Annotated in this window: 63 protein-coding genes and 3 pseudogenes (2 of these 66 cut by a window edge); 56 read left to right on the top strand and 10 right to left on the bottom strand. The window is 50.0% G+C overall.

Features of this window, described 5'->3' with window-relative positions; translation table 11 throughout:
* On the top strand, positions 1-288 hold the 3' end of the coding sequence (locus tag GZ78_RS03825; RefSeq protein WP_081869654.1) for a DUF481 domain-containing protein. 765 nt of this gene lie to the left of the window's left edge; 288 of the gene's 1,053 nt are visible here — the last part of the coding sequence; its start codon lies off the left edge, out of view; the stop codon is at positions 286-288.
* Positions 289-328: 40 nt separating this feature from the next.
* Here GZ78_RS03825 and GZ78_RS03820 read toward each other — a convergent pair whose 3' ends face one another.
* Both GZ78_RS03820 and GZ78_RS03815 read right to left on the bottom strand, forming a co-directional pair.
* On the bottom strand, positions 329-1,090 hold the full coding sequence (locus tag GZ78_RS03820) for an SDR family oxidoreductase (RefSeq protein ID WP_034832886.1): 762 nt from the start codon (positions 1,088-1,090) through the stop codon (positions 329-331).
* Between the two features lie 1,153 nt (positions 1,091-2,243).
* The gene (locus GZ78_RS03815) at positions 2,244-2,807 is read right to left on the bottom strand and encodes a helix-turn-helix domain-containing protein (RefSeq protein WP_034832885.1); all 564 of its coding nucleotides are present in this window, start codon (positions 2,805-2,807) and stop codon (positions 2,244-2,246) included.
* A 67-nt stretch (positions 2,808-2,874) separates the two neighbouring features.
* Here GZ78_RS03815 and GZ78_RS03810 point away from each other — a divergent pair, with 67 nt between their 5' ends.
* The 9 genes from GZ78_RS03810 to GZ78_RS03770 all read left to right on the top strand — a co-directional run bounded on the left by GZ78_RS03810 (position 2,875) and on the right by GZ78_RS03770 (position 8,868).
* Entirely contained in the window at positions 2,875-3,099 is a 225-nt protein-coding gene (locus GZ78_RS03810; RefSeq protein ID WP_034834119.1) for a hypothetical protein, read from the top strand.
* Between the two features lie 11 nt (positions 3,100-3,110).
* Complete coding sequence (locus tag GZ78_RS03805; protein WP_034832884.1) at positions 3,111-5,354, top strand: Mu transposase C-terminal domain-containing protein; 2,244 nt, start codon at positions 3,111-3,113, stop codon at positions 5,352-5,354.
* An 82-nt stretch (positions 5,355-5,436) separates the two neighbouring features.
* Positions 5,437-6,153 carry an AAA family ATPase gene (locus GZ78_RS03800; protein ID WP_034832883.1) on the top strand — a complete coding sequence of 239 codons (717 nt, stop codon included), beginning with the start codon at positions 5,437-5,439 and terminating at the stop codon, positions 6,151-6,153.
* A 37-nt stretch (positions 6,154-6,190) separates the two neighbouring features.
* Complete coding sequence (locus tag GZ78_RS03795) at positions 6,191-6,853, top strand: hypothetical protein (protein WP_034832881.1); 663 nt, start codon at positions 6,191-6,193, stop codon at positions 6,851-6,853.
* Positions 6,853-7,212 (top strand): helix-turn-helix domain-containing protein, encoded by a 360-nt coding sequence (locus GZ78_RS03790; protein WP_034832880.1) that lies wholly within the window; start codon positions 6,853-6,855, stop codon positions 7,210-7,212. The genes GZ78_RS03795 and GZ78_RS03790 overlap by 1 nt, the downstream gene beginning before the upstream one ends.
* Positions 7,209-7,466 carry a hypothetical protein gene (locus tag GZ78_RS03785; protein ID WP_034832878.1) on the top strand — a complete coding sequence of 86 codons (258 nt, stop codon included), beginning with the start codon at positions 7,209-7,211 and terminating at the stop codon, positions 7,464-7,466. Before GZ78_RS03790 ends, GZ78_RS03785 begins: the two co-directional genes overlap by 4 nt.
* Positions 7,466-7,717 (top strand): hypothetical protein, encoded by a 252-nt coding sequence (locus GZ78_RS03780; RefSeq protein WP_034832877.1) that lies wholly within the window; start codon positions 7,466-7,468, stop codon positions 7,715-7,717. Before GZ78_RS03785 ends, GZ78_RS03780 begins: the two co-directional genes overlap by 1 nt.
* A 122-nt stretch (positions 7,718-7,839) precedes the next feature.
* Positions 7,840-8,103 (top strand): hypothetical protein, encoded by a 264-nt coding sequence (locus tag GZ78_RS03775; protein ID WP_236631469.1) that lies wholly within the window; start codon positions 7,840-7,842, stop codon positions 8,101-8,103.
* 27 nt (positions 8,104-8,130) lie between these two features.
* The gene (locus GZ78_RS03770) at positions 8,131-8,868 is read left to right on the top strand and encodes a DUF3164 family protein (RefSeq protein ID WP_201772644.1); all 738 of its coding nucleotides are present in this window, start codon (positions 8,131-8,133) and stop codon (positions 8,866-8,868) included.
* Positions 8,869-8,993: 125 nt separating this feature from the next.
* On the opposite strand, the gene GZ78_RS03765 is transcribed toward GZ78_RS03770, so the two are convergent.
* Entirely contained in the window at positions 8,994-9,233 is a 240-nt protein-coding gene (locus GZ78_RS03765; RefSeq protein WP_034832873.1) for a hypothetical protein, read from the bottom strand.
* Between the two features lie 107 nt (positions 9,234-9,340).
* On the opposite strand from GZ78_RS03765, the gene GZ78_RS03760 reads away from it, so the two are divergent.
* The 41 genes and pseudogenes from GZ78_RS03760 to GZ78_RS03565 all read left to right on the top strand — a co-directional run bounded on the left by GZ78_RS03760 (position 9,341) and on the right by GZ78_RS03565 (position 45,101).
* Complete coding sequence (locus tag GZ78_RS03760) at positions 9,341-9,637, top strand: hypothetical protein (RefSeq protein WP_034832871.1); 297 nt, start codon at positions 9,341-9,343, stop codon at positions 9,635-9,637.
* Positions 9,634-10,065: a hypothetical protein gene (locus GZ78_RS03755; RefSeq protein WP_034832870.1), complete on the top strand. Its 432-nt coding sequence runs from the start codon at positions 9,634-9,636 to the stop codon at positions 10,063-10,065. The genes GZ78_RS03760 and GZ78_RS03755 overlap by 4 nt, the downstream gene beginning before the upstream one ends.
* Positions 10,062-10,283, top strand: coding sequence for a hypothetical protein (locus GZ78_RS03750; protein WP_034832868.1), 222 nt, complete (start codon positions 10,062-10,064; stop codon positions 10,281-10,283). The genes GZ78_RS03755 and GZ78_RS03750 overlap by 4 nt, the downstream gene beginning before the upstream one ends.
* Positions 10,273-10,776, top strand: coding sequence for a gp16 family protein (locus tag GZ78_RS03745; RefSeq protein WP_051785789.1), 504 nt, complete (start codon positions 10,273-10,275; stop codon positions 10,774-10,776). Before GZ78_RS03750 ends, GZ78_RS03745 begins: the two co-directional genes overlap by 11 nt.
* On the top strand, positions 10,767-11,195 hold the full coding sequence (locus GZ78_RS03740) for a Mor transcription activator family protein (RefSeq protein ID WP_034832866.1): 429 nt from the start codon (positions 10,767-10,769) through the stop codon (positions 11,193-11,195). The genes GZ78_RS03745 and GZ78_RS03740 overlap by 10 nt, the downstream gene beginning before the upstream one ends.
* Positions 11,196-11,291: 96 nt before the next feature.
* A complete protein-coding gene (locus GZ78_RS03735) occupies positions 11,292-11,819 on the top strand; it encodes a glycoside hydrolase family 108 protein (RefSeq protein WP_034832865.1) in 528 nt (175 codons plus the stop codon).
* The gene (locus tag GZ78_RS03730; protein ID WP_034832863.1) at positions 11,816-12,151 is read left to right on the top strand and encodes a hypothetical protein; all 336 of its coding nucleotides are present in this window, start codon (positions 11,816-11,818) and stop codon (positions 12,149-12,151) included. Before GZ78_RS03735 ends, GZ78_RS03730 begins: the two co-directional genes overlap by 4 nt.
* 2 nt (positions 12,152-12,153) lie before the next feature.
* Complete coding sequence (locus GZ78_RS03725; protein ID WP_034832862.1) at positions 12,154-12,378, top strand: TraR/DksA C4-type zinc finger protein; 225 nt, start codon at positions 12,154-12,156, stop codon at positions 12,376-12,378.
* Complete coding sequence (locus tag GZ78_RS28710) at positions 12,371-12,559, top strand: hypothetical protein (protein WP_152558534.1); 189 nt, start codon at positions 12,371-12,373, stop codon at positions 12,557-12,559. The genes GZ78_RS03725 and GZ78_RS28710 overlap by 8 nt, the downstream gene beginning before the upstream one ends.
* A 10-nt stretch (positions 12,560-12,569) precedes the next feature.
* Entirely contained in the window at positions 12,570-12,929 is a 360-nt protein-coding gene (locus tag GZ78_RS03720) for a DUF2730 family protein (protein WP_034832860.1), read from the top strand.
* A gap of 2 nt (positions 12,930-12,931) precedes the next feature.
* Positions 12,932-13,228: a VpaChn25_0724 family phage protein gene (locus GZ78_RS03715; RefSeq protein WP_152558533.1), complete on the top strand. Its 297-nt coding sequence runs from the start codon at positions 12,932-12,934 to the stop codon at positions 13,226-13,228.
* Between the two features lie 3 nt (positions 13,229-13,231).
* On the top strand, positions 13,232-13,804 hold the full coding sequence (locus tag GZ78_RS03710) for a DUF3486 family protein (protein ID WP_034832859.1): 573 nt from the start codon (positions 13,232-13,234) through the stop codon (positions 13,802-13,804).
* Complete coding sequence (locus GZ78_RS03705; RefSeq protein WP_034832857.1) at positions 13,804-15,435, top strand: terminase large subunit domain-containing protein; 1,632 nt, start codon at positions 13,804-13,806, stop codon at positions 15,433-15,435. The genes GZ78_RS03710 and GZ78_RS03705 overlap by 1 nt, the downstream gene beginning before the upstream one ends.
* A complete protein-coding gene (locus GZ78_RS03700; RefSeq protein WP_034834112.1) occupies positions 15,435-17,033 on the top strand; it encodes a DUF935 domain-containing protein in 1,599 nt (532 codons plus the stop codon). The genes GZ78_RS03705 and GZ78_RS03700 overlap by 1 nt, the downstream gene beginning before the upstream one ends.
* Entirely contained in the window at positions 17,020-18,654 is a 1,635-nt protein-coding gene (locus GZ78_RS27130; protein WP_051785787.1) for a phage minor head protein, read from the top strand. Before GZ78_RS03700 ends, GZ78_RS27130 begins: the two co-directional genes overlap by 14 nt.
* Position 18,655: 1 nt before the next feature.
* A complete protein-coding gene (locus GZ78_RS03690; RefSeq protein WP_034832855.1) occupies positions 18,656-18,862 on the top strand; it encodes a hypothetical protein in 207 nt (68 codons plus the stop codon).
* A 208-nt stretch (positions 18,863-19,070) separates the two neighbouring features.
* Positions 19,071-19,991, top strand: coding sequence for a hypothetical protein (locus GZ78_RS03685; RefSeq protein ID WP_152558532.1), 921 nt, complete (start codon positions 19,071-19,073; stop codon positions 19,989-19,991).
* Positions 19,992-20,030: 39 nt separating this feature from the next.
* Complete coding sequence (locus GZ78_RS03680; RefSeq protein WP_034832852.1) at positions 20,031-20,498, top strand: phage virion morphogenesis protein; 468 nt, start codon at positions 20,031-20,033, stop codon at positions 20,496-20,498.
* Positions 20,499-20,581: 83 nt separating this feature from the next.
* Positions 20,582-21,712: a phage protease gene (locus tag GZ78_RS03675; protein ID WP_051785786.1), complete on the top strand. Its 1,131-nt coding sequence runs from the start codon at positions 20,582-20,584 to the stop codon at positions 21,710-21,712.
* A gap of 56 nt (positions 21,713-21,768) precedes the next feature.
* On the top strand, positions 21,769-22,662 hold the full coding sequence (locus tag GZ78_RS03670; protein ID WP_034832850.1) for a Mu-like prophage major head subunit gpT family protein: 894 nt from the start codon (positions 21,769-21,771) through the stop codon (positions 22,660-22,662).
* 91 nt (positions 22,663-22,753) lie between these two features.
* Positions 22,754-23,206, top strand: coding sequence for an HI1506-related protein (locus GZ78_RS03665; protein ID WP_034832849.1), 453 nt, complete (start codon positions 22,754-22,756; stop codon positions 23,204-23,206).
* Positions 23,206-23,634 (top strand): gp436 family protein, encoded by a 429-nt coding sequence (locus GZ78_RS03660; protein ID WP_034832847.1) that lies wholly within the window; start codon positions 23,206-23,208, stop codon positions 23,632-23,634. Before GZ78_RS03665 ends, GZ78_RS03660 begins: the two co-directional genes overlap by 1 nt.
* Positions 23,634-24,050 carry a phage tail terminator protein gene (locus GZ78_RS03655; protein ID WP_034832845.1) on the top strand — a complete coding sequence of 139 codons (417 nt, stop codon included), beginning with the start codon at positions 23,634-23,636 and terminating at the stop codon, positions 24,048-24,050. The genes GZ78_RS03660 and GZ78_RS03655 overlap by 1 nt, the downstream gene beginning before the upstream one ends.
* Positions 24,040-24,954, top strand: coding sequence for a phage tail tube protein (locus tag GZ78_RS03650; protein WP_034832844.1), 915 nt, complete (start codon positions 24,040-24,042; stop codon positions 24,952-24,954). Before GZ78_RS03655 ends, GZ78_RS03650 begins: the two co-directional genes overlap by 11 nt.
* 65 nt (positions 24,955-25,019) lie before the next feature.
* Positions 25,020-25,349, top strand: coding sequence for a hypothetical protein (locus GZ78_RS03645; RefSeq protein ID WP_034832842.1), 330 nt, complete (start codon positions 25,020-25,022; stop codon positions 25,347-25,349).
* Positions 25,349-25,705 carry a hypothetical protein gene (locus GZ78_RS03640; RefSeq protein WP_034832841.1) on the top strand — a complete coding sequence of 119 codons (357 nt, stop codon included), beginning with the start codon at positions 25,349-25,351 and terminating at the stop codon, positions 25,703-25,705. Before GZ78_RS03645 ends, GZ78_RS03640 begins: the two co-directional genes overlap by 1 nt.
* A 5-nt stretch (positions 25,706-25,710) precedes the next feature.
* A complete protein-coding gene (locus GZ78_RS03635) occupies positions 25,711-28,665 on the top strand; it encodes a tape measure protein (protein WP_034832839.1) in 2,955 nt (984 codons plus the stop codon).
* Positions 28,662-29,252, top strand: coding sequence for a hypothetical protein (locus tag GZ78_RS03630; RefSeq protein WP_034832837.1), 591 nt, complete (start codon positions 28,662-28,664; stop codon positions 29,250-29,252). The genes GZ78_RS03635 and GZ78_RS03630 overlap by 4 nt, the downstream gene beginning before the upstream one ends.
* Positions 29,249-29,827, top strand: a complete 579-nt coding sequence (locus tag GZ78_RS03625; protein ID WP_034832835.1) for a hypothetical protein — start codon at positions 29,249-29,251, stop codon at positions 29,825-29,827. Before GZ78_RS03630 ends, GZ78_RS03625 begins: the two co-directional genes overlap by 4 nt.
* A 22-nt stretch (positions 29,828-29,849) precedes the next feature.
* Positions 29,850-30,272, top strand: a complete 423-nt coding sequence (locus tag GZ78_RS03620; RefSeq protein ID WP_051785785.1) for a DUF6950 family protein — start codon at positions 29,850-29,852, stop codon at positions 30,270-30,272.
* Positions 30,260-34,684, top strand: coding sequence for a phage tail protein (locus GZ78_RS03615; protein ID WP_152558531.1), 4,425 nt, complete (start codon positions 30,260-30,262; stop codon positions 34,682-34,684). The genes GZ78_RS03620 and GZ78_RS03615 overlap by 13 nt, the downstream gene beginning before the upstream one ends.
* Positions 34,681-35,871 (top strand): phage tail protein, encoded by a 1,191-nt coding sequence (locus GZ78_RS03610; protein ID WP_034832833.1) that lies wholly within the window; start codon positions 34,681-34,683, stop codon positions 35,869-35,871. The genes GZ78_RS03615 and GZ78_RS03610 overlap by 4 nt, the downstream gene beginning before the upstream one ends.
* 8 nt (positions 35,872-35,879) lie before the next feature.
* On the top strand, positions 35,880-36,527 hold the full coding sequence (locus GZ78_RS03605) for a hypothetical protein (protein ID WP_152558530.1): 648 nt from the start codon (positions 35,880-35,882) through the stop codon (positions 36,525-36,527).
* A gap of 479 nt (positions 36,528-37,006) precedes the next feature.
* On the top strand, positions 37,007-37,729 hold the full coding sequence (locus GZ78_RS03600) for a HugZ family pyridoxamine 5'-phosphate oxidase (RefSeq protein ID WP_034832831.1): 723 nt from the start codon (positions 37,007-37,009) through the stop codon (positions 37,727-37,729).
* Positions 37,730-37,952: 223 nt separating this feature from the next.
* Positions 37,953-38,156 carry a hypothetical protein gene (locus tag GZ78_RS03595; protein WP_034832829.1) on the top strand — a complete coding sequence of 68 codons (204 nt, stop codon included), beginning with the start codon at positions 37,953-37,955 and terminating at the stop codon, positions 38,154-38,156.
* Positions 38,157-38,328: 172 nt separating this feature from the next.
* Entirely contained in the window at positions 38,329-39,972 is a 1,644-nt protein-coding gene (locus tag GZ78_RS03590; RefSeq protein WP_034832827.1) for a hypothetical protein, read from the top strand.
* 103 nt (positions 39,973-40,075) lie between these two features.
* On the top strand, positions 40,076-40,552 hold the full coding sequence (locus tag GZ78_RS03585) for an FxsA family protein (RefSeq protein ID WP_034832826.1): 477 nt from the start codon (positions 40,076-40,078) through the stop codon (positions 40,550-40,552).
* 126 nt (positions 40,553-40,678) lie between these two features.
* The gene (locus GZ78_RS03580; protein WP_034832824.1) at positions 40,679-40,972 is read left to right on the top strand and encodes a co-chaperone GroES; all 294 of its coding nucleotides are present in this window, start codon (positions 40,679-40,681) and stop codon (positions 40,970-40,972) included.
* 55 nt (positions 40,973-41,027) lie between these two features.
* Positions 41,028-42,674, top strand: a complete 1,647-nt coding sequence (gene groL, locus GZ78_RS03575) for a chaperonin GroEL (RefSeq protein WP_034832823.1) — start codon at positions 41,028-41,030, stop codon at positions 42,672-42,674.
* 265 nt (positions 42,675-42,939) lie between these two features.
* Positions 42,940-43,324, top strand: a pseudogene (locus GZ78_RS03570) (ATP-binding protein); the annotation flags it as partial.
* Between the two features lie 781 nt (positions 43,325-44,105).
* Complete coding sequence (locus GZ78_RS03565) at positions 44,106-45,101, top strand: hypothetical protein (RefSeq protein ID WP_034832821.1); 996 nt, start codon at positions 44,106-44,108, stop codon at positions 45,099-45,101.
* 60 nt (positions 45,102-45,161) lie between these two features.
* On the opposite strand, the gene GZ78_RS03560 is transcribed toward GZ78_RS03565, so the two are convergent.
* A complete protein-coding gene (locus GZ78_RS03560; protein WP_034832820.1) occupies positions 45,162-45,839 on the bottom strand; it encodes an iron-containing redox enzyme family protein in 678 nt (225 codons plus the stop codon).
* 384 nt (positions 45,840-46,223) lie between these two features.
* On the opposite strand from GZ78_RS03560, the gene GZ78_RS28085 reads away from it, so the two are divergent.
* Positions 46,224-46,454, top strand: coding sequence for an IS200/IS605 family accessory protein TnpB-related protein (locus tag GZ78_RS28085; protein WP_081869653.1), 231 nt, complete (start codon positions 46,224-46,226; stop codon positions 46,452-46,454).
* A gap of 215 nt (positions 46,455-46,669) precedes the next feature.
* Here GZ78_RS28085 and GZ78_RS03550 read toward each other — a convergent pair whose 3' ends face one another.
* On the bottom strand, positions 46,670-47,848 hold the full coding sequence (locus tag GZ78_RS03550) for a ribosomal protein uL16 3-hydroxylase (RefSeq protein WP_034832817.1): 1,179 nt from the start codon (positions 47,846-47,848) through the stop codon (positions 46,670-46,672).
* 177 nt (positions 47,849-48,025) lie between these two features.
* On the opposite strand from GZ78_RS03550, the pseudogene GZ78_RS28705 reads away from it, so the two are divergent.
* Positions 48,026-48,925, top strand: a pseudogene (locus tag GZ78_RS28705) (IS1595 family transposase).
* A 101-nt stretch (positions 48,926-49,026) separates the two neighbouring features.
* On the opposite strand, the gene GZ78_RS29940 reads toward GZ78_RS28705, so the two are convergent.
* The 3 genes from GZ78_RS29940 to GZ78_RS03525 form a co-directional block, all read right to left on the bottom strand.
* Positions 49,027-49,281 carry a PIN domain-containing protein gene (locus tag GZ78_RS29940; protein WP_201772643.1) on the bottom strand — a complete coding sequence of 85 codons (255 nt, stop codon included), beginning with the start codon at positions 49,279-49,281 and terminating at the stop codon, positions 49,027-49,029.
* 143 nt (positions 49,282-49,424) lie between these two features.
* Positions 49,425-49,667 (bottom strand): FitA-like ribbon-helix-helix domain-containing protein, encoded by a 243-nt coding sequence (locus GZ78_RS03530; RefSeq protein WP_034832813.1) that lies wholly within the window; start codon positions 49,665-49,667, stop codon positions 49,425-49,427.
* Positions 49,668-50,446: 779 nt separating this feature from the next.
* Positions 50,447-50,908 (bottom strand): hypothetical protein, encoded by a 462-nt coding sequence (locus GZ78_RS03525; protein ID WP_034832811.1) that lies wholly within the window; start codon positions 50,906-50,908, stop codon positions 50,447-50,449.
* A 202-nt stretch (positions 50,909-51,110) separates the two neighbouring features.
* Here GZ78_RS03525 and GZ78_RS03520 point away from each other — a divergent pair.
* The 3 genes and pseudogenes from GZ78_RS03520 to GZ78_RS03510 form a co-directional block, all read left to right on the top strand.
* Positions 51,111-51,758 (top strand): annotated as a pseudogene (locus GZ78_RS03520) (IS91 family transposase); the annotation flags it as partial.
* A gap of 67 nt (positions 51,759-51,825) precedes the next feature.
* On the top strand, positions 51,826-53,460 hold the full coding sequence (locus GZ78_RS03515; RefSeq protein ID WP_051785764.1) for an IS1182 family transposase: 1,635 nt from the start codon (positions 51,826-51,828) through the stop codon (positions 53,458-53,460).
* Positions 53,461-53,708: 248 nt separating this feature from the next.
* Positions 53,709-54,350, top strand: coding sequence for a glutathione S-transferase family protein (locus tag GZ78_RS03510; RefSeq protein ID WP_051785781.1), 642 nt, complete (start codon positions 53,709-53,711; stop codon positions 54,348-54,350).
* 9 nt (positions 54,351-54,359) lie between these two features.
* On the opposite strand, the gene GZ78_RS03505 is transcribed toward GZ78_RS03510, so the two are convergent.
* A complete protein-coding gene (locus GZ78_RS03505) occupies positions 54,360-54,917 on the bottom strand; it encodes a DUF4136 domain-containing protein (RefSeq protein ID WP_034832808.1) in 558 nt (185 codons plus the stop codon).
* A 235-nt stretch (positions 54,918-55,152) separates the two neighbouring features.
* A protein-coding gene (astB, locus tag GZ78_RS03500) for an N-succinylarginine dihydrolase (protein ID WP_034832807.1) crosses the window boundary here: on the bottom strand, positions 55,153-55,411 show its 3' portion. The gene runs 1,094 nt beyond the window's last position; 259 of the gene's 1,353 nt are visible here — the last part of the coding sequence; the start codon falls outside the window, past its right edge; its stop codon occupies positions 55,153-55,155.

The following is a 55,411-nucleotide window of genomic DNA, read 5'->3' as shown; positions in this document are numbered from 1 at the left end:
GAAGATTATCAGCAAGAGGATAATCAGGAAAATCTGGCAATCAGTACCGGGCTGGTTTATCGGAAAAAGCTCATTGATAACCTTGAGTATTTCTTTAACAGCAAGCTGTTTTATCGATTGAACTCAGGTCAGCAGTGGTTGTTTGATGGTGAACATGGTTTAAGGGTCGGGCTGTCAGATAATCTGTCTTTGAATCTGACTCAGTATCTGGACTATGACAGCGTACCGGTCGATGGAGCTGAGAAAACCACCAGTCAGATCAAGGTGGGTATTGGTTATTCCTGGTAGGGAAAGGTGATGCAGAGGTCTGATCCTCTGCATCAAGACATTAGAGACGCAGTCCGCCGTCCAGCTCCAGCACTCGACCATTGAAATAGTCGTTTTCAAAAATAAAAGCGACTGTTTCAGCAATCTCTTCAGGTTTACCCATGCGCCCGGATGGAATGCCCGCATTCATTTTGGCGCGAGCTTCGGGTTTCATGCTCAGAGTCATCTCAGTCTCAATCATTCCCGGAGCAATGGCAGCACTTCTTATGCCATATCGAGCCAGTTCTTTGGCCCAGGATACGGTCATAGCGACAACACCGGCTTTTGCTGCAGAGTAATTGGTTTGTCCAAAGTTGCCAGATCGAGAAATACTGGCAATGTTCAGAATCAAACCGTTTGTACCCGATTCAATCATACTGGCAGCGACTTCACGACCGCAGAGAAAGACGCCCGTGAGATTGACGTCGATGACTGACTGCCATTTTGCCAGGGATAGTTTGTCGGTAACCTGACCATCTTTCGCTTTGATCAGTAGCCCGTCACGGAGAATGCCCGCATTGTTAATGAGACCGTTCAGTGGTCCCAGCTTTTCTCTGGCAGTCTGAACTGACTTTTCTACTTCCTGTTCGTTGGCAACATTGGTAGGTAGAGCAATGGCGTTTGCTCCCAGTTCAGTGCATTCCTTTACTGCCTGATCCAGAGCTTCGCCTGCAAGGTCAATCAGCCCGACGCCTGCCCCTTTTTCTGCCAGATGGAGCGCCATGGCTTTACCCAGTCCACGGGCTGCGCCGGTAACCAGTATATTACTTTGTTTGAGATTCATTCTTTTGTTCTTCTACGACCGAAAATCACCCAATGATTGTAACGGAACCTGGAGAATTCTCCATGTATTGCTGGGTGAGTCAGGCTTCTGGAAGATACTAACCCGGAAAATTCATAAAGCCGCTCCAGTCAGACTATAGACTGCGGAATTACTGAGATATTCGTTTGCTGATGTGAACGAAAAGAAACGAACATCGCTCGTCAGCCTCCTAGGAGCCTGACCGAGAATAGACAGCCCGGCCTAAAATCCAGAAAGAACGGCCATCTTTTCCACTGAATTTGCTTAAATAGGTCAACTATTCGCACAAATTCAGTGAAAAAGCTGACTCGTTCTACTGAATTTTATGCTCGGACGCTATTCTCGGTCAGCCTCCTAGCTCTTTCTCCGCCGTGACAGCATTTTCTCGTCAGATCCATGCAATAAGCATGAATATGACGAGAAAATGTGTCAGCCGAAAAAATAGCAGAGCGAGAAGCTCAACACTTTATGAAATTTCCGGGCTAAGGATTTGCCCCAAAATAACTTCCCGATTTTCACCCGGACTCCGTTCGCCCTGAGTTTGTCGAAGTTCAATGCCAACACTCTTCGACAGGTTCAGGATGAACGGAGTTCAAGTTTCAATAGGGGATTTATTTCGGGACAAAGACTAAAGGTCTGTTTCCAGAAGGGCTTTACACTTCAGAAAGCCGAAAAGCAGAACTCTTTTTGCATCTACGTATAGATCGTGTAACGGGAAGGTAGGTTTGATATCGGTAGGGTTGTCCGGGTATATCCGGGTAGGCTTGGGTTTAAGTGAATTAAAACCTGTGCTTAGGTCCTTAGCTATGCGGGTTTCAGCCTTCCTTGGCTGTGTTTGATCTGGCCTGGTGATGGTGGCTCGTAAATCGGGTGAAGTTGAACCCTAACCGTCTAAACGTCCGTCTTGCCTGCTTGTTGGTCACCTCTCCATAAAACACCGTTAAACGGCTTTAACGCAGGCATTACAGGCCGGTTAATGGCTCTGGTTTGGGGTGGGAAGGGTTCGTAAAAGTCGGACTTGGAAGGTTGGTTTGATATGGCGCGTCCATCTTTATGTAAAGTGATGTTTTTATAGTATTTTTCTTTTCATTAAGATGGACGTACCGTCCATCTTAAGTCGGACGCAGAAAACTGATTAGTGAATCTTGTTTTCCAGCTTTTCTAAGCGCATGTCCATTTTTTTGATCAGTTCAATCAGTTGCTCTTTGAGTGGATCTGATAGGTCTTCTTTGTACTCAAGATAGTGTTGTTTAGTTTGGTGTAAATCCCTCTTTAATATTGTTTTATTCATCAGGTTGATATGTTCAGAGAGCTTTTTCTGTACCTCCTCTGTGCTCTTCAGACTGACAACGCTGTTATAGAGTGCTGAGACTTCGCCTAATAAAAAATCCAGCTTCGCTTCTCTCAACTCACTTTCATCAGATCGGATGCAATCGACAACTACTCCTAGAAGCTCTTCATCAATTGATGCTTTGTGGTTTGTGAAAAAGAGGTAATCCAAGGAAATTTCTTTACTTGCTGCCAAGTAACAAATTTTTTCAAAGGGAATTGAGCCTTTTTTACGTGCGTTAAAGAAGCCTTGAGGTGTCATTCCGAGTTCTCTGGCTATGGCTGCATCGCTTTTTGCATCAGTGATTTCCCTCAGCTTTTTAATGATTTCTTCAAAATCATCAATTTTTGCTTGATAAAGTTCACTCATGATGTATAAATTAAACCTGTAATGTATATCTTTAAACGTAATGCTTAAACAAGATGAGGAATTTATTGTGAGCCATGCAAAGAAAATCAGCAATGACTTTGCGCCCGGTCCTGAGCTGTATGTTCGTGTTCGTCAAGGCTTCGTAGGGCAAGACTCATCATTAAACCGTTGGTGTATTGAGAATGGTGTTAATCGACATAGCGCTATGTCCTGTCTAAAAGGTGTATGGAACGGCCCTAAAGGAAGAGCGCTAAGACAGAAAATTATTGAAGCTTCTGGCATTAGTAACTGAGGCTCTTTGATATGGAATGGTTTACCAGTAGCGAGCTTGAAAGTTTGGGCGATCTACCGTCATCTGCCAGGCGGGTGAGAGAAAGAGCTATTCGAGAGAATTGGCAATCACGTCCCCGTCAGGCGCAGGGCGGCGGCAGAGAATACCACATCTCCAGCCTTCCCAAAGAAACCCAGCGCGCCCTTAAAATCAGTCAAACCAAAAAGCAGCAGGCCGCTGATAAGCAAACCGAACAGATCAATGGCGCTGAGCTCAAGGGCACCCTGGCGGCTATGAAGCTGGAAGGGGACGAAAAAACTCAGGACATCAAGCGCACCCTTGCTTTCAATAATCTCTCGCCTAAAGAACAGGCCCGTGTGCGTGCCCGGTCTGAAGTGCTGGCCGCCTGGGAAGTGTTTGTAGCTGACTTTGAAGCGGTGGAAGCGGCTACCCGTGAGTTTGTTGATGCCTTCAACCGCGATCAGCTGGGTCTGTCCGAGAGCGTTAAAACCTTTGTGCCTAAAGTCAGTCGTGCCAGCCTGTTCCGTTGGAAAGCGTCTTATGCCGACAATGGCCCTGCCGGTCTTGCCTGTCAGTACAAGTCGGTCAAGCAGAGCATTATGGATGCCCAGCCTTTACTGGTGGCTTTTGCAGAAGGGATGCTGGCCAGAATGCCTCACACCTCTCCGGCCAATATGCTGCGCGCCATGGAAGGTGAGTTTGATCAGCAAGATGTGCGCCTGCCCAGTAAACGCGCCCTCACCACCTGGCTGTCGAACTGGAAAGTGAAAAACAAACGACTCTTCACCGCTGTAGCCAACCCCGACGCCTTTAAAAACCAGTACATGGTGGCCGGTGGTGACGCCGCCGAAAACATTGTGCGGCTTAATCAGCTCTGGGAAATGGACTCCTCTCCCGCCGATATTATGTGCACCGATGGCCGCTTTACCCTGATCTCCTGTCTTGATGTTTACTCCCGCCGGGCAGTGATGAAAGTGCGCAAGTCTTCCGACAGCTTTGGGGTGGTGCTCACGGCGCGTCAGGCCATGCTGGAGTGGGGACTGGACGGCCAGGGCGAACAAAAAATCCGGGTGGACAACGGCAAAGACTATGCGAGCCATTACTTTCAGATTGTGGCGGACTCCCTGGGTATTGATCTGGTGTCTACCGACCCGTACGCCGGGGAACAAAAGCCCTTTGTAGAAAGACTGTTTCGCACCTTTTCCCATGGGTTAGTGGAGTTACTGCCCGGCTTTATCGGCCATAACGTCGCCGAGCGTCAGGCGATTGAAGCCCAGTTCAGTTTTGCGGACCGGCTCAAGCGTAAAGCGGGCAGCAGCAAAAATATCATTGAAACCACTCTGAGCAGCGAAGACCTTCAGGCGTTTACCGATCGCTGGATCGATACCTTTTATATGCACGACGCTCACAACGGGCTGAACGGAAAAACTCCGGCTGAAATGGTGCAGAACTGGATGGAGCCTGTCCGCCGTATTGAGGATGAGCGCGCCCTTGATCTGTTGCTGGAGCCGATTCCCGGACAGAAGGGCGTGCGCACCGTTCAGAAAAAAGGCGTCAAGCTTGATGGTGGCTGGTACGTTGCTCCCGAAATGGGGTCACGGGTGGGAGACCAGTTCATGGTGCGTTATGACACAGCGGATATTGGTCGTATCTACCTGTTTGAGCTGTCGGGTGAGTTTGTGTGCGTGGCTCAGAATCCGAGCATTACCGGCATTAGCCGCGAAGAGCTGGCCAGAGCCATGAAGAAAGAGCAGAAAAAGGTGGCCGAAGAGAAGGCAGCACTGCGCAAGAAGGGCCGCAAGATCAACCAGGGCGAGCTGATCGAAAAGATATTTGCCCGCAAAGAGCGTTTGATCGCTGAGCGCAATGCCAACGTGACACCGTTCCCTAAACCCCAACTCCCCCACGAAACCGGCTATCTGGATGGAGCCGCTGAAGCTCTGGCAGCTGCCGATGCCGCTGACCAAAAAGGCTCGGGCCATGTGGACGAGCACGGCCAACCTACCCAGGAACTGGCTCAGGGCATGAACCAGGTGGTAACGGATCGGGTTAAACAACGTACAGACCCCGCTGAAACACCGACCGATCGCTTCCAACGCTGGATACGTCAGCACGAACGCAAGCTGGCGGGTGAGGCTCTGAACGAAATGGATCATAAGTGGCAGGAGCGGTTTGAGTTAACGCCTGAATGGCAAGGCTTAAAGCTGGTGTACGACGAGTTCGGCAAGATGGCATTTGGTTTGAAAGAAGAGTGAGTAGAGAGCAGTGGCAGCTGCTCTTACTCGATCCCTATCGGGCAGAACGCCCAAAAACAATAACAAATAGAGAGACACAAGTATGAGAAATATTACGGTCCCTGTCAAAAACGTTGCTTTACTGGCTGCCCAAGGGCAGGCGCTACTGAGTGCTCCCCAGCGGCTGACCCACCGTCTCGGTTTGATTCATGGTGATACCGGGCTGGGCAAAACCACCGGTACTGCCTGGTTTGCGATCAAGCACAGTGCCTATTACGTGCGGGCCATGGCCGCTTGGCGTACGCCCTCCGCGTTATTGCGCAGTATTTGTCGGGAGTTGGAGATACCCCGCCGCCGTTATCTGGACGACATGCTCAACGACATTGTTAACAAGCTGAGTATGGAGGGGCGTCCACTGTTTATTGACGAGGCGGATTACCTGGTCCGGTTCGATGATATCCGGGACACGATCATGGATATGCAGGACATGTCTGTCATGCCCATCATCCTGGTGGGGATGAAGGGTATTAAAAATGAGATCAAAAAGTCGGACAAGTTCGACAACCGTTTTTTGATCGACGTGGAGTTCAATGCGCTGGATATGGACGACGCTCGTTTGATCACTGACCAGCTGTGTGAGGTGCAGGTCTCTGACGACCTGCTGGCGGATCTCTACAAGTTTGCCCGAGGCAACACCCGGCGGATTACCACCGGCCTGTACCGGATAGAACAGGTGGCGGCTTCTTTAGATGTAACCAGTATGGATCTGGCGAAGTTCCGGGAAGCGCGAGGCACTTACTTTCTGGGTGTGGCGGCCTAACAGGTTAACGGCAGAAGAATAATAAGAGGGAATAGCCATGACGGAGTTAAAGCCTGTAACAGAAATTAAAAAAAGAAGCTTGAAACGGGCTCGCTTAGTGGGATTGGAGGAAGATTTAGGCCGGGTCTGGCAACTGCTCAGGACTCTTAAAGGGGCAACCTCAAGAGCGTTGTCAATGAAAACCGGTTTGCGAGAGTGCAAGGTTCGGTATTACCTCAGCTTTCTGGAACGTGCTGGTTATCTGTGGCGAGAGCCAAAGGGCTCAAAAGCCCGGTTCTGGCTGATTCATAATACCGGCCCTGTTGCTCCCTATCGACTGCATGGCGGTCATGCAGTCTCTGACCTCAATACAAAGCAGGTCTATGAAGTGCCTGTAGATATCCGACGTTGGCCTGGCCCACCTGCAGAGGCCGGATCGGAGGCTTTCAAGATTTGGCAGGGCATGAGGATGTTGCGCAATTTCACAGTGAGCGAGTTAAAAGGCGTCACAGAAGTGGACAAGGCCGTCATTCAAATGCAGGTCAGCCAGCTGCACCAGTTTAACTATCTGCGCCGTAGCCAGGACAGTCTGGGTGAGCCCAGTTACCTGCTGCCCCAGTATCGCAACACGGGAGAAAAGCCGCCTGCCGTCAATATGCAGCTGGGCAGGCTGTACGACTACAAGACCAAAGAAATCATCGTACTTGAGGAGGTGTGCTGATGGCTCATGAAAAAGAAAGCTATGTCAATGAAGACTGGCACCAGGAGCTGCAAAAAGTAGCCGAGCGTTTGAGCCAGAGCCAGATCGCCAAACGGCTGGATGTGTCTGGAGCCATGGTGAGCCAGGTGCTCAACGGCAAGTATGCCGAGCACCGGGTAGGGGGCTTTAAAGAGAAGTTTAAAGGGGCGTTTATGGGGTATTGCGTCAACTGTCCGGTGGTGGGTGAGCTGGCCCGTGACCGTTGTCTGGAGTTCCAAGAGCGTAACTTTTGCGCCACCAACCCGACCCGTGTGCAGCTGTATCACGGGTGTCGTTCAGGGTGTGAGCATTCGCGGATTCCAGTGAGGGATATCTCATGAGCGCCCTGGAATATTTCGCCATCCCCATGGATGAGACGGTTTATGTCACGAAGAAGAAAAGCCGCAGCGCCAATGAGCATCAATACACCACCACTCACAATTGCCCTTGTGATGACTGCCCGTTTAAACAGCGTTGCCAGACTGAGGCACTGGCTTGTGCGGTGTTCAGTGGCTGGGTGTTTAACGGCAAGCAGAAGTTGATTGTCCGTGAGCCGAGTTCAGACATTTATCAGAAGCTCAGGAGGTGGGGTTAATGGATATTTATGACCAGATCAGTCTGCTGCACGACGCTGAACAGTTGTTTGCAATGGAGGCTCTGAGTTGCGAGTGCGATGCGGTCAACACAAAAAGCGAGAAGTATGCCGCCATTCGGCGCAAACGGGCAAAAGCTCTGCAGGCCAAGGCTCAGGAAACAGGGGCCTGGAAACGACGTCTTGAACAACAGGCTAAGGCGCAGTTAAAACGCAGTGTCTATCGCTGGTGTGACCAGCAGCTAAGGCAGTAACGCTTAACTCGTTCCCACGCAGGGGCATGGGTGCGAGGTAAAACAACGGATTAACGGCTTTTAGGGAAGAGAGCAGAATGAATGCCACAACAAGAAAATCAAAACAGACCCTGAGGTATGACATGGGCGAAAGGGATATGAGCCAGAGCTATATGATCCAGTCACTGCAGAAAGCGACACATGTTGTGAACCGATTGCAGCGGGAGGGGTACACCGTTGAGAAGGTTCTGCTGGGCGAGGGGCGACCCAAGATCAAAATCAGCTGGCATCCGCGCTGCCGGGAATTTGGGGAACCTGCCGTCGTCAGCAAGGGTAACAACGGCAGTCACTACGAAAAAGCCATGGTTGAGTTTGAAGGGTGTCAACTCAGCTGGACGGTTCGTTAAGCGCTTTACCCATCGAGAGGAATGGACATGCAACAGCAAGGACTGAGCCTTCAGCGCATGAAAAGCCTCTCGCAAACAGAATGGCGTCGTTTGCGACTGGCCATGAAATCAGAGACTAAAACCACAACCAGGAAGGGGAACCCCATGACAGAGAAACAAACCATTCCGGACGGCTACCGCCAGGATCACGAAGGGAGGCTGGTACCTGAGGACAAGATCAAGCCTATTGACCGGGCCCGTGATGAGTTGGTCATGGAGCTTATTAGTCAGGCATTACCACTGAGCAAAATGTTGGCTCAGTTCAAGGGGAAGGCTATAGGGGACTGCCGGGCGTTTGTTGAGCTTTCCCTTGAGCAGTATGGCGTAAAGTTGGGCGGTAAGAAGGGAAATACCGAACTGCTGTCTTTTGATGGCCGTTACAAAATTGAAATCAAGAACCGACCGGTGATTGGCCTCAGCGAACAAGCAGAAGCGGCTAAGGAATTAATTGATCGTTATCTGGATCGAGTGACCGAAGGTAGCAGCGGTGAGCTTAGAAAACTCGTGATGCACGCTTTTCGCAAAGACAGCAAAGGCAGCCTGAGCCAGAGCAGGATAATCGGCCTTAGAAGTATGGATATACAGGATGAAGATTGGCAAACAGCAATGCAGGCATTAACGGATGCCAGCTTTGTCAAGACAACCGTTACCTACATTCTGGTCAGGGAACGTGTTGGGGATACCGATGAGTGGCAGGTCGTACCTCTGTCACTACCAGCAGCATAAGGAGGTGGCTATGAGTGATTTAAAAGCGATGAACTTTGGAGATGCTCTCAGGGTAGGAAACTGCGCTGACCGTATCAGCGCAAGGGTTTTCAAGATTGTGCAACGGGGTTGTGGGAACCGCGTTGTTACGGCTGAGGATCGTGCTTTTCTAGAAGCTGAAGTACAAGCCCTTGTGCGCGCTTTAGACCAAAGCCAGAAGCAAGATGGGTGTCAGTGTCAGGACTGATACGCATCTGTTTGTCCAGGTCCCTGAGCATTTTGTAAAGCACGGTAGGGTTTTCGGAAACCAGACAGTTCAGTAAGGATTCCAATAAGGCTTTTTGTGCAAGTGCTTCGACTTCGAAGTCATGATCTTTATTGACCACTATTTTTCTACCTTTGGGTTGTGTTGGGGAACATTAACCATAAAGGAGAAAACGGGGTCGGGGCTATCCAAAATAGTCATCGGCCCCACCTAACAGGAATAATAACAATGAAAGAAACATGGACCCCTGAACAGGTCAAAAGCTTTAACGAGCTGGAGCCTTCTGAATACATGAACGTGGTGCCTTTGGCTGGAGTGAAGGTGCAAACGCCAGAGCCAGAAGGTTTGGTGGCCGCGCGGATCATTGCTCATAAAGACGAGCAGATCGCGGAACTGCAAGATCTTTGTTCCCGTCAGGCCCAGCAGTTGCAGGATGAGCTGGATCAGTCAGTAGATCACCGCCCGGATTTGGCTGCGTTGTTGGATGAATGTGACCAGGTGCTGCAGTTGGGGGAGGCGGTATGAGTTTGAGTAAAGAGCAGCAAAAACAGGTCACAGATCACTTACAGTCAGCTGTGTTTGGCACTGTTGAGTTTGAGTATCAAGAGGTCAAAGTTTCAATTACCAGACGCTTTGTAAGCGAGTCTGAATCTCGTTTGTTTGTATATTTTGATGGAGTATACAGACCGGCTTGGGGGATTGAATCTATGGATTCGTTTAATCCTCTGACAAAGAAGCTTTGGCATAAGAGAACCAAGGCGTTATACAGCCCGAAAAAAATAGCCAACCTTCGTAAAAAGATAGGGGTTCGTGCTATGAAAAAGCACTTGCCGGACTTCGATAAAAAACAGGTTTGGTATGAGCCGTGTTTCAAAAATTCGACGGTGTTGATGCGCCAGTACGCGAAATTGGAAGATCTTGAGCTGGTTGCTGTAGGGGGTGATCTGGTATGAGCAAACTCACCGCCCGCAAAGTCGCCGAGCTGCTGGCCATGCATATGGTTAGCCGCGACATTGCCTGCATCAAGCCCGATGTCTTTGATAAGCAAAGCGAGGTATTTGACCAGGCCGATGACCAGAGTAAAGCCCTGATCCAGTACTTTGAAGACCATCGTCGTCATCTGTTAGAGGCGATCGGAGAAGAACACCCGGAGGTGCTCGATGCCATCTAACCCTTCTAAAAACAGCAAGCCCGGTGAGCGTGGCCGAGCTATTGCCCGTATCCATATCGCCAAGCACGAGCTGGGTATGGATGATGCCGAATACCGCACCCTGCTCAAGGCTCAAACTCAAAAAGACAGCTGTGGAAAGATGTCCCTGGCTGAATTGTTTAAGGTTGAGCACTACCTGAAAACGGTTATGGGTTGGAAGCCGAAGCGAGCCAAATCGCTTAGTGGTAAACGTGCCAGCCCGGTCAGTAAAGGTCGGCCCACAGACAAGTTGAGGGCGCTCTGGATCGACATGTACAAGGAGGGCTTTATCAAGGACGGTTCAGAGAATGCCCTGGAAAACTGGGTTAAGAAGATGAGTGTTCGTCTCAATGACGGGCACGGTATCGAGAAAGTGGATTGGCTGGATACCGCGACTTGCAGTCGTCTGATTGAGCAGTTGAAGCGCTGGCAGTACCGGGAGATTAAAAAACGGAGGGCTAAAGCATGTCAATGAATGAAGACGACCTGTTCGGCCTTGATCACACTAATGACATTTTGGGGCACCTGGATGATGAAGCCCTGCATCAAAAGCACCTGTGGCCCGGTGACCTGGTCGAACTGGCTGAAGTAATTCGGGCACAACTGCTGCGGGAAGAGGTGAAAGACGATGCGCTTTACCTGCAAATGGAGCGGGTTTTGCTGGCTATGTCGTTTCTGTGCGGAGGCCGAAACTACTATCTACCCAAGGGAGAGCGCATTAAAAAAGCCTTGAGAGATAAACGTATATACGATGAGTTTGATGGTAAAAACATACGGGGACTCAGCAACCATTACAAACTCAGTGAACAGAAAGTGTATGAAGTAGTCCGTGAGCAAAGGCAGTTGCACAAGAACCGGATACAGCATAATCTCTTCCCCAATGAGCAGGCGTAAAGCCTGCGCCTCTCTTTTTTCTCTGCCCTCCTGCATCAATATAACACTAAAGGGCTTTAAAGCCCTTTAGGGTAAAGCTCCCTGCACACTGGGAGCATGAACAATAAATATTCAACTCCCGACTACTCAGCCGCTTTTGAAATTGCCATAACATTTGTTTTGGGTGAAGAAGGTGGTTATGTGGACGACCCGAAAGACCGGGGTGGTGCCACGAGTTTTGGTATCAGTCAGCGTGCCTATCCCGATCTGGATATCAAGAGTCTGACGGTTGAGCAGGCTAAAGCTATTTATTATCAGGACTATTGGCAGCCCTGCCAGTGTGACCTGTTGCCTGCGGCGGTGGCCTGTGTCGTTTTTGATACCGCAGTCAATATGGGTAAGGGTGCGGCCATTCGTTTTTTGCAACAGTCGCTTAACGTGACGGTCGACGGCATTCTCGGCCCGGTCACTCTCAGAACTGCTCACCTGGAAACCCCTCTTTCATATATCAGTAACTACCTCAGCCGCCGTGCGAAACGCTACCACCGGATTGCTCAGGACGAGTCCCAGAACCGTTTTATTCGTGGCTGGTTCAAGCGCTGCTTTGAGCTTCAACAATACCTCTATGAGGAACGTCTGCTATGAGCCTGCTCGACTGGATCAATCCCTTCAGTAAGGTCATTGACTTGGCATCGGAAGCCATTACCGATCAGGACAAACTCAACGCCTTTAAACACGAAGCAGATATGGCCAGCGCCGAGTTGCGCCAGATGCTGGAAGAAACGTATCGACAGGAACTGCAAACCACTACCGTGCCCTGGGTCGATGCCCTGCACAAAATGGGCCGTCAGGTTATGAGTTACCTCGGCTATGGGTTGGCTTTTTATATGGTGCATCAAGGGTATGACCCCATGGCGGCCATGGCTGCACTCGCCCCGGGTGGGATCTACAACTACGTGAAAGGTCGTGGGAAGTAAGTATGGACGATCTTGACCGCGCCAAAGAGCTGGAGATAGCTGACCGTGAACAGGCGATTAAACGGCAGTTAAACCGTGTTAAAGAGTCACCCATCTATATCAACGGCGAAGCCTGCTGCCGGGATTGTGAAGAGTCTATAGAGCATCGGCTGGCAGCTGGTATAGAAGCCAGTCGTTGTCTGGATTGCCAGCAGCGCAAGGAACATAAGGAGAAAGGCTATGCATAGTTTCTTTTTAATGCTGGTCCTGGCTTTCTTAGGCTTTGCCATCTGGACCAGTTACCGAACCTTTGGCCTTCGTGGGGAAGAGGCGGTGGCCTGGCTTGCATTAACAAAGCTCAACTGGGATGCACTGAAGGTTACCTTGGTCGTCTGGTTCTTTGTTTGGCTGATCACGTTAATCGTATAGGGATATCAACATGCTGGACGGTATTGATTGGAGTGCAATGAAATTCGGGCTGGATCTCATCTCCACTCTTGGAGTATTTCTTCTCTTTATATGGGCCTTAATTAAGCGCAAACAGAAAGACAACAGTGACGATATTAAAGCGCTGAAAGAGCAGAACAAAAAGATGGATCGAAGGGTGCAAAGGCTGGAAGACGCCCAAGCCAATCTTGACAGTAATCAAAAAAAGCTCGAAGCCATGCAAAGCCAGCTTCATAAAGACCTTGTTGCCATTAAGGTAGATGTTGGTGGATTAACCAAGCAGGTCGGAGGCGTGGAGCGAAAAGTTGATCTAATCCACGAGTTTCTGCTGAACAGCAAGAAGGGAGATTAACCGTGAGTTTGAAATCTGTTTTTCATGAAGATCAGCGACTGGTCATTCTTCGTACTCTGGCTGATGACATGGCGGGGCTTCAGGCCAATGAGTCTGTACTGCAGACAGTGCTGAAAGCGTACGGACATGACATCAGTCGTGTTCTGGTTGTTTCTCACATGAAGTATCTGGAAGAACTGGATCTCCTCTCATTGAATGATATCAGTGGGATTCTGATAGCGACTCTCAAAAGTCGTGGTGAAGATGTGGCAGCCGGTCGTGCCACGGTGCCAGGTGTTAAACGTCCGAGGGCCAGGTGACCCATGACCGACAAAAAAGCCCAAACCCGCAACCGCAAAAGCCGGATCAAGCTGCTACCCAAAAAAATTAAAGAAGAGCTGGACCGGTTGATTCGTGAGGGTCGTATGACCCAGACCCAGATACTGGACGAGGTTAATCAACTGTGTGAAGCCCATGGTGAAAACCCGATCAGTCAATCGGGCATGAGTCGTTATTCCAAAGAGATGGACGAGATGGGGCAGCAGATCCGAGAGCTTCGGGAAGTGTCGTCGGTCTGGGTGGCCAAGCTGGGTGAAGCTCCTACCAGTGACGTGGGCAAGATGCTGCTGGAGTCCGTCCGAACCCTGGCCGCCGACGTCATCATGGAAATGCGCAAGGATCGCGGCAAGATCGAGCCCAAAGCTCTGAACCAGTTAGCTCTGGTGATGCAGCGGGTTGAGCAGGCGGCTATGGCTTCCCATAAGCGGGAGACCGAGATTCGTAAGGTGTTTGCAGAAGAAGCTGCCAATACGGTTACCGATGAACTTCGTGGTTCTGATGGTATGTCAGAACAGTTAGAAAACAGGATTCGTGAAATCCTGCTGGGTAAAGCCTAATGAGTCAGGAAGCCCCAGTACTCAAAGCCATAGGTCAGCCGAGACTGATTAATCTTCAGGAAGAAAAAGAGCTTTATGGCGTTGATGTACCGGACTCTGCTGATAGTGTTGTGCCAGATAAAGAGCCCATCTTTCTGGGTTACCAGCAAAAGTGGTTTCTGGATGAGTCCCAGATCAAGATTTTTGAAAAGACTCGCCGCTGTGGAGCCACCTGGCCAGAGTCAGCCAGTAATGTAATGACTACAGGTAAGCCTAAACGTCGCGGTGGTCGAAATGTCTTTTACGTCGGTAGTCGTCAGGAGATGGCACTGGAATATATAGCGGCCTGCGCTCTGTTTGCCAAAGCATTCGATCAATTAGCCCAGGCTGATGTTTATGAGCAGAGTTTCTGGGATGAAGGCAAGAAAGAAGAAATCCTGACTTACATGATCCGCTTCCCCAATAGTGGCTTTAAGATCCAGGCACTGTCTTCTCGTCCTTCCAACCTTCGTGGTCTGCAGGGGGATGTAGTAATTGATGAAGCCGCTTTTCATGAAGATCTGGACGAGTTGCTCAAGGCAGCTATGGCTCTGACGATGTGGGGTGCCAGAGTCAGGATTATAAGCACACACAACAGCGAAGAGAATCTGTTCAATCAGTACATCAAAGACGCCAGGGCAGGGAAGAAAGATTACAGTGTCCATCGAGTGACCCTGGATGATGCTCTGGCCGACGGCCTCTATAAAAGAATCTGCTTTGTTACTGGTCAGGAGTGGAGTGAAGAGGCTCAGGAAAAGTGGCGCAATGGACTGATCAAGAACGCGCCTACAAAAGAAGATGCCATGGAAGAATACTTCTGTGTGCCTAAACGCGGCGGTGGTGCCTACATTCCCAGGCCAACCATTGAAGCCAGAACCAATAGAAAACTACCAGTCCTTCGCTTTACTGGCGATGCTGAGTTTAACTCACGTCCAGAGCATGAGAGGCACCAGATAACAGATGACTGGTGTAATGATTATTTAAAGCCTCTTTTAGACCAACTTGATCATCGTTTAAGGCATTACGTTGGGCAGGATTTTGGCCGTAGGGTCGATCTCTCTGTACTGATTCCTTTAGCTGTCGAAGCCAACTTGAAAAGAAAAGCGCCGTTCATTCTGGAAATGCGAACAGTGCCATTCACCAGTCAAGAGCGCATCTTCTATTATCTTTGTAATCGGCTACCTCGCTTCTCTGCTGGCAAACTAGATGCCAGAGGCAACGGTGAATTTCTAGCGGAACAGGCTCGATATAAATACGGTTCCATAATTGAAGACGTAATGGCCTCCCGCGCCTGGTATCTCACTCATATGCCCAAACTTAAAGCGGCATTTGAAGACGACATGATTGAGATACCAGCAGACGCAGATACTGTGGATGACATTCGCACCATTATCGTCGACAGAGGTGTACCGGTTATTCCTGAAGGCAGGGGCAAAGACTCTAAAGATGGAAAGCAGCGTCATGGTGATGCGGCTTCGGCGTTGGTGCTGGCCTATGCGGCCACTCTTGAAGAAGGCGGCCTGATTGAATTCACCGCACTGCCCGACAAGCGCAGCGAGCCCAACGAAGACCATGACGAACACTTCAACGAATTTGAACAGGGATGCTGGTAATGGCGAAATCAACGATACAGGATATCAATGGCAACCCTTTTGATCTGGATCTGGAAGGGCAGCAAACCGATAACGAATCCAAATTGGCCATGTTGCGCCAGCATTATTCCGATCATCCCTCCAGTGGTCTGACACCTCACAAACTGGCGGGCATCCTCAAGAATGCCGAAGACAATGATCTGATTGCCCAGAGCGAACTGGCGGCTGACTTTGAAGAGAAAGACGGTCACCTGTTTTCTGAGCTGTCCAAACGTCGTCGTGCGGTACTGGGGTATGACTGGCGAATTACACCGCCAGCCGATGCCAGCGATGCGGAGAAAGACGACGCAGCCATGATTGAGTCCATGCTGCGCCAGTGCACCTGGTTGGAAGATGCGCTGTTTGATATGACCGACTGCATTTTAAAGGGTTTTAGTGCACTGGAGCTGGAGTGGGAAAACTTCGGCGGGGAAATGCTGCCGGTCTCTGCCGAACAGCGAGACTCCGCCTGGTTCCAGACCAATCCTCATGACCGCAATGAGCTAAGGCTTCGAGACGGCAGTTACGAAGGGGTGGCCCTGCGAGCCTTTGGCTGGATCAATCACTGCGCCCGGGCCAAGTCTGGTTACCTGGGCCGACAGGGTCTGGTGCGTGTATTAGCCTGGCCCTTTATCTTTAAAAACTACTCTGTGCGGGATCTGGCCGAGTTTCTGGAGATCTATGGCTTGCCGATTCGTCTGGGTAAATACCCGGGGGGAGCCACCGAGAAAGAAAAAGCTACCCTGCTCAGGGCAGTCATGAGCATTGGCCATAACGCCGGGGGCATTATTCCCCAGGGCATGGAAATTGATTTTGAGCGGGCTTCCAGTACCGCCAACGCTGACAGTTTTATGAAAATGGTGGACTGGTGTGAGCGCACCCAGTCCAAGGCGATCCTGGGTGGCACACTCACGAGTCAGGCCGACGGCAAAAGCAGTACCAACGCTCTGGGCAATGTGCATAACGAAGTCCGTAAAGAGCTGACCGAAAGCGACGCCCGGCAACTGGCCCGAACGGTGACCCGTGATCTGGTCTATCCCATCTATGTTTTGAATGGCCGTTCTTATCAAAACCCCCGTCGTATTCCCCAGTTTCAGTTCGACTTTACCGAGCCGGGTGATATTGCCGCACTGTCCAAAGCGCTCCCTGGTCTGGTGAATGCCGGTGTGCGTATTCCTCTGAACTGGGCCAACCAGGAACTGCAGATACCCGAACCCAAAGAGGATGAGGAGATTCTGACCAGTCCTAAAGCTCAAAGCCCTGTACTGGATCAATCCCAAACCGAAACCGCCCTTAAAGGGCCGTTAAACAGTGCATTAGCGATACTAAAAACCGATGCCGAACAACCCCAGAGTCATCTGGACGATGCACTGGGCAGCATTCCCGCAGAATCGCTGCAGGCATTAATGATGCCGATGCTGGAACCTTTGATTAAAGCCATAGAAACCGAAGGGCCAGAGGCTGCTATGGAACAGCTAGCCGAACTCTATCCGACCATGGACGACACTGAACTGACCGAACAACTCAGCCGTGTATTGTTTGTCGCCCAGACCTGGGGGCGGCTGAATGCTCAAAAATGACGACCTGGTCTATGCCTTTACCCTGACTCCGAAAGATGCGGTTAAGTTCTTTCGGTCGAAGGGCTATGTCATCGGCTGGAACTGGCAAGACGTGGCCGCCGAAACCCACGCCCAGGCGTTCACAGTGGCCAAGGCGGCCCGGGTAGATATCCTCGAAACCCTTGGTAAAGAACTCGATAAGGCCATAGCCACCGGTACCACGTCCCATGAGTTTGTTAAAACCCTGACCCCCCGATTGCAAAAGCTGGGATGGTGGGGCAAACAGGTCATCGTAGATAGCAAGGGCGAAGCGGAGATGGTGCAGTTGGGCAGTCCCTGGCGCTTGAAAAACATCTACCGCATCAACACCCAAACGGCCTATCAGGCAGGGCGGATTCAACAGCAAACCGCTATGGCGGAAAGTCGCCCCTATTGGATGTATGTGGCGGTGATGGATGAGAATACCCGGGCTTCCCACGCAGCGCTCCATAATAAAGTCTTTCATTACACCGACCCGATCTGGAACACCCACTACCCGGCCAATGGCTGGGGCTGCCGGTGCCGGGTCCGGGCATTGAGTCTCCGTCGTTTGCAATCGCTGGGGTTACAGGTGGAATCGTCCGAAGGTCGTTTAAGTACTCATACCGTCGAGAGTGGTTTTGATAAACGTTCTGGCGAAGTCTACACCCACCAGGTCACCACCTTTACCCAGGGGGGGCAGAGTATGACGCCGGATGCCGGGTGGAATCACCGACCAGGGAAGCCACAGTTAAAGCAGTTTAATAAGGATGTGATTAAAAAAGAGAAGCGGCTGGTCAATTCTCCTAGAGAAAAGATGCCAGGCTTGGCGATCAAGGCACCGGCTCCTTTCTCTACTGTAAAGGGTGTGAGTGGTGATCAGGTCAACCGGGTCTTGAATGAGTTGGGTACCGGTCAGAGTCAGAAACTATTTAATGACTTTCTGGCAGCTCACCCAATCAAGTCAGTGATGGCTAAGGCGACCGAGTTAAGTGGCAAAAAAGCCTTGCAAAATAGAGATATGCAAACCCGAGTAGCTGACTACTTGAGTGTGCAGCCGCAAGAAGCATTTAGGCAATATGCGTACAGTACAAGAGCGAGTGTGAGTCGTACTAACGGTTATACCCGTGCCAGTAATGATCTGGTCATGGTAAAAGTGGCGGCTAATACCAATCTTGCAAAAGTAGAAGCAGATAAAATCAAGCAGGCTACAAACATGGTGTTGGAAGCGGCGGCTAAAAACTCAGGGCCGCGAAGAATCTATGCCCCTGATACGGATGTAAACCGTACCAGTACACCAGGTGACTATATTAATCGATACTGGTCTCTATCGGATGCAGCTGGTCAGAAAAGTCCAGAGCAGATAGTCACAACCTGGATTCACGAAGTCGGCCACCAGGTGCATTACTGGGCAGGCTCGCCCAGCTTTCCGGCGCTGAGTCGGGTGTCTGTTTTGACCGAGTACAGCCGTACTAATAAGTACGAGTGGTTTGCTGAACACTTTACCGCTTGGTACATTGATCCGATAGGGGTTAGAAAGTGGAACCCGAAAGCGGCTGACTTCATAGAGGCTACAATGAAAGAAGCCATAGAGAATAGTAACCCGACTTTAAAAGGGCGATGATATGACTGAATCAACAGAGCTGCCTTATCAAGCCCCACCCGGTGAAAAGCTGGGGCCGTTGGAAAAAGCCTTTAATTTACTGGCAGCTAAGCCCTGGTCAGAGGATGTAGGTGATCAGTTGGAACGCTTGGAGAAACAGGCTAAAGGCCGGGACAAAGAACTGTTTGGCGATGTCTGGGAGAGTTATATCGTACAGGGTGGTGAGTAGGTGTATTAACAACCTGTCATTAAAAAAGCCTCAGAAGCTCTCTGAGGCTTTTTTGTATGTGGAGGTTGTAAGGTTGCTTTGGTTTGGTTTTTGAGCTTGTAGGGTCTTTAATACCCCTTTAACGTTGATAAAAGTAAAAAGGTGGTGAGTACTTTAGTTTCATTTGGTAAGGTTTTCTCAGATTTTTTACATATTTGAGGGTTTAGCTTTGAGTGAGTTTGTTTATGAGGATAGTCATCAGCTACGTTATACAAACAGAAAGTATGTGCCGATTAAGAGTATCATTGAATCACTGCAAGCTCTTGAAGGTGTTGTCGAAGAAACTCCTTATGTTCTCAATGGTCTGACTCAGTCGGATGTCATTACCAGAGTTGAGATTGACATAAAAAGTATCGCTGCGGGGTCTTTGATTGAAGACTTTGTGGTCAGGTACTTTTTTAAGAGTGAAGAAGGGTTCAATGGTTGGGTCGATAAGCTTCGGAAGCAATCAGGCATGGAAGACGGAAAAAAAATAGTACCAATATTGATTGGGTCAACTATTACTGCAGTTGCACTGTTGGGTGTAGTTAAAGCTCTGCCATCAGGGACAGGAGGTCAGGCGACCAGTACTATTACAGGAAATAATAATGTAGTACTTAACTTTGTAGGCCAGAATCTGGATATGGATGCAGAGACTGTTGAGAAAGTGATCAGTGACAGTATACGTAACCAGAAAAAACTGGCGGAGAATGCGGTTAAGTTGGTGAAGCCTGGCAAGTTAGATGATGAGGCCCAGATAATTATTGATGGTAATGACCAGTTAGTGATTACGAAAGATACGATAAAGTCTGCACCTGGTGTATATGAGCCACCCAAGCCTGCTGAGAAGATTGATAAATACGATCGCACTTTGGTAAAAATTCGGGGGACAGATCGTGATAATTATAGGCGTGGTTGGTCAGTTATTTTACCCGGCATTGCTGAACAAAGAGTTAAATTGCAGTTAGATGAAAACATCGATTTAAATGAATTGGCAGCCAGAGATATGGTTTATGCCAATGTCGATGTTATTTTTAAGTTTGATAAATCCTTAAACGACTATAAGGTTGTCGAGATCTATATGAATAGCTGGGATAATTCTTCACAATAATTGAATTTGAAGAGTGACACGCTAATAGGAGAGAATCCCATGCCCGCCACCATAGAACTCACCCTCAACGATAACGGCAGCCTGAAAGCGCTGACCGATCTGGCTGCGGCGGGCGCAGACCTTAGCCCTGTCATGAAAGAAATCTCCGGTATCCTGGCCGATGCCTCCGAGCAAGCATTTGCCAATGAGGCCGATCCCACCACTGGCGAATCCTGGCAGCCATTAACCGAAGCCCACAAAGGCTATCGTCAGTCGAAAGGCTATACCGGTTCCATCCTGCAAATGTCCGGGCAGTTGGCCGCGTCGATCCAGTCTGATCATGGTCGTGACTTTGCCCAGGTGGGCAGTAACAAAGTGTATGCGGCCATTCATCAACATGGTGGCTTGCCGGATATGCGCCCAGCCAATGCGGCGATTCCTGCGCGGCCTTTTCTGGGAGCCAGTGAAGACGACAAAGACGAGATTATGGAAGTGCTTGCCCGTCATCTGTCGGACGCCATAAGATAAGATTCTTTCCCCCGCAACGTCTCTAATATTCCCTAAAACCCTTTAGAACCCGTCACTCTGCCAAGTCTTTAACCTTAAAGGCTATGGATACATTCTCACTCTCTCATTTTTCTCTGGCCGTCCTTTCCCAACAGGAACAGGACAATCCTGACATCGGTCTGGGCATTCTGTCCGGTGAGCTGAATCTGTCGCCTGACGCCGATGGCTGGGCGCAGCTGTTGCCTGCTGGTCACTTCAGTGCGGTCGATGGCAGACCCTTCGATGTTCCCGGTGGCCAGTGGTTTCTGGATGGTGAGATAGCAGACCGTTTGATCAACCAGGTACGAGGGCTCACCAATGATCGTCTGATTGATTACGAACACCAGACCCTGAAAGCCGAAGAGAACGGCCAGCCCGCCATTGCGTCTGGCTGGTTCAACGCCGACGAGATGGAGTGGCGTGAAGGTGAGGGCCTTTACATTAAACCACGCTGGACCGACAAGGCCAGGGACTACATCCAGTCGGATGAGTACCGTTTTCTCTCGGCTGTTTTCCCTTACGACAAAACCACCGGTGCCCCGGTTGCTTTAAAAATGGCGGCACTGGTCAACTATCCCGGCCTCGATGGACTCCAGAAAGTATCCGCACTGAAAGGTCAATTCCAGAAAAACCACAAGGAGACCGCCATGGAACAATGGCTGAAAGACCTGCTGGCCAGGATCGGTATTGAAGTATCCGAAGACACGGTTAGCACTGAGCAGGGACAGGCTGCACTGAGTGCAGTAAAAGCTCTGAAAACCAAGGCAGACAGCGCGGACACGCTCACCACTGAAGTGGCAGCACTGAAAGCCAGTGCCAAGACGGAAGGTGTGAATCTTAGCCAGTACGTGCCCAAGGCGATGTACGACGATGCCGTGGTTGAGATTGCCAGCCTCAAGGGAAGCAGCGCCGAGCAGACTGTTGATCAGCTGGTCAGCGATGCTCTGAAAGAGGGGCGGGCTTTCAAGCGGGAAGAAGACTACCTCAAGCAATTTGGTAATCAGCAGGGTGAAGCGGCACTGAAAGCCATGCTGGAAAGTCGCGCACCGGTAGCGGCTTTGAAAGGCAAGCAGACCGATGAGTTGCCTGATCCGAAGAAACAGAAAAATCAGGATCTGAATACGGACGAGCTGGCCGTACTGAAGGCTACGGGCATCAGCAAGGAAGAGTTTCTGAAGCAGCGCGCTGCTGAATAACCGCTGTTAACCCCTTTCTATCTCCCCGTCAAAAGGTCACAGGAGAACGACAACCTATGAATATTTCAGCCCCGGCGCTTGCTGCCATTTATAACGCGGTCAAGCTTCACTTCAACCAGGGACGGAACAGCTACTCCCCGTACTGGGAAAAAATAGCCACTCTGGTGAACTCCACTGCCGCCCAGGAAGACTACGCCTGGTTGGGTGAGTTCAGTCGTCTGCGCGAGTGGATCGGTGATCGTCAGGTTAACCAGATGCGTATCTACGATTACAGCATCAAGAATAAGAAGTTTGAAGCCACTGAAGGCATTCTGGCGGAGTACATTGAAGACGACACCTACGGTGTGCTCATGCCCAAGTTTGCCGACATGGGCTATGCCGCAGCCACTCACCCGGATGAATTGATTTTTGCTTTGCTGGCCGCTGGTTTTACCACAGCTTGCTACGACGGCCAGAACTTCTTTGATACCGACCACCCGGTGGGTGAAGTCGGTTCAGAAGTGTCGGTGTCCAATATGCAGGCTGGGACGGGTTCGCCCTGGTTTCTGCTGGATACCACTCGCCCCCTCAAACCCCTGATCCTTCAGCGTCGTCGTGACTATCGGCTGCAGGCCAAGACTGATGCCGGTACGTCCGATCACGTCTTTATCAAAGACGAGTACCTCTACGGTGTGGATGCCCGTGTCAATGCTGGCTTTGCGTTCTGGCAACAGGCGTTTGCTTCCAAGGCGGCACTGGATGACACCAACTTTGATGCAGGTATTGAAAGCATGATGAAGCTGAAGACCGACAAGGGGCGCAAGCTGGGCATCATGCCGAATCTGCTGGTTGTTGGTCCTTCGAATCGTGCTGCGGCCAAAAAAGTGGTGGAAGCCGAGAACAAGGCCCAGGGCGAAAGCAATACCAACTACAAAGCGGTGGAAGTGGCTGTAGTGCCCTGGCTCGATTAACCCTGTTCCTGCTGTAGCAGTGTGACGTACCCGGCCAGCGGTACCCCAAGCCGCTGGACATTCTCCGAACAAAACAGGAAGGACTCATGAGATGGACAAGCCTGATACTCCCACTCTTTTCATTACCAATAAGGCTCGTGAAGGCTATCGCCGAGCAGGTATGGCGTTTGCTAAAGGCGACAACGCAGTGTCTGCAAACCTTTTTACAGAAGATCAGCTGGCAGCTCTGCAGGCTGATCCACGACTGGTGGTTAAAGCTGCCCCGAATGCGGCGGCTGAAACTTCCGAAACGCAAGGGCCAGTGGACGATGGTGGCGTGGGTGCAGGTGTAACCGACTCTGGCGTCGTGCTGAAAGATAAACCGGAAGAAGTACAGGAAGAACTGCCTGACGGATTGGCCCGGCTTCGCGAACTTCATGGCTCTGGTGAGTTGGAACTGAACAGTTCCGGCAAGCCCAATGCCGATGTGCTGGGAGTGAATGCCAAACAGCGTGATGAGGTCTGGGCAATCTTCTGTGCCGAGCAGGAACAGGACGCCGAGTAATGTACGCCACCCGAGAAGCCATGATACTCCGGTTTGGTGAGGACGAGGTGATCAGTCTTACCGATCGGGACGGCAGCGCCGGTGTCGTGGTGGATGCCGTACTTGACCCTGTCCTGGATGATGCCGCTGCCACTATCGATGGCTATCTTGCCGGGCGTTACCTGCTGCCTCTGCTGCAGGTTCCGGCCACTCTGGAGCGTATTGCCTGCGATCTGGCCCGGTACTATCTGTACGACAACCGACTGGACGACAGTCACCCGGCTGCCCTGCGGCATAAGGAAGGCATTCGTTACCTGGAGCAGCTGGGCTCTGGCAAGCTGAAACTGGGTATTAACGACCAGGAAGAGCGGCGGGACGGCGAAGATCTGGCGGAGTTTGAAAGTCAGCCGTCGGTGTTCAGTCGGCCCAACTCCAAAGGCTTTATCTGATGGATGCGGTGTCGGTGGTGATTGAGCAGCTGAAGCAGGGAGTACCGCCCTGGGTAGAGGTTAAAGGTCTGCTGGCGCTGTCGGATCTGGACAAGCAAGCTCTTAATCGAACTCCGGCCTTGTTCGTGATCAACCTGGCGGAAAGGGCCGCACCGGATGTACGGGGCAGTGGCCCGGCTCTGCAAACGGTGAGCCTGACTCTGGGGGTTGTGGTGGTCGAGAAGGCCCATAACCGGGAGCCGGATCTGCTGCCACTGAGACAGGAAATACGTCGTCGTCTGTTTGGCTGGGCTCCCCAGGGGTTTGAGGCACTGACCCTGGACGGCGGACAGCTGTTGAATATTCATAAGGGCCAGGTGGCCTGGATCGACAAATTTACTACTGAGTACACGGAGGATGCCAACCATGGCTCGTAAATTCGCTAAAAAGGTTTTAGCTTTTGCGCCAGAAAGCACCTACGGCACCGATGCCATTGATGGCGGTTCACCGTCCTATGTGCTGGGTCGTGAGGTATCCATTACACCCATGGCCGGTGAAAGTACGGCTCTGGACTACGACGATGGCAAGCTGGGCAACAGCCCGGAACTGCCCACCGAAATCTACGTCACTCTGGAGTTCGGTTGTGACTTCTCCGGTTCCGGGACCGCTAACCAGCCTGCGCCCTGGGCGGGTCTGGCAGAGGCGTGCTTGCGAACCGCGACCGTGGGCAGCTCTCCGGAACAGGTGAGCTATGCCCTGGACGATAACAGCACGGCATCCAACACCTTCTATTTCTACATGGACGGGGTACTCCATGCTCTGGTCGGTGCTCGTGGCTCCATGAGTTTGAGTCTGGTAGCTAAGCAGTTTCCCCAGATGCGTTACACCTTCACCGGTTTGTTTGTGAAGCCCAAGGCTGGGGCTAACCCAGCCGCCAGTTTTTCGGACTGGCAGACGCCCCTCAAGGTCGGAGCCGAGTACACCAGCGCTTCACTGGCAGGCAACAGCGTCAAGCTGATCAGTCTGGAATACGACCAGGCGAACCAGGTCAGCTATGAAGAATACATCGGCCATGAAGAAGTGATGATCTCGGACTATCAGCCGTCGGGCACCCTGGTTCTGGAGGCGGGCAGTCTGGGTAGCTTTGATCCTTTTGCCAAAGCCGAAACCGGTGAGACCGTCGCATTCAGCCTGACCCACGGAATCGCCGGTAACCAGGTGCAGTGGAGTACCGACAAGCTGCAGCTGGGGCGACCCACCTACGGCGACCAGAACGGAACCCTGACTTACTCGATTCCGGTGCGGCCCATTGGTGACGGTGACCAGATTATCACGGCGTAAACCGATATTTATGGCCCGTTAAACAGAACGTAGTAAACCCTTTAATCAACGGAACTTAAAAGACCATGTTCAAGTTTGTCAAAGACCGCATTGTTAAGGACTGGCCTGCTGATATCAAAGTAGCCCTGGATAAAGGTCGTTCAAAGTCTTACCCGATTACGCTGGATCTGAAGATTTTGCCCGCTACTCAGTACCGCGATCTGGCTGCTCAAGGGGACAAAGTAGTGTTTGAAGAGATCGTCCAGGGCTGGAGCGGTATTCATGATGAAGACGGGAATGAGCTGTCGTTCAGTGATGAAAATCGTGATGCCTTGGCGGACTTGCCCGCGTTTAACCAAGCGGTGGTGCGTGCCTACCTGCAAGCATCTTCTGGGGAAGCCAGCAGAAAAAACTGATGGAGGCGGTCAGCCACCTGCTGGCCGCGCAACCCATCACCCCCAAAGGTCAGGCCGAGTTTGAAGACGATCTGGCCGCCTGGGGCGTTCAACAGTCACCGGAACCGAAAGCCGAAGTCTTCGACGTGTGGGAGGAGCACCGGGAAGCCCTGCTCTGGTGGTGTCAGGGTGGAGCCCAGCTGAAGTTCAATAGTTCCTCCACGAGCAGTGTCTGTACCGGTCTGGATGTGGTGGCACTGAAAGCCGACGCTGACCTCAGTGGCCGCACGGTCAAGCCGGAAGACTATCACCGAATGCAGTTAATCGCCCGCGAGGTTGCGGAACATCTCAACAGCCGAGCCGCTGTACAAGGATAAGAGTGATGAAAGACCTTAACCTGGTATTACGACTGAGAGCCGATGGTAAAGGCTTTGTCGGCGAAGTGCGTCAGTCCGGTCAGGCGATCAAACAGCTGGGAGCCAGTGGGCAAACAACGGCTAGCCAGTTGAATAACACCGAACGACAGATGCAGTCGGTCGGTCGTCAAACCTCGCTGCTGAAAGGCCAGCTGCTGGCATTGGCCGGTGGTTTCTCTGCCATGCAACTGACCCGCAACATTACCCGGACACTGGCACAATATCAGGACATGCGCACCCAGATCACTGCATTGGTGGGGGGGCAGCAGGCGTGGATTGAAACAGAGCAATACCTGATCGCAACATCCCAGGAACACAATAAAGTGCTGACCGATATGGCGGGCAATTATGCTCGCCTGGCCAGTTTGCAGGAAGCCGGGTTGTTGAATCAGACCGAAATGCGCCAGATCTTCGAAGGCATGAGCAATGCTCAGAGTCAGGCCGGTGCCTCGTCGGTCCAGTTGAGTCAGTCCATGTACGGTCTTTCCCAGGCGTTGGCCTCACCCGTGGTGCGGGCTGAAGAATTGAACCAGGTAGTGGAACCTCTACCCGGGTTGTTGAACAAACTGGATAAAGCGGCTGGCCTTCAGGCCGGTGGCTTCCGTCGTATGATGCTGGCTGGTGAAGTGACCAGCGACTTTTTCAAGACCACGTTAATTAAAGCGCTGGCCGATTATGACGGTGCGGCTGCAAGGCTCTCCAGTAATATCAATGCCCAGTTTGCCCAGATGACGAACGCCTGGCAGCAGGCCGTGGTGGCCTTTGAAGATCCTGTTAGTGATGGTTTGAGTCCGGTGCTGGGTGGCATTTCATCCAGTCTGCAAACACTGGCCGAGAATGCCGAATTGGTGGGTACAGTGGTCGGTGTGACCTTGGCCGCCGCTATGGGTCGAGGTGCTGCTGCAGTGGCTGCTTTGACGGCTGCCAAGGTCAAGGCGATTGCTGCAAATCGTGCCAAGCTGGCCGTGACCATTGCAGAAGCTCAGGCAGAAGAGCGACTGGCTCTGTCTCAACGAGCGGCGGCGCTGACAACCGTGGCCGCACAGGCTGCGGATACCCGTCTTGCTGCCAGCAGGACAGCGTTAGCTGCTGCCACCGCTCAGGCCGCAGTGGCCACTCGTGCATTCAGTGGGGCTATGGCCTTGATGGGTGGGCCTGCCGGTATTGTGATGATGGCGGCTGGAGCTCTGACTTATTTCGCACTCCAGGCTGCCAGCGCCAAAGTCGATACGCGTGGGTTAAAAGATGAGGTGGATGGCTTGCTGGGGCGCATGGATGCACTCCAGGAAACCCGGCTAACCGATGCTATTGAGAAACAGAAGGCGCATGTTGCTGAACTTCGTGAGCAATACAATCGGTTGGCTTATGCGCCCTTGCCTGGCCAGTCGCTCTGGCAAAAGCTGACCGAGTCGAATAGTGAACTGCGTACCAGGCAGAGCGATGAAGCCAGCAAAATCGCGGCTCAGGTGACTGAAATTAATCGTCAGCTGATTCCGGCGGAACGAGATCTTGAAGCCCTTCAACAGAAGCTGGAAGGCCTGCGAACCGGAACGACTACCGCAGGTCCATCGGAAGGCAGTAGCTCTGTTGTTGTGAACGAAAAACAGCAGGAAGCCGCAGAGCGTATGCTGGCCAACCTGCAGAAACAGAATGCCCTGTTTGGTCAGACCAGCCAGGCCGCCAAAGCGCTCTATGAGATTGAGTTCGGCGGGCTGAAAAACGTCGAGGGTGCGCTGCAGCAGCAAATTGTCAGCGAAGCGCGCAAGCTGGATCTGCTCAATGCCCAGAAGGAAACGCTTGAAGCCACTCGACAGGCTGAACAGCAGCTGGCCAATATGCGACGCCAGGCGGTGCTGGGTTCTGATGCGACCGAAGCCCAGAAAGCTCAGTATGAGATCGGTCACGGTGACTTGAAGGGCGTTGATCCAGCCCTGCAACGCCAGATCCTGGAAGCGGCTGCTGAGCTTGATCGGCAACAAGCCGTGCAAAAAGCGGCTGCTTTTGAACAGGAGGCACAGGCCATAGCTCAGCAGACTGAGCGCAAGTTAGCTTTGCAGGCAGCGGGTACTGAGGCGGCAAAGCTTCAGGCTCAATACGACCATGAAGACCGCATGGCGTCACTAACTGAACAGTTTGAAGAGCACTACGAAGCGGCCTTGGGTAACCAGGAACTGATGGTTGATCTGGAGCGGCAATACTTTATGGCCCGTGAGGGTCTGTTCCAGCAGCACCAGTTGAAGCTAACTGATATTGAGAAAAAACAAACCGAGCAGCGTCGTCAGATGCAGTTGCAGCAGCTGCAGAACTACAGCGCTCTGTTTGGATCTATGGCGGATATTGCCGGTACTTTTGCGGGTGAGCAATCCGGGATCTTTAAGGGGTTGTTTGCGGTCAGTAAAGCCTTTGCGATTGCCGAGTCCATCATCAAAATTCAGCAGGGCATTGCCAATGCAGCGGCCTTGCCTTTTCCGGCCAATATTCCCGCGATGGCCACAGTGGCAGCTCAAACCGCCAGTATTGTTTCAACGATTCAGAGTACTCAGTTCCAGGGTCAGGCTCATGATGGTATTGGTCGGGTGCCTGCTGCCAATGAAGGCACCTGGATGTTGCGCCGGGATGAGATGGTGATGAACCCCCAGCAAACCGATAACTTTAACTGGATGGTCTCCATGATGGGGAAGATGCAGCAGGCCCTAAGCGGTTCAGGCGGCGCAGTCGCTGGTACTGCTATGCCTATGTTGATTCGTTTTGAAGGGCTGCCGGAAGGTTATACCGCGACTCAGTCTGAGAGTAATGGGCAGATAGTCGCCATGATTCAGGCCACGGCCAAGCAAGCAGAAGACAGGGCGTATAGTCGGGTGGCGAGTGATTTGAAAACCCGTTCTGGCCCCGTTGGTCGTGCAGCAGGAGGGTTAGGATGATCTGGCCCAATATCCCTTTCAAGCGCTGTGACTATTCCATCGAGCGCAGTATCAAAGGTTTTGATAATCCCTTTAACCAAGGGGGTCAACAGGCTGACTATGGCGGTGCCTTGTGGGAATGTGAAGTGGAACTGGCCTGGTTGACCCGTTCTCAGGCAGGCGAAGTGCTGGGGTTGCTGGCTGAGCATGGTCGCTCAGGGATTCTGCTTCCTGATGCCGCCCATGCTGAACCTGAAGGGCCTGGCGGGGGCAGTCCGGTGACGCTGGGAGAGAACCAGGGAGGGATTGTTAATGTGATTGGTGCTTCCCCCAATGTGCCTGGTTGGTTGAAAGCGGGAGACCTGGTGCAAATAGGCAGTCATATGCACATGCTGACCCGTGATGCCGATACAGACGGCGGTGGTTACGCCCCCTTGTACATCACGCCTTATCTGAGAGTGCTGCCTGCTGCTGGCACTCAAGTGATTACTCGTAACTGTGCCTGCCTGATGCAGCTGGAGCCTAAGGCCGTTCTGCCACGTAGGATCAGCAAAGGTAAACGCTACCTGACAGAAATGAAGCTCAACTTTGTGGAGGTGATGGGATGAGAACCTTACCCCCAGAACTGATCAGTGCATTTCAAAGCCCGCAACCCAATATCATTTTTTTGGTTGAGTTGGATTGGCCGGGTGGTGTCGTACGTGTTCATAGTGGTATCGGTGAGCTAAGAATCAGTGGTCGAGTCTGGCTGGGAATGGGCAGTCTGGGGGGGATTGGCCAGATCAGTGATGACGATGAACTGGGTCGTTCAGAGCTGCCACTGGAGCTGAGTGGTTTTGAAGAAGATCTGTTGAGAGAGAGTTTTCGCCGGGATTCGGTGGGGCGTGAAGGGGTTGTGTATGCCGCTGCAAGGGACGGTAGCGGGTTGCCTATAGAGGCCTCGTTTACTCCGATGTTTGCAGGCTATATCAGTGACGTCGGCACTACGTTGGGGGATAGCAATACCATCTCTGTGGAGCTGGCCACCGATACCGCTGATCCTCGTCGTAAACGACCAGGGCGCTATACCGATGAAAGCCATCGCCGGGAGTATCCCGGTGATCAGTTTTACAAGTGGTCTGCGAAGACAGCGGATCGGCCCATTTATTGGGGGAGCAAGCGGGATGCCTATCCATATAAATAGAAGCCCTATAAATAGAAGCAAGATGCAACGGCGTGAAGACTGGGAAGTCAGATTGATTGACTGGTTGCATAAGGCGATTGATACCCCGTTTCAGTGGGGGCAGTTTGATTGCGCTCTGGCGGCTGCGGATGCACTCCAGGCACAAACCGGGCATGACTTTGCCAAAGGTTGGCGAGGTCAGTATACGACCGCTGGCGGAGCATTAAAGCAACTGTTAAAGCGTCAGTGTCATGATGTGTACGAAGTGGTTGCCCGGGAACTTCAAACGATCAGGGTTGAGCCTCAGCAATTGCAAAGAGGGGATATAGCCGGAGCCGATCTGGCTAATGGTAAAACGCTGGGCATTGTCTGGGGAGAAACAGTCTGGTTGCCAGAAACTCAAGGTCTACGAGCGCATTCCCTTAGTCTTGTTGAATGCGGTTGGAGGTTACCATGCCGCCAGTAGCTGCCGCTGTTGTTGCTGTCGTAGCCTCGGTAGGAACGGTAGGTGCCATTGCCCTGGCAGTGAGTGTTGTTGCAGCAGGCTATGCCTATTACTCTGCCCAGAAAGCCAAGGCTGTTGATCAGGGCAGTAATCCCCAAGAGCGCAAGCAGACTTTTCGGGCTTCTAATGCGCCCAAGCAGGTCATCTTTGGTGAGGTGGAAGTTTCAGGTCCTGTGATCTTCATTCAGGAACCGGGTGAGCCCAATGACAGTGGTGAGGACGAAATTGTTGACCTGGTGATTCCCCTGGCGGGTCATCCCTGCAGTGACTGTCTGAGTGTCCGGGTTGGTGACCGGGTTTTCACCCGAGGCAGTAGCACGGCGGAAGGCAGTTACTGGTATTTTGGCGAACAGCCACAACCCCAGAACTTTAAGGGTTTGTTTGGGATGTTCGACAGCATTCTTAGTCAGGCCATGGGTAGCAGAAAGCTCTATGGCGAAGTCTGGTTCTACAGTCGCAGTCTCCAGGCCAGTGGTGTGCCGTTTTCACTCAACGGGGTTCCCCAGTGGGATCAGCAGATGGTGGGTCGTGGCCAGACCTTTCTACACGCCCGCCTGCGCTCGGACCCGGAAAAGTGGCCCAGTGGTATAGAGGATGTGGTGGCCAAGGTGAGGGGCATGAAAGTTCATGATCCCCGCACGACCCAAGCGATGTTCAGCAGTAATCCAGTACTGCAGGGCCGTCATTATATTCGCCATCATTTGCTCAGTCCGGAAAAGCATATTTTAGAGGACTACTTTATCCGGGCCGCTAATATCTGTGATGAGCAGGTGGTACGCAATGGTGTCACAGAGTCTCGTTATAGCTGTCATGCGGTCTTTGATGAGGAAACCGATCCTCAACAGGTTTTAGGTAAAATTGCAGCTACCATGGCGGGCGAGTTTATCCGTTCCGGTGGTTTGTGGGGCGTTAGGGCCGGTGCCTATTACGGTCCGGCAACCCGTACCTTAAAGAAGTCAGAGGCTATCGGTGATCTGCAGGTCCGGGTTTCCCAACCGTTACAAGACAGAATCAATACGATTACCGGGCAGTACCTGGAGCCCAGTCAGGGTTTTAATATGACTGACTTCCCGTCGCTGTCACGCCCTGAGTATATCGAAGAGGATGGCCGTGAGCGGGTTGAAGATATGAGTCTGGATTTTGTTCAGTCGAACACTCAGGCTCAGGCCTTGGGTTGGATTGAATTGGAGAATCGTCGTCGGGGAGCCAGTGTCGTCGGTACATTCATGCTTTCGGCGATTGATGTAGTGATGAGCCGGGTAGTCAAAACCGATTTTCGGGGTGTGGAAGGCTTAGAGTTCAGGGTAGTGAATTGGAAGCTGGACCCGTCAGGCAGTGGTATTCGAGTGGAATTGGTGGAAGATCATCCCGATATCTGGAGCGGTCAGCCTGGACGCATCGTGGATGCTTTGTTGCCTGGCAATCTCGACAGCTCTGATCCTCGGACGGTGCAGCCGGTGACGGAGTTTAGTTTTATACGCACTCCAGACAAGCTGAATCAACACGGTGTATTGTCCTGGAAAGGTCAGGCTGCCCGTTACCGGGTGGTGTTACTGGATGGACAGGATGTGATCTGGCAGGCTGAGGTACCCGATACCCTTGTGCCCTTAACTATGCCTGTGGCAGAAAAAGTGTATACCGTGCAGGTCGTGGCCAGAAATGCCTTTGGAGTCAGTAGTGCACCGGTCAGCCAGGCGATCAGCCTGACCCTGGAAGCACCGGATCTGTCCGTTGAGCAACTGAATGCCCACGATCATTGGCTGGAGGTCAGCTGGCCACATACCGGTGGCCAGACCTATGAACTGGAGCTGCTGACCCATGGGGGCGAAGGGGTTTACCGGACCTCGGTTGCGGCCTCGCCGGTGCGTCTGGGTTGGTTCTATGCAGGCAATTACCGGTTGAGAGTTCGGTCTGTGTTGGGGATTACCCCGTCAGCCTGGTCGGAAGAAACCCAGTTGCAAATTGATAGCCTGGCCAGCCCGGTAGCGGTCTTTGTCTCTGAAAACGCTGACCCGACTACCAGTGGCGGCACCCTGACATTTACTGAGCAAGATCCCCGTACTGATCGCATTGAGTTTCAGGTCTCCGGGCCGGATTTTGAATTCAACGGTGATTGCTCTGGGGCGCCGGTCCGGTTGCCACCTATGTTACCCGCCGTCTACCAGTTCCGGGTCCGGGCCCAGTGGCGTGACCAATTTTCGCCCTGGCAGGCCAGTAGCCAGCGCTTGACGGAAAGCCTGACGACACCCGCCGAACTGGCTTTTGTGGCCGGTGACGATCCAGGACTCTGGGGATTGCTGAGTTGGGAAAGTAATGCCAGTCAGTACCGGGTCACCATTATTCGTCTGTCCGATAACAGTATCCCGGTTCAGACCCGTGTCAGTGGTCATCAATACCAGGTGCCGGTGCTAAAGGTTGGTAGTTACCGGGTGGAGGTGGTAGGCCTGGGACGGGTAGAAGAATCCGATCCGGCGACACTGGCCTTGACCATGGCAGCACCAGATGCACCCGCCAACCTGGCATTCAAGCCCTTTGATGAAAATGCTACTCATGCCGGTGAAGTGACCTGGAGTGCCGTGGATAAAAGCAGCGGTTACCAGGTACGCCTGCTGCAGGGTAGTGATCTCCTGGTGGAGAGTAAAACCACCGATAATCGCTGGTTAATCGCCCCGTTAACACCTGCTGAATACGAATTGCAGGTCGCCACCATCAGTCAGCGTGAAGGGGGTCTGAGTGCCTGGAGCAATACCCTGTTTACTCTGATCGGTTTGAGTGTGCCAGGCGGTCTGACGACTCAAGAGAGTCTGATCGGTTCGGGTATCCAGATCATCAACCAGGTGGTGGTGAGCTGCCAGCCTGTCGCCGGGGCTACGCATTACGAGTTTGAATACCAGGAGTTGGGGCAGGCGAACTGGTCCGGTATCCAATCCGGTCCTGCTGTTTCGGCAACACTGAATGCGATTCCCCCAGGGAACTACACCTTTCGGGTACGTGCCATTAATGGGGTCCGTCGCTCTGGCTATGTCACTAAAAGCTTCATTGTCCAAGGCACCCAGCGCCCTCCCCAGGCATTGCAGAACCTGCGTCTTCACGGGCAGTCTGGTAATACCGCCAGCCTCAGCTGGGATCTAAGCACCGATCCGGATGTGTTGGCCGGGGGCTCCATTCATGTTCGTCATACTCACCTGGTGGGGGATGGCGCTACCTGGGATAGTGCCGCCCAGGTGACTGACCGGCTGCCGGGTAATGCGACACTGGCCAGTGTGCCTCTGCTGGCCGGAACGTACCTGGTGAAACCCGTGAATGCCACGGGCTATTACTCGGAGCAGGCTTCTGTGGTTGTCTCTAATATGGCCGGTCTGATCGGTTATAACCGGGTGGTGGAAAGGGAGGAGCCGGATACCTGGCCAGGAGCAAAGAATAAGGCAGTAGTTAACCTCGGAGGATCATTAACGCTTGCTGAAAATACCCTCTTTTTGGATCAGCAAGTGAACTCGGGGAATAAATTTAAAGAAGATATCAACGTCTATTTTGATTCGCCTATTTCAGGCCGTTGCTGGATCAGGATGTATCTGAATGATCCCGAGGGTGGTTTGGGCTTTACCTTGAACGGAGAAGTCTGGGATGCAGATCCTGCCGGACCCAATCAAGCATCGGCTTGGTATGAGTATGAAGCGGATGTCGTACAGGGGCAGAACCATCTTTTGGTCAATACAGAGTCGGATGGCGTGAACTTTCTGCGCTTGCAACTGACCAGTATCGGTCTGGAGGAAGGCACGCCTTTCTATACAATGACACAGCCTCTTGATCTGGGAGCTGTGGCCACAACTCGTCTAACTCTGGAGACGGATGCATCTGTTTATTTTGCTGACGCAATCGATGACCGAACCGACCTGATGGACAGTTGGCCCCTGTTTGACGGCGCGATTCCTGACAATGTATCCCTGCGTTATGAAGTCAGCCAGACGGATGACGATCCGGCCAGTAATTCGGCTACCTGGTCAGAGTGGACACCTTTTATTAAGGGTGAGTTCCGAGGCAGAGGTTTTAGGCTCAGGGTAACTCTACAAGGTTATGCGGCTGGATCGGCTGCAACCCTGGCGAGTCTGAAATTGATCGCTGATGTTCAGGACCGTATCGAAAGGGCACACAATCTGACGGCACCGTCTGCCGGTCTCAGGGTTAATTATCTGACCCCATTCCTTGATCAAAGCCCCAGTATTGCTATTACCGCTCACGGGTTGCCCGAGAATGGCCGCTGGGAGCTGACGGGTCAGGATCGAGCAGGATTTAATATTCGATTCTTTAATGGAGGTTCAGCCCTTGCGGCGGCCTTTGATTATCAATCCATCGGCTATGGAGAGGCCTCATGAGTCAGACCGACAGCTTTCATATTCCCAATCTGGCCGGTGGCCCCTTCAGGGCACTGCTGAACCAGATCCTGGCGGCACTCAGTGAGCAGAACTCGGGCTCATCGGAGCCTCAGAGCCCCTTTTCCGGGATGGTCTGGCTGGATACCAGCAGTAACCCGCCTGAGTTCAAATTGAGAAATGCGGCTAATAATGGCTGGGTCAGGATCTTTACCGCTGAAACGGCTCCAACCAAGTCGCAAGTGGGTTTGGGCAATGTTCCGAATTATTCGGCGACCTCCAGTCTCTCCGATGGCTCTGCCAACAAGGTTCTGCTGGCGGCTGCGGGCAAGGTATTGCAGGACAATAAACTGGACAAAACAGCCCAAGCGTATGACAGCGCCCGGCTGGGTAACAAGCTGGCCAACCAGTATGTGCTGATCACGGGGACTTACTCAGGGCTGAGGGCTCAGGCGACCACGAAAAGTGATGTGGGTCTGGGGAATGTCCAGAACTATGGCATCACCAGCAGTCTGACCACCAATAATGCCAGTCTCCATGCCTCGGCCAAGGCGGTGTATGACCTGAACCAGAACAAGGTCGACAAGTCGGTTACCGTCAACGGCAAGCCGCTGACCGGCAGTATTAATCTCACTGCAGTCAATATCGGCGCAGCAACACCAAAGGCTGTACAGGAAGCAGTAGAGAATGCGCTGCCTGCAGGCTCGATCATCCTCTGGGCAGGGACTGTCGCTCAGATTCCGGCAGGTTATCAGTTGTGTAATGGTTCCGGTAAAACGACGGGTGGTATTCAGATTCCTGATTTGCGAGACCGGTTTATTGTTGGGGCAGGGGATACCTATAACCCTGCTGATATGGGTGGAAGCACTAATAAAACGACCAGTACAGGCGGTGCGCACTCACATTCTGTCAGTGTGGGGAATACCACGCTTTCAATCAGCCAGATCCCCAGTCACCGTCATGCGGCAACGGGCAATAAGGTCGGTGGTTCGTTGGCTGGCGGTTGGCGTTATACCTCTCTCATTGCCGGAGGTGATGCACGGACTTCATCGGGTGCTTTGTATACGGGGTATACCGGTAGTTCCAGTTCCCATAATCACAGTGCCAGTAGTAACAGCACGGGTAGTCATAACCACACCGTCGATGTTCGCCCTCCTTATTATGCTCTCTGCTACATCATCAAACTGTGAGGATACCCATGAGTAACCAGGTAACTATAGTAACCGCAGATAACATGGTCATAGTGGATGGCTATGCACTGAAGATTGACCTGAGCCAATACTCGATACCCGGTAAGCTGCATGCTCTACAGTGGCGTGATGGACAGGGAGAGGAGGAGTATACGGGCGAAATTCCGAACAAAACCATTGATACTCTGGCGTCATACGATGCCATCCTTTTTGAGCATCAGCGGCAAAAAGCAGTACAGGACCTTCCTGAACCACCCCCTACCCATCAAGAGTTACTGGATCTTTATCGCAATAAACTGGATCAGTTTGCTGATGCGGTGCGTGGGCGTTTTTTACCAGGAGGAACGACTGTCGAAAGGGAGTACGTCAGGGTAGCGCAACAGACCAGAGAGTTCATAGATAACGGTATGCAAGGGGAGCCACCCAGTGGCGTGGCCGATCATATGCGGCGCTATTCAGTGGATGCGACGACTGCTGTTGAAAAGATCCGGCAAGTGGAGTTGAAATTCAACGGGATTCTGGACACGGTCCGCTCACTGCGCATGGATGGGAAAACCGCGCTGGAAGCACTGCCTGAGACGGCAAATGAAGCTGAGTTTGAGGTGGAGTTTAACGCTTGGGCAAATCAGATGGATCAATTCAAGGACCAAAGTTGATGTGAATATCTGGATCACGGTATACCTACTTTCGATTAAAGGATGGTATCTGCTTAACAGCTCTTTAATGACTCTTAAAACCTTATAGATGATGAGATGGTAAAGGGTTTTAATGTAAATCAAGAAGGTTGGTTTGAGACTGGAAGCCTCTACAGATTTTGCTGGGGCTTTCTATTGTCATAGCGTTTCATAGTTAAAAGGTGCGAATCTCAAACCATCCGGCGCGCTACAGATCGTGAGTCGCTGGCTGAGTCTGCGGATAAGACTGCATGATGATCTTATTGATAATCAATCTCATTAATATATAATCGCTCCAAAATGCCTGAACAGGCGTCTTAATGATCGACCATGGCCGGATAAGGTCTGGGTGTCCGCTGAACTTTTTAATAAGTCTGGCAGGCTCCTAAGGTTGAAGAATCGTATTCTACATACCGAAATAAGTGGTATGTTCTACGGTATGCATATACAAGGGGAAACAGATGGAACCCAAGGTTCAAGCCGCTCACGACGCACGTAACTTACTTTTGAATGAGTATCACGGTATTCTGTCGACTCACTCAGATGACGTGCCCGGGTACCCATTTGGTTCCGTAATGCCATACTGCCTGGACAAGCAAGGTAACCCGATCATTTTGATCAGTGACCTGGCCCAGCATACTAAAAACATTGAAGCCAACCCTAAGGTATCCCTGATTATCACCCAGAGTGGTGTTGACGATATCCACAAGGCAGGACGTTTGACCTGGATTGGTGATGCTGAAAAAGTTGAAGCAGACAGCGACGATGCTAAAGAAATCGAACAGCGCTACTATGCGTTCTTCCCACCTGCGGCTAATTACCACAAAACACATGGTTTTGACTTCTACCGTATTCATCTGAAACGTGCCCGTTTCATTGGTGGTTTTGGTAAAATTTTCTGGGTTAAAAATGAACTGATGACCCGTGAAAATCCTTTTTACGGTAGTGCAGAAAACGGCATGGTTAAACACATGAATGAAGATCATGTCGACGCTATGGTGAAGTACTGCAAAGCGGCAGATATCGAAATTCCCGAAGGCGTTGAGCCCAAGATGGCAGGCGTTGATGCTACTGGTATGCACCTGTTGTTGAACGACAAACTGGTCCGTATTCCTTTCCCAGTCGAAGTGGAAGAACCCATGGCCGTCCGCAAAACGCTGGTAGAAATGGCTAAAGTAGCTTGATACTGAGTGCCTGGAAACATAGAAAACCCCGATTTGTTCGGGGTTTTTTGCGTTTTGAGACGTTTAAATGAATGCATAAAAGTTAATATTAACTTTATGGTCCGACAGGCTCCTGGGATTGGATTCTTGCCGTATTGACTGGTCAGTCGGTCATCAAGTTATCCACAGGTACAGGCTCCTCCGTTTCAGACAGGGGGAGTGTGTAAGCAAAGTACTATTGTTGATGTTCCGACAAAAGCCACTTCATAACGAAAGAGCCAGAACACCCCCCCCACCACCTAAACAGAGTTCTGAAAACGCTGAAAAAGTCGTGACCCGGCTGGTCAATGAGATGGCTCTGGTTTTAAGCAGGCTCGAAAATTTTATCAGGGAAAGAAGTATTCTATTCCTGCTGGTGTTCGACCTGGGCGACACATTGTTCCAGTGACGTTCCAGCGACGTTCCAGCGACGCTTTCTATTGGGTTCCTTTCAATTGGGTTCAGAAGTTGAATCCCCGACACTCTCTCAATTGAGTAAATTGCAGCAATTAAGGTGCAATAGACATTTTCCAGTGCAGCATTATTTTGAATCAGGTCTATCTTTGGTGTGAAAATGAAAAATGAAATATGAATATATGGTGGTTTTCTTGCGTGTACAAGCTCTGTCCCTTCTACTGGCGCTGTCTCTTTCATCATCCTGGGCTGGGTCACTGAGTCTGGAATCTGGTGCCCAATATCAGGTTCTTTCATTGCTTGCAGCATCAGTAGTTTGGCTCAGTAGTGGTGGGTCAGAAGAGAGTATTCTGTCTGGCAACCCTTTGCAGGTGGGTGGAGGGACGAGTTCTTTAAGAAACAGTGGTCAGGAGAGCCAGTCCAGGAGCAAGAGGACTCAGAACAAATGGAGTGTAGGGTGGCAAATCAGTCAACCCGGTCAACCCGGTCAATCGGGTTTGAGCTCGGGCTCTGGAGGGAAAAAGCCGCCTGAAGGAAGAGAAGGCGTCACAGTTAAAAAGACAAGGTCGGTATTTACTGAATTATTAAGCGCCATGGATGATGTTATTTCGGCCTTTCAGGTTGAACTGGATAAAGATGAAGAGCTTAAGCTGATATTTTCATTCGATCTGGATGGCACCTGGTTTCAGATGCGGGTTGAAATGGATGGTCTGGAAGACTTTGCTGTTGAGAAAGGGTTGAGAGATGAAGGTCTGGTGTGGACAAATGAGTTACTTATTAAACTCCAGCAGAAATGGTATGCGAAATTTGCCCGTTTCCATCACAAAAATAAAGGCAGGGTTTTGTTAGTTCAGAATACAGCAAGGGTTCTGACAAACTATAGAGAGGGAGACGTTCCTGTAAATGATCCTGGACCCCAGAGTATCTCTCTTGATATGACCAATGTACGCTTTCTTGAAGAATCGACCTTTACCGAACAGCTGCGTGCCCATGAGTTCAGAGTCAATAATTCAGAAAGGAAGAAAATTTTAATACCTGCCCCGGACATTCTAATTCTCGGCTCTGGGAAAGTGATTCAGTTTGATCCAACGCTCGAAGAATCTCATCAAAGAGCCAGGGTGGATATTAACAGTGAGCTAGATGGCTGGGTGACGAAAGACTGGGAAGAAGCACGCGTTCTTCTGGCGGGGGTTAAACAAACGTATTCTTTTAAGTCTGCATTCAGTTCAAAAGGTTTAACAGTAAAAGCTTATGCGTCGGAGGCTTCATCTGTGTATAGCCAGGAGGCCTTTGATTGGCGTGGTAACCACGTGGTTGTAACGCCCTTAACAGATGCAAACAATATCTTGAAGCAGGCTTATTTCAGCGATGTCACAGCCAATAAGGGCAGCACACTGTTGATGGTACTCAATATTTTGCGGCGTGAGCTAGTGGCTGAAGGTAAAAAGCCCCCTTTGTTGTTTGCCTTTGGAGACTCGTTGATGGATATTCCAATGCTCAGGCCGGATTTGTTGATGTCCTCGATGGCTGATGTTTCTGAGAGTGCAGAATTATTAAGAAAAACACGCTTTCAAGAGTTGGGTTTTGCTTCAGATCTGAAGAGTCTCGGCATTTTCTGGGTATGCAGTGTGGTAACAAGTCAGGAGTTTTTCCTGAGAGAGTTGCGTAATCTCAAGGTCGAAACTGCACTTGTACATAGTCGAGTCGTTTTTGGTAATGGTCTGGGGCTTTTGGGATTGCTTCAACAGGCTCAGAAACAACTCAAAAGGCAGCTTTCACCTGAACATATTCATGAGCTTCAGAATCACTGATCTGAATCTCAGAACGTATTAATCCTGTAAAGTGAGCTCGTTTGCCCTTGAAGTTTTTTTAAGCACCACCATATAAAAGGCACTGTCGTTTTAGGAGGCTTCCATGCGCTTCCCTGCTTGGATTTTTTTACTGCTCCCTGCCCTGGAACTGGTCGTTCTGATCAAGGTAGGGGGTTATATTGGTGCTTTGAATACTCTGGCTCTGGTTATTCTCGGTATGGTGGCCGGAATGGCGGTCATCCGTCGTCAAGGCTTCCGGACCATGCTAAAAGCCCGGGAGAGAATGACTCATGGTGAGCTGCCAGCTCTTGAAATACTGGAAGGTTTCATGATCGCTCTGGGTGGGGTGTTCCTGATGATTCCCGGATTTATTACTGATTTATTAGGTATTACCCTGCTGATTCCGCCCTTCAGAAAACTGATTTTGGGCAGGATGATCAAGAGTGGTCGCTGGCAGGCACAGCAGTCCTCAGCCACCTTTGAAGGTGAGTACTATCGAGAGGATGTCGGCAGAAATCAGGGTAATCACCAAGCTTTAGAGGGTGAGTTCAAGCGGGAAAATGAAAAAAAATCTCAATAACCCCCTTGAAAATGAAATAACCACCCTTACTTACTGAATTACCGATAATTGGGTTCGGTCCTGACGGACCATTTTATAAGAGTTGATTGCTGAATTTTCGGCATAAACAGTTGGAGAGATACATCGATGAAAATCCGTCCGTTGCGTGATCGCGTGGTCGTTCGTCGTGAAGAAGAAGAAACCACTTCTGCTGGCGGTATCGTGTTGCCAGGTTCTGCTACTGAAAAGCCAAACCAGGGTGTGGTAGTGGCTATCGGTGATGGCGTATTTCTGGACAACGGTGAAAAGCGTCCTGTCAGCGTAAGTGTTGGCGACAGAGTGATCTTTGGTAAGTACGCTGGTTCTGACACCGTAAAGATTGACGGTGAAGAGCTGATCATCGTTTCCGAAAGCGAAATCTACGCCGTTCTGGAAGACTGATCCCGGAACCCCGATTTCATAACAACTGTTTTAAATTTCCAAAGGATTACCCATCATGGCAGCAAAACAGGTTAAGTTCGGCGACGAAGCTCGCAAACAAATGCTGGAAGGCGTCAACGTTCTGGCTGACGCAGTAAAAGCCACACTGGGTCCAAAGGGCCGTAACGTTCTGCTGGAAAAATCTTTCGGCGCGCCAACCATCACTAAAGATGGTGTTTCCGTAGCCAAAGAAATCGAACTGTCTGACAAGTTTCAAAACATGGGCGCTCAGCTGGTTAAGGAAGTCGCTTCCCAGGCTAACGACCAGGCGGGTGATGGTACCACTACCGCTACTGTACTCGCTCAGTCCATTCTGAACGAAGGTCTGAAGTACGTAGCTGCTGGCATGAACCCAATGGATCTGAAGCGGGGTATCGACAAGGCTGTTATTGCTGTTGTTGAACAGCTCAAGAGCATGTCTACTCCTTGTGAAGACGGCAAGTCTATCGCTCAGGTAGGCACTATCTCTGCTAACTCCGATGAAATGGTTGGCCAGATCATCGCAGAAGCTATGGAGAAAGTGGGTAAAGAAGGTGTTATCACCGTTGAAGAAGGTTCCGGTCTGGAAAATGAACTGGATGTCGTAGAAGGCATGCAGTTCGATCGTGGCTACCAGTCTCCTTACTTCATCAACAACCAGGAAAGCATGTCTGCTGAACTGGAAAGTCCGTTTGTCCTGCTGGTTGACAAGAAGATCTCCAACATTCGTGATCTGCTGCCAATTCTGGAAAACGTTGCCAAAGCTGGCAAGCCTCTGCTGATCATCGCTGAAGATGTTGAAGGCGAAGCTCTGGCCACTCTGGTAGTGAACAACATGCGTGGCATCGTTAAGGTTGCTGCCGTTAAGGCTCCAGGTTTTGGTGATCGTCGTAAAGCCATGCTGCAGGACATCGCTGTTCTGACTGGCGGTACTGTTATTTCTGAAGAAATCGGTCTGTCTCTGGAAAGCGCTACTCTTGAAGACCTGGGTTCTGCCAAGCGTATTGCTATCACCAAAGAAGATACAACGGTTGTTGACGGAGCTGGTAACCAGGCTGACATCGTTGCTCGTGTTGAGCAGATCCGTGCCGAGATCGAAAACTCTACTTCTGACTACGACAAAGAAAAACTGCAGGAACGCGTAGCCAAACTGGCTGGCGGTGTTGCGGTTGTTAAGGTTGGTGCTGGCTCTGAAGTAGAAATGAAAGAGAAAAAAGCACGCGTTGAAGACGCACTGCACGCTACTCGCGCCGCTGTTGAAGAAGGCGTTGTTGCTGGTGGTGGTGTTGCACTGGTTCGTGCTCTGTCCAACATCAGTGTTGATGCGATCAACCCTGAGCAGAAGGCCGGTGTTGAACTGATCCTGCGTGCTCTGGAAGGTCCAATTCGTCAGATCGCTTCCAACTCCGGCGACGAAGCTTCTGTTGTTGTTGACAAGGTTAAGTCTGGTGAAGGTAACTTCGGTTACAACGCGGCTACCGGTGAGTACGGCGACATGATCGAAATGGGTATTCTGGACCCGGCTAAAGTAACTCGTTCTGCCCTGCAGGCGGCTGCTTCTGTTGCTGGCCTGATGATCACCACTGAAGCTATGGTTGCTGACGAACCTGCTGACGCGGCTGCACCTGCTATGCCTGACATGGGCGGTATGGGTGGCATGGGCGGAATGGGCGGCATGATGTAATCATCCCCCGGAAGCTCAGCTTCTTCTAAAAGGCCACCTCTGATTTCAGAGGTGGCCTTTCTTATTGGTGCGCCGAGTATGGCGCGTAGCGCCAACTGGCGCTGTTCCAGTGCGCATGGTGGCGGCTGGATGACTTGGAGGTGAAAGTCCTCTATCGACCCGGCACCAACAGTAGGCGCTTTAGGCGAGGGGAACGATTAGCCGAACGGCAAGGGTGTCCATCGTGAGGTGGAATCTGAAGAAAGCTGAAGGCAAAACACTGGCCCGACGAACATTTATGAGTCTGGACAAGCTGATGACGACACTAAAAAAAAGCGCAACAGGAAAACCGGCTTGAAAGGCAGATGCAGCAACTGATGTATCCAAAGCTACTGGTACTGGATGAAATTGGCTACCTTCCCATGGATCAGGATGAGGCCAGCCTGTTCTTCCGGCTCGTGACTCGCCGTTACGAAAAGGCAAGCATCATCCTGACCTCGAATAAAAGCTTTGTTGATTGGGGTGAAATCTTTGGTGGTCAAGCTATAGCTACAGCGATACTTGATCGGTTGTTGCATCACGCGACGACTCTCAATATCAAAGGTGAAAGTTACCGCTTGAAAGAGAAGCGCAAAGCTGGGTTACTCAAAGGCACTCCTGCCAAGAAATAAACCTGAAACACACAGTGAACTTAACCGTTGAAAGCGGGTCAAAAGTATTGCTGAAAATGGGTCATCTCAAACCGGTGGAAGAAGGTCATTTCAAAGCGGAGTTAACAGTAAGAAGGCCAATATCTTCAATACCCAAAGGGCACAAGAGCCCAATACTTGCACGGAAACTGCGGACGTAGATGCGGCGGGTATAAGTGGGAAGGTCACGCGCATTACCTCGGGAGATCTGTATCCCTGCCACTGGCTATCAACATCGTGAGGTGTTGAGATGGGGAGGCAGAAGTCAGCAGAGGCCATAGTAGGTTTGTTACCGCAAGCTGAAGGGTTCAACTTGTAAATAAAGTGAAGTAAGCGATCTCTGATTGTTTAGAACAGATGCTCGAAAGAGGCCTTTAAATCCGAAAGAGTGGAAGACAGAATCTGAAGCTTGGGTTAGGTGTTTATTAGGCAGCAGGCGACGTGTTACATCAAAAGCTGAATTTACAGGAACCGCCGTGGTACGGAACCGTATGCCCGGTGGTGTGAGAGGACGGCGGGGGCAACCCCGCCTCCTACTCGATCTTGTAAAATGCAATAGCCTTTCTGGTTCTGTAACGACTCTAATAACTGATATTACTGGGTCAGGAACACAGTTAAAAAGGTTGAAAAACATAACTGTGGTTGAGCTAACTCCAAGACAGTCAGTGCCAGCCAATGAGTAGAAAATTTCTGGGGCCACTCATTTCAGGGTGATCTCTGCCGATGATCCGAGTCATGGTTATTCACAGTACTGGAGCTAGATATGAGCGGTGGTATGGAAGTTACAGGGAGAAACAGTCATATTCAGGTGCCGGCAGGCGATTCTGGCGGCAATGCTCCGGTATCATCAGATGGGAAGACACCCATTCATAAAGTCACCGGTCCAGTGACGCCTGACCCACAGCTGAGTCAGCTTCAGAAAAAGCAGACGCCTGATGTTCCTATTACTGACAGGCAAACGAATTCCACTCCACCCTCTACAACACCCGGACTCAAACGCACTCAAGAAGCATCGTCTGAAAACCCTGTAAAGAAGGAAAAAGAAGAAGAGACAGCTGAAGCCAAAGCGATCAGAGAAGCCAGAGAGATTGAAACGATGTCTGAGGATGAGCTTAAGGCCAAGCAGAAAGAGAAGCTGGATGAAGCTGCAAAGGTCTCCGATCGTTATGAGGAGTTCTCTCTGCTAGGGCGAGCTAAAGGAGCGCTGGATAATCCAAAAAATGCGCCTAAAGATCTAAAGGTGACCATTGCCTTGCCTGGTAAGGATCCTGTCACTCTTATTCCATGGGACGACAAACTCATGGAGAGGGATGATTTTCAGGAGTTATGGGATACCGCTAAAAAGGTGCTGGCAGAACATGAGGTAGCCAACTTTGAAAACTATAAGGCCGAGGACGATTTTAATAAGTTGTCGGAGCTAAAAGGCACCATTAAGCAGATAGCCGATAAGTTGGGCGACAATAAATATGAGGAAGGCGAGAGAGATCATGATAACGAGTGGGAAAAACAGTGGAAAGAGGTTCGACATAAACCCGTAAGGCTTGAAGCATATGAAGGTTTGAACCGGTCTGACCGCACCAGGGTCGTCGTCGATGCTCTGCCTGAATCCGCTCAGGAAAAAATGAAGAAAGCCAAGGGTAGCGAGTCAGAGCCTGGTGCAACAGAAACCCATCCTGAAAATGTCACCAGGCCCGGAGAAAATGAAGATGAGGATAGTGCGTTAAATTCAGAGCAACTGCAAAAGCAAAAACAGCAGTGAACATCGCGACCTCAAGGCTCATCTGTTACGCCAGAAACTGAGAAGAGCAGGTAGATTTCATCAATAATTGAGTTGTTCTGTATAAAGTGGGATGTTGCTCTCTTTTAAGGGAGCTACAGGCTTTGTGATCAGGCTCCGTATTGAATTCATAAAAGTAGCTCTGGATTTTGAAAACGCTATGACACCACTGAGCAAGTCGGTGATGTCGTCTTCAATAACCCCGTTGAGCAGTGATTGAGTGTGTTGGGTTTCACGGGCGTGAATGTTGAAAAACTCCATATTGATACCGGGCTGATTCGAAAAAACGTTGATAAAGCCCCCCCACTTGGATTGTGACTCATTGGCAAAAAAAGCACCAATGGCTCTATTGACCGGTAATTCTTTCGCATTCTTCAGTGTTTGCGCCATCAAGGGGCCTGGCGGCTGAGAGCCATCCAAAGTGACACCCATGCTTTTAGCCATATCCATAAACATTTGGGTATGAGGCGCTGTTCCGCAACGACCTAATTCATCCTGTAAATTTTCTTCCAAAGAGGTTCTGGTCGATTCCGGAAGATCATCACGGGTTAATAAAGTCTGTGGCCACTTATAAAAGTGACCGGTAAAAGACCAGATGCTGCCTAAAATGGTTGGAAATTTATAAATGTGAATCGATCTTATTATTTCATCTTCGGTTAATTCCCTGGAGTACTGCTGAGATAACTGACAGCACAATGTATGGAGGGAGTCCTGAAACATAAGTAAATATCTTCCTTATAAATATAATTCTGAGTGATACCTCAAAGTAGTGGATATTGAAAAGATTTCCAGTTGCTGAGGTGCCACCTTTTTGTTTTGCCCTTCGGGTGGGACGAGTAGTTGCCGTCAGACTCAGTACGAGCGGTATGGGGTATAACGCTTGGCTGCTCTTTCTGGATTTCAGGTCGAAAGTGTCTTAAGTCCGACAGGCTCCTGGACTGAAAGTCAGTGTGATTAAAGAGTGAGCAGGATGAAGAGAATAATTGTATTGGCTGTAGGGTGCAGCCATGTTGGTCAGAATGCTTTTCAACAACTGGATGTTGGAATGAACCTTGAAAAGCTAGAGTCAAAGCCCGATTACTCGTAACAAAGGCGCATGAGCGTATAGCCTTTGCCCGCAATGACTTTCAGCACAAACTTTCCAGACAACTCATTGACGAAAACAAAGCGTTGATTGTAGAGACGCTGAAGGTCAAAAACATGTTCAAGAATCATTGTTTTTCCCGATCCATAGCTGATGCAGGGTGGCACTCCCTTGTAGCAAAGCTCGACTACAAAGCGAAACAGACGGGTAACCATCTGGTGAAGATCGACCAGTGGTTTGCTTCCTCGTAAACCTGTTCCTGCTGTGGCCGCAAGCAAGAGGAAATGCTTCTAAATATCCGGTTATGGACGTGTGAATGCGGGTATGTCGCAGACCGTACATCCGTTCACTCAAAAGGTGAGTGGTCATTGATGTGCTATGGCTTGAATGCCAAGGCTTACAGAAAAGTGAAAGCGGTCAACTGCTGAATTTAGGTTGAACAAGGGAAGCTATTGCTTCCTCTTATCTACAGGTCATTTTCTTCATCGAAAAACGGATAAATACAGCCTGCGTTAATCAACTTGAGCAATAGCTCTTTACCTTCTTCATCCTCAATTGAGCTCCACTGGGCAGAGTCCAGTTGTGAAGTCTGGCATAACTCTTGAGCTAACTGTCGAGACGTGGCTGAGTAACACTCAAAAGAATCTCCATCGGCAAAGAGCATTAACGTGTCTTTTTCTTCCCTGAATGCCAGCCTTGAGCCTTCATTAAGCACCAGTTCAACGCCTTCAGCTTCTTCCGTCAGGTTTTCCCAGCTTTGCCAGGACTCTTCTACAGGCTGCTCATGTTTGGGTTGAGTCATCATCTCACCAAACCATTCCGCTAGCATTGAGCGATCTTCTATATGCTCCTTCAGGATTTGCTGGAGTCGATCCAGAGCTTTTTCATCAATCTCTCCCTTTTGTTTGGGTAAAGCCTGATCAGGGTCTGAGTAGCGGAGGCTTTCTGGTAACTGATCCGCAATGAAGTCGGTAAACTGCATCAGAATCTCGCGATGACTGGGAGCCCGGAAGCCTACGGAAATAGTCATGCATTCGCCTTCGGCAGCACCATGATGACCCACACCCGGTGGCAGGTAGAGCATGTCGCCTGGTTCAAGGACATAATCTTCCAGAACTTCAAACTCTGACAGAATGTGAAGCTCAGTGTCTTCCAGTTTGGGTGAAGAGGCGTCATAGACCGCGCCAACCTGCCAACGTCTTTTGCCTTCAGCCTGAATCAGGAAAACATCAAAATGATCGTAATGAGGGCCCACTGATCCACCATCTGTTGCATAGCTGATCATAATGTCTTCCAGCCGCCAGGAAGGCAAAAAATCGAAGTGTTCCAGCAGCGAGTGAACATCAGGAACCCAGTGGTCTACAGCCTGTACCAGCAGTGTCCAGTGACTGGGAGGAAGGCGGGAAAAATCAGCTTCATTGAATGGGCCTCTTTTCAGTTGCCACGGCCCTTCTTCTTGTTTCTGACCTTTTTCCAGAACGATACGGGATTCAACGTCTTCTTCCAGAGCCAGTCCTGCCAGCTCGTTAGCAGAAAGGGGAGACTGAAAGTCAGGGATGGCATTTCGAATCAGCAGGGGCTTCTTTTGCCAGTAGTTTTGCAGAAAAACACTGGGTGAAAGCGTACCAAGAATGGAATTTGTCATGGGAAAGTAAGCAATAGGGAAGTATGGGGGAAGAATACCACAAGCAGAAGATGTCGGATTCTTCTTCGTTGTTCAAAGGGCCTCTTTTCTTCGGTTCCAACCATTACTGTGGCTAAGTTCGCCTTACCCGTTGTTTGAACTATAATGCAGCAGCCTCCTACTTTTAGGGATGCTGTTATGCAATATGCTCTCTTCAAAGCATTTCTTGATGCTATTCGACATTGACCAGCCATCAGAAAAATACTCTCAATAAAGCCCTTTCTCCAGAGCTTAAGGCAGCCACTCATCAGCCGAACCTGAGTACCGCCATTGAACAGAAATTCTCTGAACAACCCAGTTGCCCTCATTGTAAAAGTGATCAAATAAAGCGCTGGGGCTGTAGTGATGGAAGACAACGCTACCGTTGCAAGTCATGCCATAAGACATTTAATGCATTAACAGGAACCCCCATAGCTCGACTACGTCACCCTACACACATCTTTCCGCTGGCGACACCGCTTCCTTGCTGTGCTGGAGAATGACCAGGGAAATGATTTGGGTGATATTGTTGAACTGGATGAAACCTTTTTGCGTGAGTCTTTCAAAGGGCAGAGATCGGGACTGCCAAGACCCGCCAGATAAAGAGGTAATGATAAAAAAACGGATTGCCGTAATATCCCCGTTTTGGTTGCAAGAGACCGCTCCTCACATACCGTTGACGGTATTCTCTGCGATGAAAGTGCCTCGAAGATGCAAAAGCACCTCAAAGGTCATCTGTCTTCAAAAGCTATTTTATGCGCTGACGTCAGTCTGGCTCATGAAAAGCCGGCCAGAGATATGGAACTGCCGTTGAAAGAGTTAGTAACATCGGCTGGACAACACGTGATCGAAGGTGTTTTCCATATCCAGCATGTGAATGCTTACCACAGCCACTTGAAAAGGGGGATTTATGGTGCTTTTCACGGAATTGCAACCAAATATTTGAAACATTATCTGGGCTGGCGGCGGCTCTTGACAGAGGCTGCCGAATTAACGGGTGAACGGCTTTTTGAAAAAATCGCAGAACATTGGTTCAAACAACAGATAAAGGCAACTTAGCCCCAGCTTACTGTTTTGGTAGTAAGCTGGGGAGAAGGCTCAATAAGTATCAAGTAAATCCATGTGACGCCTACGGCGCGGCTGATTTAGGCGTTAGGTGCTCACAACTCTACATCACGTAATGGTTCTGCGACGAGAGGAAATTCAGAAATCACTTTTTTATCCATGGTGAACAGTTTTGTTCCAAGATTCATAGCTAACGACACATATTCACAGTCGTATGCTGAGCAGTTACTCTGATTTACAAGTGATAATACATTCAGAGACTTAATATCGTATTCATTGCCAGCCATTAATGTTTCAGCTTCATTCTGTATCTGAAGAGACTTGTCGTAGGTAATGAGTTTTTTTCTCAAATACAGAGCTAAAACATTTCTAAATTCGCTACGCCAGAGGTGAGGAGCAACCCATACCGGATCAATCTCAAGAAGTTTTTACGCATGTGGGGTATATTTCGTTGGCAAGTACAGATAAACAAGTACGTTAGTGTCGACAATAATCATGCTCTGCCTTCATTAATTGCATCTTGGATACTTTCAATATCAACCAAGTTGGTATCAATTCCTTTGCGTAGTTCCCTGGCACGCTGCAAGTGCTCATGGGGGTTTACCCGTTTAGGCAAGAGCATTTGCTCAAGGCAATGAATTAGCTCACTATTTATGCTTCTGTGGTGGACAGAGGCTGCTTCTTTGAGCCTGTTATAAAGAGTTTCAGGTATGTTTTTAACCGTAATTGCTGGCATTATGTGCCTCCCAAAATTTCATAATGGTTGCTAAATGCCATCCGGTCAAACAACGCACCTAACACATATGAGCCAACTCGGTGTCAAGAGTAAAAACAGTACCCTTGGCAGCAGGAGCCAATAAAAAATAACTTAGCAAGAGCCATTAACTTCGTTCTGTCATGATCCGCTGTTAAATCAATCGTTTACAGCAAACACATATTGAGGCTCTCTTACTGTGGTCTCACCACTGCCTGATGGTTTACTCCTGTTAACCTCAGGGGCACTACGACTATATGGACATAGTCGATAGAGCGACGCAGGATGCCAAAGCCGAGACATTTATCGGTTAACCCTTGTTGGCACTATTCAAATAAGATGCTTCGTGTCGTCCAGTTAGTTTCAGGCTCAGCTCAGGTGTAAACGATCTTGCTAAGTTCTCTTGTTGCGCACACAGGCAGCATCTAATCAAAAAACCGGGTTCGCGCTGTTGAAATACCTGCAACACTCTCGGCCTCGCGGACCATTCATCTGTTGGGACGGTTGTAGCCATAATTTTCGCGATAATGACCAGTTAGGCGTCGAGCTTACTGCCTGTGGCGACTTACCCGTTTAAGAGTCGTGCTTCATCGAAAACGCTCCCTGTTTTTAACATGTAATAAGCGGCTCTGGGTCTTCTCCTTTTTGGTTTCGTCGCCTTCCAGCTTACTGTTTTGGCAGTAAGCTGGGGAGAAGGCTCAATAAGTATCAAGTAAATCCAGGTGACGCCGGAGGCGCACCTGATGCAAGCGTTATGCCTCTTAACGACACTTACAAATCAAATAAATGACGCTTCCTGTAATACCTAATATGCCAATAATCAATCCGCTACTGCCAATTGTAATCAGGCCAGTGTCGTCTTTTTCTTCTAAACCATCACCTATATCTACTGCCCCCCACACAAGAGGACCTACACCAACTAATATGATTATGGTAGAGGCTACAAGCACTGTCCCTACAAAAATTTTGCCCAAATAATTTGTTCGCTGGTTATTCGGCATATTAGTTCCGTGAATAAGAACAGGAATAACGTGATTAGCTGCCTGCTGTCCTAAAAATACCGCTACTTGTTCTGCTTGTATTGGGTTCTGTTGCTGTTGAATAATATTTGTATTCAACTGCTGCCTAGATATACAAATTTCAATTTGGTCATCAGCAGCAACTAACCTTATAGTCAATACTATGAGAACAGTTACAAAAACTTTCTGACCTAAAGAGTTCATTTTTGCCTACCTGTCATTAACTTGGATTTGAGTATAGGCATAACAAATGCTTCCAGTTCGTTTCGGGGCTTTGCCCCTCCACTCGACGCCACCTGTGGCGGCGCGGCTTAAGCAGGCGTTGGACGCGCCCAGCTACGCTGGAGCAAGTTGATAGCCGGATTGTGTTCTATCTTTGAGAGTTCTTAATTATCCGATAGAACCTATGAACACAACCGTTCAGAAGATATTCAGACAGACCTTTGAAGCCTAAACCAAAAACAAAAAACTGCCACTGCATCATTATAAAGCCGCCCGTGACTTCATAAGCTGCAGAACAGCCGCTATGGGTGGCCATATACAAGCCTGCCCCGAAGGGCATGTTGAACGAGTCAGTTACAACTCATGCCGACACCGTAACTGCCCCCAGTGCAACAAAATACAAATTGAACGTTGGCTCGACAGTAAAAAGAATATTCTTCTGGATACGACTCATCGCCACCTGGTGTTTACGCTTCCCCATGAGTTGAATGAACTCTGGTTGATGAGCAGTAGCCTGATGACCGACATCCTGTTCCAGAGCGCCAGTGAAACGCTTAAACAACTCTTAAACGACAAAAAGTACCAGGGAGCCGATACCGGTTTTCTTCTTAACCTGCATACCTGGGGACGTAACTTGAGTCTTCATCCCCACCTGCATTGTCTGATCAGTCATGGTGGACTGAATACTCAGGGAGAGTGGGTTCAACCGGTCAAAAAATGTTTCCTGCCTTATCACGTCATCATGCGGCTCTTCAGAGGGAAATTCTGTGCGGCCTTGAAGCAATACGCAGACTTGTTAAGAAAACCGGACAACCTGCTCCCCGCTCGTTTTAGAGGGTGTCGCAAAACCTACTACAAGCCGGTAATCTGTATATTCAAGTAGCTTTACCGGCTTCAGCATGACGACAAGAACTCAAATAAAAATTAATACTGCTCCACAGCTCGATATTTTTTCAGGTACAGCCAGTAGTTCTGATCACAAAAAACAGGATGAATCCAAAAGATCAGCCAACAAAACAGGCAAACGACGTTTTGTTGCTCCTGACCCCAACGCAATCACTCTTGGCAACACTAACCTGAAAGAGCACCTTGAACTAACCGGTCAAAAAACACCTTTTACCGTTGCATCCCTTCTTGATGAACAGGACTGGTCTGATTTTGAGCAAAGGTATGCATTAGAAGGACGTCCTCCTTATTCACCCCGTAATATGATGGGTTTGATTCTCTATGGCATTATGCAAGGCATTACCTCGTTGAGAACTCTGGAACGATTAGCCCGTGTCGATCTTGGCTGTATGTGGGTTACCGGAGGGATTTTTCCAGACCATGCCATTATTGGTCGCTTCATCAATATGCACAGCGAGTCCATGACCGGTGCTTTCTTTGAAAGCCTGACACGAGCCGTTCTCAAAAAAACAGACTCCGATGGAAGTTGTCTGGCTGGTGATGGGACCGTTATAGAAGCCGCTTGCTCAAATTACAACCTGATGAAGCAGGAAGCTGCGCAACAGGTGCATGAAGCAGCACAAACGCAAGCTGACAACCATCCAGATTGCCCTGAAAGCCAAAAGAATCTGGAGATGGCCAGCAGTGCTCTCGAAGCAGTCGTTGAACGCAACGCGAAGCGAAAGAAGAACGGTAAGTCAGAAAGTGCTGTCGTAAGCCCTACAGAGCCTGAAGCTGTTGTCCAAAAGATGAAACGGGGGCGAGGGTACACAACGAGTTACAAGCCATCCGTATTAGCTAATAACAAGCGGGTGGTACTGGCTCAGGCTGTAGACCCTACCAATGAAACTACTGTCGTAAATCCAATGCTTGATCAGTCAATGCAGATCACGGGTAAACCAGTCGATGAAATGCTATTGGATGCTGGTTATTTTAATGATGAAGTCATTGCAACCAGTCTGGAGCACGATATCAGCCTGCTATGCCCTGAGGGTAAAGAACCAGGCAAACCCAAAGAATCCAAAAAGTTCCAGAAGGGACATTTTTATTACGATGAAACCAATGACGTTTATCGTTGCCCTGCAGGAAAAGAGTTGACTCCCATTGGTAAGATAAAAGGGAGCGCTCGCACAAAGGAGCAGAAGATATATGGCAATGGGCCTTGCGAAGGCTGCCTTCTCAAAGATAAATGCACGAGCAATAAGAAGGGGCGGCGCATAAAGCGCTATGCAATGGATGATGCTAAAGATGCACTGAGGCAGGTTATGCAGCATCCGAAAGCCAAAAAGTCTTTCAGCAAAAGGAAGGCGATGGTTGAACCTGTGTTTGCCTATTTACGGGATGTACAGGGATTAAACCGCTTCCGTCGCAAGGGGCTGGAAAAGGTTAAACTGGAATTTGGTTTGCACTTGCTGGCTTACAACCTGAGTAGGGCTGTAAAGGCCAATATTTACGCTATTTTATGGTACAACTGGCTTCTCTGGGCGTTGTTTGAGAAGTGTCACCCATTTATAGAAAAAATGGACAGCTGGGAAAGAGTCCCAATGAAGTGTCATTCTACACCGAGCAAAGCGCCTCACTGGGTTTGAATTTTGGCTTTTAAGACACCCTCGTTTTAACAACCTGGTGAACCAGCTGGGCCAGAAAGACTGGCATGTTGAGAAATATCTGAAAGATAAAGAGGAGTAAGTAGAGGAGGGATGTTTTCTTGTTGTCTTCTTCCTCTGGTAGTATCAGACAGTGTTTTTGAGTTCGTGAAAAAATACCATAGGATTTTCTTGCTCTCTTTGAAGAAAGTCCTGAGTGGATTCTCAAAGTCTGTATAAGGATAATAATAATGAAAGTCTATGGAGCAACACTTTCCCCCATGGTGCGTAAGGTCGTGGTGGCTCTGGAAATGAAAGGTCTGGAGTATGAGCTGGATCCGGTTATTCCTTTTCATACTCCTGAGGGTTTTGAAAAAATAAGTCCTTTAAAAAGGATTCCTGCCCTGGAAGATGGCGAGGTCAAGTTAGCAGACTCAACCATTATCTGTGAGTATCTGGAAGATCGTTACCCTGACGTGGCATTGTATCCCACTGATCCCGTTCTGAAAGCAAAGGCTCGATGGTTTGAGGAATACGCAGATACGGTTCTGATGAAGGTGACGGCAGAAGGTTTATATTTTGAACGTGTTGTGAAACCGTTATTGGGTATGGAAACCAATGAAGAAAAAGTTCAGAAAAACCTCAGAGACAATATGCCCTCTACCCTTCAATATATGGAAAGTGTTATGCCTGAAAATGGCTTTCTGTTGGGTGAATCTTTAATGATGGCAGATATTGCAATAGGGTCTAATTTTATTAATGCTGGCTATGCCGGCTTTGATCCTGATGCAGCACAGTACCCACTCTTTGCCGCTTATCTACAACGGGTCAAGGCACATCCTGCATTCCAGCTACGAATGAAAGAAGACGCGAAATTTATCAATAAAGAATAAACACTTCCTTTATTGAAGGTTACTCAGCATTCTGGCTATAGCGGCTTCTGCTCTGGCCAGACGCATCTCACTGTTTAGCTCTGGTACAATAGTGCCCTGGGCGACACCTTTCCAGAGTGGATCTCCGGTAGTGGGTCTCACCAATGCGATGGCGATGGTGAGTTTTTCCTGACCCGGTTTGGTGACAAGACCTGGCGTTGTCCCAAAGAAACGAACCAGCTCAGCATCAGAAACCGTTGTGTCAGAAGCTATACCATAGCGAACGATCAGTGGCGCTTGAGGCAGTTGCTCGGGATTAATGTTCATTTTTGCAGACAGCTGGTGGGCAATCTCGAATTCTATGTTTTGATAGACACTGTCACGATTGGGAAACATCGGGTCAGCTTCACCAGGAATAATGGGTTCGAACATTAATCCATCAAAGTCCTTTAGAGAAAAACGGTGAAGAGGGGAAGACGTAATGGATAAAGGTGAAACCTTGGGCTTTTCCTGAGGTATCGTCACACTGACGCAGCCTGCAAGCATGATAGAAATAGCGGTAAGCAAAGCAGCGGCCGTGAATTTCATGCTTTTCTCCGAAGAATAAGAATATCAAAAGTTTGATAAGCGCCGATGTTGCTATATTTATTTCAGTTTCTCAATGACCTGTTTGTTCATCTATGAATTTACATTGTCCTTCAGTTGTTATGCCTTGAAGAGCAGGCATCGGACTTGTTCGTACCTTCCTTAACTATTATTAAAACTGAGCAAAAGAAGGCGTGTTTGAAATAGGCAGACATGAGAGCATGCCTGCCGTATTGGACTAAGAGGATTGGTTTTTTTGGAATTGATAAACAGAGCCAAGCTTTAAAATCTGGGTCAGTTCATCCAAAGCTGTGCGAGACTCAACTAACAATTGAGGGTCGGCAAGGTCAGTTTCTTTCAATCTGTCGCGATAATGTTTTTCTACCCATTGGCAAAGCGTTGAGTAAAGGCTTTCGTTCATCAGGCAGGCCTGGTTGGTGGCAGACAGTTCTTCGGGGGTTAGTACCACTCTTAATCGCAGGCAGGCGGGACCTCCC

This window comes from Endozoicomonas numazuensis, from assembly GCF_000722635.1.
In the GTDB taxonomy this organism is placed as follows: Bacteria; Pseudomonadota; Gammaproteobacteria; order Pseudomonadales; family Endozoicomonadaceae; genus Endozoicomonas_A; species Endozoicomonas_A numazuensis.
The sequence above is the reverse complement of the archived record's forward strand: the minus strand, read 5'-3'. Positions and strand labels throughout refer to the sequence as shown.

Excerpts from the sequence above, each read along its gene's own strand:
- GZ78_RS03820 (WP_034832886.1), bottom strand. The coding sequence starts at position 1,090 with ATGAATCTCAAACAAAGTAATATACTGGTTACCGGCGCAGCCCGTGGA.
- GZ78_RS03815 (WP_034832885.1), bottom strand. The coding sequence starts at position 2,807 with ATGAGTGAACTTTATCAAGCAAAAATTGATGATTTTGAAGAAATCATT.
- GZ78_RS03805 (WP_034832884.1), top strand. The coding sequence starts at position 3,111 with ATGGAATGGTTTACCAGTAGCGAGCTTGAAAGTTTGGGCGATCTACCG.
- GZ78_RS03800 (WP_034832883.1), top strand. The coding sequence starts at position 5,437 with ATGAGAAATATTACGGTCCCTGTCAAAAACGTTGCTTTACTGGCTGCC.
- GZ78_RS03795 (WP_034832881.1), top strand. The coding sequence starts at position 6,191 with ATGACGGAGTTAAAGCCTGTAACAGAAATTAAAAAAAGAAGCTTGAAA.
- GZ78_RS03790 (WP_034832880.1), top strand. The coding sequence starts at position 6,853 with ATGGCTCATGAAAAAGAAAGCTATGTCAATGAAGACTGGCACCAGGAG.
- GZ78_RS03785 (WP_034832878.1), top strand. The coding sequence starts at position 7,209 with ATGAGCGCCCTGGAATATTTCGCCATCCCCATGGATGAGACGGTTTAT.
- GZ78_RS03780 (WP_034832877.1), top strand. The coding sequence starts at position 7,466 with ATGGATATTTATGACCAGATCAGTCTGCTGCACGACGCTGAACAGTTG.
- GZ78_RS03775 (WP_236631469.1), top strand. The coding sequence starts at position 7,840 with ATGGGCGAAAGGGATATGAGCCAGAGCTATATGATCCAGTCACTGCAG.
- GZ78_RS03770 (WP_201772644.1), top strand. The coding sequence starts at position 8,131 with ATGCAACAGCAAGGACTGAGCCTTCAGCGCATGAAAAGCCTCTCGCAA.
- GZ78_RS03760 (WP_034832871.1), top strand. The coding sequence starts at position 9,341 with ATGAAAGAAACATGGACCCCTGAACAGGTCAAAAGCTTTAACGAGCTG.
- GZ78_RS03755 (WP_034832870.1), top strand. The coding sequence starts at position 9,634 with ATGAGTTTGAGTAAAGAGCAGCAAAAACAGGTCACAGATCACTTACAG.
- GZ78_RS03750 (WP_034832868.1), top strand. The coding sequence starts at position 10,062 with ATGAGCAAACTCACCGCCCGCAAAGTCGCCGAGCTGCTGGCCATGCAT.
- GZ78_RS03745 (WP_051785789.1), top strand. The coding sequence starts at position 10,273 with ATGCCATCTAACCCTTCTAAAAACAGCAAGCCCGGTGAGCGTGGCCGA.
- GZ78_RS03740 (WP_034832866.1), top strand. The coding sequence starts at position 10,767 with ATGTCAATGAATGAAGACGACCTGTTCGGCCTTGATCACACTAATGAC.
- GZ78_RS03735 (WP_034832865.1), top strand. The coding sequence starts at position 11,292 with ATGAACAATAAATATTCAACTCCCGACTACTCAGCCGCTTTTGAAATT.
- GZ78_RS03730 (WP_034832863.1), top strand. The coding sequence starts at position 11,816 with ATGAGCCTGCTCGACTGGATCAATCCCTTCAGTAAGGTCATTGACTTG.
- GZ78_RS03725 (WP_034832862.1), top strand. The coding sequence starts at position 12,154 with ATGGACGATCTTGACCGCGCCAAAGAGCTGGAGATAGCTGACCGTGAA.
- GZ78_RS28710 (WP_152558534.1), top strand. The coding sequence starts at position 12,371 with ATGCATAGTTTCTTTTTAATGCTGGTCCTGGCTTTCTTAGGCTTTGCC.
- GZ78_RS03720 (WP_034832860.1), top strand. The coding sequence starts at position 12,570 with ATGCTGGACGGTATTGATTGGAGTGCAATGAAATTCGGGCTGGATCTC.
- GZ78_RS03710 (WP_034832859.1), top strand. The coding sequence starts at position 13,232 with ATGACCGACAAAAAAGCCCAAACCCGCAACCGCAAAAGCCGGATCAAG.
- GZ78_RS03705 (WP_034832857.1), top strand. The coding sequence starts at position 13,804 with ATGAGTCAGGAAGCCCCAGTACTCAAAGCCATAGGTCAGCCGAGACTG.
- GZ78_RS03700 (WP_034834112.1), top strand. The coding sequence starts at position 15,435 with ATGGCGAAATCAACGATACAGGATATCAATGGCAACCCTTTTGATCTG.
- GZ78_RS27130 (WP_051785787.1), top strand. The coding sequence starts at position 17,020 with ATGCTCAAAAATGACGACCTGGTCTATGCCTTTACCCTGACTCCGAAA.
- GZ78_RS03690 (WP_034832855.1), top strand. The coding sequence starts at position 18,656 with ATGACTGAATCAACAGAGCTGCCTTATCAAGCCCCACCCGGTGAAAAG.
- GZ78_RS03680 (WP_034832852.1), top strand. The coding sequence starts at position 20,031 with ATGCCCGCCACCATAGAACTCACCCTCAACGATAACGGCAGCCTGAAA.
- GZ78_RS03675 (WP_051785786.1), top strand. The coding sequence starts at position 20,582 with ATGGATACATTCTCACTCTCTCATTTTTCTCTGGCCGTCCTTTCCCAA.
- GZ78_RS03670 (WP_034832850.1), top strand. The coding sequence starts at position 21,769 with ATGAATATTTCAGCCCCGGCGCTTGCTGCCATTTATAACGCGGTCAAG.
- GZ78_RS03665 (WP_034832849.1), top strand. The coding sequence starts at position 22,754 with ATGGACAAGCCTGATACTCCCACTCTTTTCATTACCAATAAGGCTCGT.
- GZ78_RS03660 (WP_034832847.1), top strand. The coding sequence starts at position 23,206 with ATGTACGCCACCCGAGAAGCCATGATACTCCGGTTTGGTGAGGACGAG.
- GZ78_RS03655 (WP_034832845.1), top strand. The coding sequence starts at position 23,634 with ATGGATGCGGTGTCGGTGGTGATTGAGCAGCTGAAGCAGGGAGTACCG.
- GZ78_RS03650 (WP_034832844.1), top strand. The coding sequence starts at position 24,040 with ATGGCTCGTAAATTCGCTAAAAAGGTTTTAGCTTTTGCGCCAGAAAGC.
- GZ78_RS03645 (WP_034832842.1), top strand. The coding sequence starts at position 25,020 with ATGTTCAAGTTTGTCAAAGACCGCATTGTTAAGGACTGGCCTGCTGAT.
- GZ78_RS03640 (WP_034832841.1), top strand. The coding sequence starts at position 25,349 with ATGGAGGCGGTCAGCCACCTGCTGGCCGCGCAACCCATCACCCCCAAA.
- GZ78_RS03635 (WP_034832839.1), top strand. The coding sequence starts at position 25,711 with ATGAAAGACCTTAACCTGGTATTACGACTGAGAGCCGATGGTAAAGGC.
- GZ78_RS03630 (WP_034832837.1), top strand. The coding sequence starts at position 28,662 with ATGATCTGGCCCAATATCCCTTTCAAGCGCTGTGACTATTCCATCGAG.
- GZ78_RS03625 (WP_034832835.1), top strand. The coding sequence starts at position 29,249 with ATGAGAACCTTACCCCCAGAACTGATCAGTGCATTTCAAAGCCCGCAA.
- GZ78_RS03620 (WP_051785785.1), top strand. The coding sequence starts at position 29,850 with ATGCAACGGCGTGAAGACTGGGAAGTCAGATTGATTGACTGGTTGCAT.
- GZ78_RS03615 (WP_152558531.1), top strand. The coding sequence starts at position 30,260 with ATGCCGCCAGTAGCTGCCGCTGTTGTTGCTGTCGTAGCCTCGGTAGGA.
- GZ78_RS03610 (WP_034832833.1), top strand. The coding sequence starts at position 34,681 with ATGAGTCAGACCGACAGCTTTCATATTCCCAATCTGGCCGGTGGCCCC.
- GZ78_RS03605 (WP_152558530.1), top strand. The coding sequence starts at position 35,880 with ATGAGTAACCAGGTAACTATAGTAACCGCAGATAACATGGTCATAGTG.
- GZ78_RS03600 (WP_034832831.1), top strand. The coding sequence starts at position 37,007 with ATGGAACCCAAGGTTCAAGCCGCTCACGACGCACGTAACTTACTTTTG.
- GZ78_RS03595 (WP_034832829.1), top strand. The coding sequence starts at position 37,953 with ATGTTCCGACAAAAGCCACTTCATAACGAAAGAGCCAGAACACCCCCC.
- GZ78_RS03590 (WP_034832827.1), top strand. The coding sequence starts at position 38,329 with ATGAAATATGAATATATGGTGGTTTTCTTGCGTGTACAAGCTCTGTCC.
- GZ78_RS03585 (WP_034832826.1), top strand. The coding sequence starts at position 40,076 with ATGCGCTTCCCTGCTTGGATTTTTTTACTGCTCCCTGCCCTGGAACTG.
- GZ78_RS03580 (WP_034832824.1), top strand. The coding sequence starts at position 40,679 with ATGAAAATCCGTCCGTTGCGTGATCGCGTGGTCGTTCGTCGTGAAGAA.
- groL (WP_034832823.1), top strand. The coding sequence starts at position 41,028 with ATGGCAGCAAAACAGGTTAAGTTCGGCGACGAAGCTCGCAAACAAATG.
- GZ78_RS03565 (WP_034832821.1), top strand. The coding sequence starts at position 44,106 with ATGAGCGGTGGTATGGAAGTTACAGGGAGAAACAGTCATATTCAGGTG.
- GZ78_RS03560 (WP_034832820.1), bottom strand. The coding sequence starts at position 45,839 with ATGTTTCAGGACTCCCTCCATACATTGTGCTGTCAGTTATCTCAGCAG.
- GZ78_RS03550 (WP_034832817.1), bottom strand. The coding sequence starts at position 47,848 with ATGACAAATTCCATTCTTGGTACGCTTTCACCCAGTGTTTTTCTGCAA.
- GZ78_RS03530 (WP_034832813.1), bottom strand. The coding sequence starts at position 49,667 with ATGCCAGCAATTACGGTTAAAAACATACCTGAAACTCTTTATAACAGG.
- GZ78_RS03525 (WP_034832811.1), bottom strand. The coding sequence starts at position 50,908 with ATGAACTCTTTAGGTCAGAAAGTTTTTGTAACTGTTCTCATAGTATTG.
- GZ78_RS03515 (WP_051785764.1), top strand. The coding sequence starts at position 51,826 with ATGACGACAAGAACTCAAATAAAAATTAATACTGCTCCACAGCTCGAT.
- GZ78_RS03510 (WP_051785781.1), top strand. The coding sequence starts at position 53,709 with ATGAAAGTCTATGGAGCAACACTTTCCCCCATGGTGCGTAAGGTCGTG.
- GZ78_RS03505 (WP_034832808.1), bottom strand. The coding sequence starts at position 54,917 with ATGAAATTCACGGCCGCTGCTTTGCTTACCGCTATTTCTATCATGCTT.